The sequence below is a fragment of the Cryobacterium arcticum genome (genome assembly GCF_003185895.1).
Classification (GTDB): Bacteria; Actinomycetota; Actinomycetes; order Actinomycetales; family Microbacteriaceae; genus Cryobacterium; species Cryobacterium arcticum.
The window spans coordinates 1-57,671 of the sequence record NZ_QHLY01000009.1; the positions used below are offsets into that span (position 1 = coordinate 1).

Consider the following 57,671-nt stretch of genomic DNA (forward strand, 5'->3'; position numbering starts at 1 on the left):
CCGCGGTTCCGGCGGCCGCGCCGACGGTCGGCGTTCCGGCAGCGACCGCGCCCGCCGGCGCGGGCTGGGCCACCCGGGAGCCCGGCTCCGGGGCTGCCGTCCCGGCCGCCTCCGCGGGAACCGCTGCGTCCTCCGATGCCGCTGAATCCGCTGCATCCACCGATTCCACGTCCGGCACCCGCCCGGCAAACGGCGCGGCCGGGGCCACGTCGTCCACCGGCGCCGGCTCGGCGACACAAACCCCGGCATCCGCTGCGGCGGGGAACGGCGCGGAACCAGCCGCCGAAACCCCGCCACCGGCGGAGCGCGTGGTGCCCGTCGGCCCGGTTACACTCGCCCAGATCAAAGACGCCTGGCCGCAGATTCTGGAAGCCGTCAAGGCCGTCAAGCTCAGCGCCTGGCTCGTCGTGTACACCGCACGCGTGCTCGAACTCCGCGGCGACGACATCCTCGTGCTGTCCTTCCCGAGCGAACAGGACATGCAGGGCTTCAAGGCCCAGCAGGCGCCCGGCCAGGGAGTGAGCGAGTTCCTGCGCGGAGCCATCGTGTCGGTGCTCGGCCTGCGGGTGAAGTTCATCGCCCGCGCCGACTCCGAGGCCTTCCCCGCCGCGCCGACCGATCAGCCGTCCGGCCGCACGTTCACGCCGGCCGCACCCGGCTCGGCCACCCCCGTTACCGGGGCCACGGCAGCCGCCCCCGCTGCACCGTCCAGCGCCGCCGGGTCGACCCCGGCCGCCTCCAGCTCTGCCGGGTCGACCCCAGCGTCGAGCCAGGCCGAGTCCAGCCCGGCACCGTCGGGCACCGCGCCGACCAGCTCGGCACGCCCAGACGCGGTTCCAACCAGGTCCACCCCCGAAGCCTCCGCGCCGTCGACCGGAGCGTCGGCCTTCGGCGCGGCATCCGGCAGCACCGGAACCGCACCGGCGCGCGAGTCAGCGACCGCGTCCGGAACGGCGACCGCCACCTTGGCGCCGCCGGCGACCGCCACCGGGTGGGCCACCGTTGTCATCCCGGGATCCGCGGCGGCGCTGGCGGCCGCAGAGAGCGCCGCCACCGAACCGGCCGTGATCGCACCCGTCGCCGGGTCTCCACGTGCCGACGCTGCAGCGCCAACGACCGCCGCGGCGGTACCGGTCGCCGCTGCCCCGTCCGCAGCCCCGGCGCGGGAGTACGCACCAGAGCCCGACATCGAACCGCCGTTCGACGACGAACCGCCCGCCTACGACGAGTACCCGCCCGACCCGCAGGCGTTCTCCGCGCCGCCGGAACCCGCGCCGGTCACCCGGTCTGCGCCGCAGTCCGCCCCGCAGCCGCCCGCCCGCCCGGCGGCCGCGGGCCCGTCCGGTAACGGCCAGGGCGCCCCCGCGCGCCGCGCGCCGGCATTCGCCGAGAAACAGCGCTACGGTGAGGCCGTCGTGCGTGAGATCCTCGGCGCCACCTTCATCGAAGAGCAGCCGCATGACCCGATCTCGCGACAGAGGAACGATAACTAAATGTACGAAGGCATCGTTCAGGAACTGATCGACGAACTCGGCCGCCTGCCCGGCATCGGCCCGAAGTCGGCGCAGCGCATCGCGTTCCACATTCTGCAGACCAAGAACTTCGACGTGAGCCACCTGGCGAACGTGCTGCTCGAGGTGCGCGACAAGGTCAAGTTCTGCGAGATCTGCGGCAACGTCTCCGAGCAGGACACCTGCATGATCTGCCGCGACCCGCGCCGCAACCCCACCTCCATCTGCGTGGTCGAAGAGGCCAAGGACGTCGTGGCGATCGAGCGCACCCGCGAGTTCAAGGGCCTGTACCACGTGCTCGGCGGAGCGATCAGCCCCATCGACGGCATCGGACCCGACGACCTGCGCATCCGTCAGCTGATGACGCGCCTGGCCGACAACACCGTGCAGGAAGTGATCATCGCCACCGACCCCAACCTCGAGGGCGAGGCCACCGCGACGTACCTGTCGCGTCTCCTCACGACGCTCGACATCAAGGTCAGTCGCCTGGCCTCCGGCCTGCCCGTGGGCGGCGACCTCGAGTACGCCGACGAGGTCACCCTCGGCCGCGCCTTCGAGGGCCGCCGCACCGTCACCTCCTAGCCCCGGCCCATCCGCGCTGAACTGGTGCTCTTTCGCGACATGTGCGCCCGGTGCGCCGGCAACATCTGTGCGGAATGGCAACAGGTGCGCCCGTTCCGGTGGTCGAACTTACGGAATTACGTACACACTCGTTCTATAAGTACGTAATACTAGATGCATGACGTCCCACGGTGATCACGCGAACGAACTCGCCGAACTGCGTGAGCGGGTCGAGGCGCTCGAACGGGCCGTGCATGCCACTCGCGGCGCCGACGCCGCGCCGGGCCAGACCGATCCGGCTGCCGCGGCTGACGGCGTCGAGCGGGCGAGCGGCCCTGCGCCCACCACTCCGAACCCCGGCACCGACGTCTTCTGGGCGCTGAATGGCCTCAAGGCGATGGCGCCGGCGCCCGGCGCTGTGCTCTACACCGGCAATGTCACTCTGCCCGGAGGGGGACCGGTCGACTGGCAGTACGCGCTCACCACCGACGACATCCTCGCCCGCGACTGGAGTCGCCCGGCCTCAGCATCCGCGCTGGCCGCCCTCGGTCACCCGGTGCGACTGCGCTTGCTGCAGGCCATCGGCACCGGCACCGTCGCGGTGGCCGAGCTCGCCGCTCTCGAGGGCGTCGGCACCACCGGGCAGGTGTATCACCACGTCAACCAGCTGATCGCGGCCGGATGGGTGTACTCCACCTCCCGCGGCCACTACGGCATTCCGCCCGAACGCGTGGTGCCGCTCCTCACCGTGATCCTCGCCGCCGGCGGCGTCTGATGCCCATGTCCCCGCCCGCCCCGCCTGCTCCGCAAGCCCGTTCGCAACTGTTGCCCGTGCGGACAACTGTTGCCGGCGCACCGGGCGCCATTGTCCGGAACGGCAACAGTTAGGCGCAGATCCACCCCCGTGCACCACCCATCGGTCCACACCGGCCCGCCGCACCCTGACGGAGGTCTCACTTGAATCGCCCCACCCGCATCCGCCTCATCGCCGCCGGCGCCGCCCTCGCGGTGCTCGCCGGGGGAGTGCTGGCCGCACCGCGGCAACCCACCCTGTCGACGTCGGCGACCGGCGACACCACCCTTGCCCAGCGCCTCGCTGACAAGGCCGCCCTCGAGCCGGGCGCCCGCGACACCCTCGCCACCGCCATCATCGACGCCGACGGCGTCACCTACGCCGGCCTCGGCGCCGACGAGACCACCGAGTTCGAGATCGGCTCGATCACCAAGACCTTTACCGCGCTGCTCCTGGCCCAGGCCGTCGAGCGCGGCGAGGTCACCCTCACCGACCCGGTCGGTCACTACCTCGACCTCGGTGACAGCGCAGCGGCCGACATCACCCTCGTCGAGCTGAGCACCCACCGGTCTGGCCTGCCGCGCATCGCGACGACCCCGTCGGCGCTTGTCACATCGGTCTGGAGCAGCTACCGCGGCAACGACCCGTATCCGTACGACCTCGCCACCCTCCAAGAGCACGCCAGGGCGGCCGGGCTCACCGAGCCCGGTACCGTCGCCTACTCCAACCTCGGCGTCGCCCTGCTCGGCCAGGCCCTCGCCGCCGCGGCCGGAACCGAGTACCCCGCGTTGCTGCAGACCCGCGTCCTTGACCCGCTCGGCATGACCGGAACCTCGATTGCCACCACGGCGGATGCCCTGCCCACCGAAGCCCGCACCGGTTACACCGCCGCGGGCCGCCCGGCCGCGGCCTGGACCATGGGCGCCTACGCCCCGGCCGGCGCCATCCGTTCCACCGTCGCCGACATGGCGCGCTACGGCCAGGCGCTGCTCTCGGCCGACCCGGCGCTCGGCGTCGACCCGGCCGCGGTGCTCAACCCGCAGGGCCCCGCTGGCGCGGGCCCGCTCATCGGCCTGGCCTGGTTCACCCAGGCGCCCGACGACGGCACCGCCACCTGGCACAACGGCGGCACCGGCGGCTTCGCGAGCATGATAGCCCTCGACCGGGCAGCCAACCGGGCGGTGATCGTGCTGGGCAACACCGCCACGAGTGTCGATGCCGTCGCCATGCAGATTTTGGAGGAGAACACGTGATCGCCTGGATTCCCCTCATCGTGGTCGTGGCCTTCGTGGGCGGCTTCGCCGTGTCCGCGTGGTCGCCCCGCTTCGGCGCCGCCCGTGACCGGCTGGCCCTGGCGACGGATGGCTTGACCGCCGCCGGCATCCTCTTCGCCAGCCGGGTGCTCGTGGACTGGACAACGGCCACAGTCTTCGCCTGGTACGCCCTGGTGCTGGTCCTCGCGGCCGCAACCGTGGGCGCCGTGCTCCGCTGGCGCACCCTGCCCCCGCTGAAGGACCCCGCCAAACGCACCAGCCGCACGTGGGGTGCCGGCTGTGGCCTCGCCATCGTGCTGGTCCTGGTGGGAGTGACGACCCTCTAACCGCTGCCGCTCCCGACGCCCGGCCGGCCTGGCCCGGCAGCACTCATCGGGCCCACTCCACACCGAGCTCACGGAAGGTCGCCTGCTCGGTGACGGCGCGCAGTAGGGCTCTGCGTCCGGCGCACCGGCCGCAGAAGTCCGCATCGGCAACAGAAGAGCAGAAAAGGGGGTAGCGGGCGGGCGGCAGCGAATCGCACTGGTCATCGGCGCGCTGCGCCCCTAAGCTGAGATAGCGCTTTCCCGCAGTGGACACAACGGCGTCGACGAACGCTCGCCGGCGGGGAGACACGACGACGAAGCGAGGATATTGCAATGACGCACATCGAACGTTACGGATTGATCGGCACGGGCAGCCGAGCGGGGATGTATATCGGCGCCCTCACCGGCGAGCACTCCGGTATCGCCGAGCTGGTGGCCTGGAGCGACATCAACCCGGGGCGGGTCGACCTCTACGAGCGGGAACTGCGCGCTCTCGGCGCGAAGGTCCCGGTGCGCTACACCCCCGACCAGTTCGAGGACATGATCCGCACCGAACGGCTGGATCGCGTGATCGTCACCACCCCCGACTACACCCACGCCGACTACGTGTCCCGGGCCCTTCGCGCCGGGGCGGATGTGGTGGTGGAGAAGCCGCTCACGATCAACCCTGCGGGCCTGCGTCAGATCGCGGAGGCGATCGCCGAGAGCGGCAAGGAGGTCATCACGACCTTCAACTACCGGTACAGCCCCCGAAACAGCGCGCTGCGCCAGCTCATCGGCAGCGGCGCCATCGGCGACGTCACGTCGGTGCACTTCGAGTGGGCCCTCGACACCGTGCACGGAGCAGACTATTTCCGCCGCTGGCACCGCGACAAGGCCAACTCAGGTGGCCTGCTCATCCACAAGGCCTCGCATCACTTCGACCTGGTCAACTGGTGGATCGCTGCGGCGCCGGTGCGGGTCTTCGCGAGCGGCGGATTGCGCTTCTACGGCGCTGAGAACGCCCAGGCACGCGGACTCGGGCGCCGGCCGGAGCGCGGCACCGGCGTCGTCGGCGATCCGTTTGCGCTCGACCTCGCCAAGGATCCGCGCCTGAAAGAGCTCTACCTCGATAACGAACACTACGACGGCTACATTCGCGACCGCGACGTCTTCGACACCGGGATCAGTATCGAAGACAATCTCGCCCTGCTCGTCGACTACGATTCCGGGGCCACGATGAGCTACTCGCTGAATGCCCACAGCCCCTGGGAGGGCTACCGGGTGACGGTGAACGGCACGGCCGGGCGGGCCGAGCTGGAGGTCGTCGAGCGCGGAGCCGCGCTCATCGAAGACGACGGCACCGTCGTCGTGGACCCGAGCGCCACCCCGGAGGGCGCCACCGTCGACCCGGTTCGCCCCAATGGGGAACGTCTCGTGCTGCAGCGGCACTGGGAGGCCGCCCAGGAGGTACCGATCCCGGCAGGCATCGGCAGCCACGGCGGCGGGGACGCCTTCCTGCTGCAGCACCTCTTCAACCGCGTGCGGGTCGATGAGCCGTTGGGCCGCGTTGCCGGCTACGCCGATGGCGTGCGCGCCGTATCGGTGGGCATCGCCGGCAACCAGTCCCTGGCCACCGGGCTGCCGGTGGCCATCAGTGATCTCGCGGTCACACCGCAGTTGGCCGAGCTGAACCACTGACCGCCCGGCTGCTGGGCAATCGCTCTGCCGGCAGCTCCAGAGACTGAGCGACGGATGCGAAAATCAATGATGATGCAACAGGCCCCGCCCGTGAACCGCGATATCGACCTGCGTGGTGAGCAACCGGGCAGGCTCGTCTTCGACCGGGGCGGACTGGTTCTCGCCGAGTACGTGTACGAGCCTCAGGACGCACAGCTTGAATCTCCGCGCCCGTACCTGAGCCCGCTCCGCACGCTGGGCGGTGAGGTCGTTTCGCTGTTCCGCCCGCACGATCATGTCTGGCACAAGGGCATCGCCTGGTCGCTGCCGGTCGTCGGCGACGAGAACTTCTGGGGTGGCCCGACGTTCGTGCGGGACGAGGGCTACGTGCAGCTCGCCAACAACGGCACCCAGCAGCATCTCGGCTTTCGCGAGACCAGTGGGGGGTCGCAGGCCAGGGTGCGGGAAAACCTCGACTGGATCACCGAGGCCGGCGTGCGACTCTTCTCCGAGGAGCGCGAGTTCAGCTGCGAGATCATCGACGACCGGTCCTGGGTGCTGGTCTTCACGACCACCATGCGCAACGAGACCGACGCGACCATCAGCATGGGCTCGCCGACCACCCGCGGCCGCGACAACGCCGGCTACGGCGGCCTGTTCTGGCGCGGACCGCGGTCGTTCACCGGGGGAGCCCTGCACGCGCCGGGTGGCAGCGGCGGTGAGGAACTGCGCGGCACCCGCGAACCCTGGATGGGCTTCTCAGGCCAGCACGACGGAAGCGGTGCCTGGTCCACCATCGTGATGGTCGATGACCCCGCCAACCACGGGTCCCCGCCGCAGTGGTTCGCCCGCACCGAGCTTTTCGCGTCCCTCTGCCCGGCGCCGTTCTTCAGCACGGAGGTGCCCGTGGCCCCCGGCGAGAACCTCCGTCTGCGCTACGCGGCGGTGATCGCCGACGGCAACAGCGACCACGATGATGCCGCCCAGCTCGCCGCGGCCGGCCTGGCCGCCCTCACCTCGTTCCCACCGCAGCGGAAGGTTGCCCCATGACCCCCATCCGTCCGCCCCTCACCGTGGCCATCGTCGGCACCGGGGCGATCGCCGGCGAACACGCGCAGGTACTCCTCGCCTACCCGGGCGCCGAGATCGTGGCCGCCGTCGATATCAGCGCCGACAGCGCCGCCGCCTTCGCCGCCCGCTGGGGCATCCCCGCGACCTATGACACCGTCGATGAATTGCTCGCCGCCGGTCCCGTCGACGTGGTGCACGTGTGCACGCCCTCGGGCTTCCACGCCGCCCAGTCCATCCTCGCCCTCGACGCCGGGTCGCACGTCGTCGTCGAAAAACCGCCGGCACTGTCGCTGGACGAGCTCGACGCGATGACGGATGCCGCCGCCCGCAACCACCGCGAGCTCGCCGTGGTGTTCCAGCAACGCTCGGGCTCCGCGGCCGCCCACGTGCACGGCCTGCTGGCCGCCGGCGCGCTCGGGCGCCCCCTGGTGGCCACCTGCCAGACGCTCTGGTACCGGGAGCCGGCCTACTTCGACGTGCCCTGGCGGGGGAACTGGGACGACGGCGGCGGCCCCACGGTCAGCTTGGGCATCCACCAGATCGACCTGCTCGCCTGGCTGCTCGGCGACTGGGCCAGTGTTCAGGGACAGCTCTGGCGGGTCGCCCGGGATGTGCAGACCGAAGACGTCTCGACGGCCGTGGTCACCTTCGCCAGTGGCGTGGTCGCCTCCGTGATCACCAGCGTGCTCTCGCCGCGCCAGTCGAGCTACATCCGCATCGACACGGAGAAGGCCACCATCACGGTCGATCACGTCTACGGCCACGGGCACCACAACTGGTCGATCACGCCGGCGCAGCACGTGCACGAGGCCGAGTCCGCCCGCTGGGCGCTGCCGGCCGTGGAGGTGCCCAGCGGGCACGATGTGCTGCTGCGCGACATCTACGACAGCCTGCAGGCCGGTGTCGCCCTTCCGATCACCGCGCGCACCCCCGCGGTGGCCTTCGAGATCGCCACCGCCGTCTACTCCTCGGCCGCGACCAATCGGGTCGTGACACCCGAAACGCTCCGGGACGATCCCGACCGCTGCCGCAGCTTGGAAAGCCCCGTCACCGTGCTGCGCGACCCGGGCACCAGTGCCTGAGGCGCCGCTCTTTCGCGACCCGGTCTTCGACGGGGCCACCGACCCCACGGTGATCCGCCACCGGGCCACCGGCCAGTGGTGGATGTTCTACACCCAGCGCCGGGCATCCGTGGAGGAGCCGGGGGTGGCCTGGGTGCACGGCAGCCGCATCGGCGTGGCCGTGAGCGACACCGGCGACGACTGGTCGTACCGGGGCGTGCTCGACGGCCTTGACGACCGGCCGGGAGACAGCACGCACTGGGCGCCTGAGGTGATCTGGGACGGCACCCGCTACCGGATGTATCTCACCATGATCGATGGGATCCCCCAGCAGTGGGCCGGGCATGCGCGGCACATCGTGGAGTTCCAGAGCGATGACCTGTGGGGCTGGACCCGGGTGCAGACGCTCGACCTCAGCAGCGACCGGGTGATCGACGCCTGCGTCGAGCGGGGCGACGACGGGATGTGGCGGCTCTGGTACAAGGATGAGGCGGCCGAGTCGACCACCTGGTTGGCCGACAGCGCCGACCTCACCGCGTGGACGGTACAGGGCGTTGCCCTCGCCGGGCGCCCGCACGAGGGCCCCAACGTGTTCAGCCTCGGCGGCTGGTGGTGGCTGATCGTGGACGAGTGGCGCGGCCAGGCCGTGTACCGCTCGTGTGACTGCCTGGCCTGGCGCCGGCAGGGCGGACCGGACGACGTGATCCTCGGCGCACCCGGCCGGCGACGGGACGACGCCACCTTCGGTCGGCACGGCGATGTGGTCGTCGACGGCGACCGGGCCGTGTTGTTCTATTTCACCCACCCGGGCTGGGATGGCTCGGAACTCGGCTCGGTGGACACCAGGGCCGCCCGGGAAAGTGCTATCCAGGCGGCGATCCTGCGGGTGGTCGACGGGGTGCTGCACTGCGATCGCGACGACCAGACTGCACTGCGGCTGGGCAATTCCGCCGCCGATTGTTATAACGATTCAAATTGCCCCTTGACCCCCGGGGTCGTCACGAGTTAACGTGGGCAAACGCTTTCCACAGCGGGCACCCAGCAGACAATGATGTTTCCGGAGGACACAGATGTTCAAATCCCACAAGCGCCGCGCTTTCTCGGTCGCCGCGATCCTGATGACGAGCGCACTGGCCCTCAGCGCCTGCTCGGGCGGCAGCGGTGCCGCCGGCGGTGACACCGCCAGCACCTACGACCCCGACGAGAAAGTCACCCTGAACCTCGCCTTTTGGGGCAACGACGTTCGGGCTGCTTTCTATGAAGAAGCCATCGCCGCGTTCAACGAGGAATACCCGAACATCACGGTGAACAGCTCGTTCCTCGGATTCCCCGAGTTCTGGGAGAAGCGTCAGACCGAAGCCGCCGGCGGCGGTCTCCCCGACGTGATGCAGTTCGACTACTCCTACATGCGTCAGTATTCCGAGAACGGCCTGCTGCTGGACCTGGACCCCTACCTGGGCAACATCATCGACACCGAACCGCTGTCCGAGAACATCCTTGGCATCGGCGTCGTCGACGGCGTGACCACCGGCATCCCCACCTCGACCAACGCCTGGGCGATGTACCAGAACCCCAAGCTGCTCGACCAGATCGGCGTCGAGGCGTACGAGGGCGGCGGCAGCTGGGACGACTATGCCGAATGGATGCAGACGGCCACCGACGCCGGTGAGGCCTCCGGTATCTACGGCGGTTCGGACTGGGGCGGACGCATCCAGAACTTCGAACTCCAGCTGCGCGCCGAAGGGTCCTTCCTGTTCAGCGAGGACGCCGAACCCGGCTTCGATGAGGCAGATCTCACCAAGTTCTGGGAGGAGAGCGCCCCCCTGAGGGACGGCGTCGTCATTCCCCAGCAGCGCCTCGAAGAGGTCTACCCGCTCGCCGGCTTCGACACCGCCCAGACCGTGAGCGAGCTCACCTGGGACAACTTCGGTGCCGCCTACCTCGGCGGACTCGGTGAGAGCTACACCGAACTGGGCCTGGTGGCCCCGCCCGTGACGAAGGAAGGCGCGAAGGACCTCTACCTGAAGCCCTCCATGCTGCACACCATCTCCGCCAAGACCGAACACCCCGAAGCCGCCGCCACCCTGGTGAACTTCCTGATCAACTCGCCCGAGGTCGGCGCCATCTTCGGCACCAGCCGCGGACTGCCGGCATCCGAGACGCAGCTCGAAGGAGCGAAGCTGGACGGACTCGACGCCCAGATCCGCGACTACGAGGAATCCATCGCTGACCGCCTCGGCGACGCCCCGCCGGTGCCGATCATCGGCGCGGGCACCCTGGAGGAAAAGTTCCGCCAGATCGGTACGGAACTGGGCTTCGGCACCATGACCGTCGACGAAGCAGTCGACCAGTTCTTCAACGAGATGGACGTCGTCCTCAACCAGTAATCAGCGGCTCGTTCGGGGCCCGGGCTCGGGCTCGGGCCCCGGACGTGTCACAGAGATCGGAGAATAGTGTGACGATCGAGAACACGGCTGCAGTGACGCAGCCGACCACGTCCGGCCCAGCCGGCGACAGCAGTGCACCGGCAGTGTCCCCGCCACTCCGACGAGCGTCCGTCAGCACGGGTCGGCAACGGGCGAACCGACGCGAGAATGTGGCCGGTTACGGGTTTCTCCTGCCGTGGCTGATCGGGTTCCTCGGTCTCACCCTGGGCCCCATGATCTACTCGCTGTACCTGTCTTTCACCAAGTACAACCTCTTCGCCGCACCGAAGTTCGTCGGCTTCGACAACTACATCCGCATGTTCACCGAAGACCCCCAGTACATGCAGTCGGTGCAGATCACCCTGGTTTACGTGCTGGTCGGCACGCCGGTCAAACTCGCCGCGGCGCTGGGCATCGCGATGCTGCTCAACTACCGCAACAAGGGATCGGGCTTCTTCCGCTCCTCGTTCTACGCTCCGTCCCTCATCGGGGCATCCGTTTCGGTCGCCATTGTGTGGCGGGCGATGTTCTCCGGCGGCGGCCCCGTCGATACCTCGCTGAGCTTCTTCGGCATCAACCTCGGCGGATGGGTCGGCAACGTCGCCCTGGTGCTCCCGATGATGATCCTGCTCGCCGTCTGGCAGTTCGGTGCGCCGATGGTGATCTTCCTCGCCGGCCTGAAGCAGGTTCCTCAGGAACTCTACGAGGCCGCAGAGGTCGACGGCGCAGGTCCCTTCCGCAAGTTCCGGTCGGTCACCCTGCCCATGCTGAGCTCGGTCATCTTCTTCAACCTGCTCCTGGAGACGATCCACGCCTTCCAGGTGTTCGCCTCGGCGTACATCATCTCAAACGGGTCGGGCGGGCCCGCCGGCATGACCAACTTCTACACCGTCTACCTCTATAAGCGGGGCTTCGCCGACGGACAGATGGGCTACGCCGCGGCGATGGCCTGGGTACTGGTGATCGTCGTCGCGATCATCGCGTTCATCCTCTTCCGCACCTCGAACCGCTGGGTTCACTACGCCGGAGAAAGCAAATGAGCACCATCGAAGTCGACCAGGCCGAAGCCCTCCAGGTGCAGACCCAACCGGCCCCCCGCCGGCGCAAGATCAAGCGCAAGACGGTGAACACGATCATCTGGTTCGTCGTTCTCGCCTCGATCACCGCCGTCATCCTGTACCCGCTGCTCTGGCTGGTCGTCTCCAGCTTCAAGCCGTCCAGCGAGTTCGGCCAGAATCCCGGCCTGATTCCGGACAACCCCACGATCAACAACTACATCAAGGTCGTCGAGGGCATCGGCGGGATCCCGCTCTGGCGGTTCTTCGCCAACTCCCTGCTGATCGCCCTGTCGGCCGTGGTCGGCATCCTCATCTCGGCGTCGCTCGCGGCCTACGCGTTCGCCCGGGTCAAGTTCAAAGGTGTCGGCATCCTGTTCGCCTGCATGATCGGCACGATGCTGCTGCCGATCCACGTGATCATCATTCCGCAGTACATCATGTTCCAGAAGCTCGAGCTGATCGACACCTACGTGCCGCTGATCCTGCCCAAGTTCCTGGCCACCGAGGCGTTCTTCGTCTTCCTGATGGTGCAGTTCATCCGCAACATTCCCCGGGAACTGGACGAAGCGGCCCGGATCGATGGCGCCGGACACCTGCGGATCTTCTTCAGCATCATCGTTCCGCTGATCAAACCAGCCATGATCACCAGCGCGATCTTCGCGTTCATCTGGTCGTGGAACGACTTCCTCGGGCCGCTGCTGTACCTCAACTCGCCCGAGAAGTATCCGCTTCCGATCGCGTTGCGGCTCTACAACGACGCCTCATCCACCTCCGATTACGGTGCCACCGTCGCCGTGTCGCTCCTGGCCCTGCTACCCATCCTGATCTTCTTCGTGGTGTTCCAACGCTTCCTGGTTGACGGCGTGGCGACGCAGGGGCTCAAGGGCTGATGACGATGACCAGCAGGCCACCCGGCCAGATCCGGCGCTCCGCGGCGGCGGCCCGTCGGGCGGCCGCCTCGGGAAGCGGGCCCGTGCTCGGTGAGACGTCCGCCCGGTTCCCGGGCGCACAGAGTCGGTTCGGCCTGCTGGGCGAGGTGTTGACCGTGGGCATCCTCGTGACCGTCGCCTCACTGCCGTTGGTCACCCTGCCCGCAGCGCTCGCGGCCGGCACGGCGCACCTGCGCCGGTTCCTGCGGGCCGAGGAAGCGTCACTGGCCACGTCCTTCGCCGACTTCAAGAGGGCACTCGCCGGCGGCGGCCTCGTCGGGATCGCCACGATCGCATTGACCCTGGTGCTTCTGCTCGACATCGACCTCGCCAACTCCGGTGCCCTGCCCGGCGGCCCGCTGGTCGGCGTGGTCGGCTGGCTCGGCCTCGCCGGGGCGGGCCTCGCACTGTTCACCGCGGCGGGTCTGTGGACCCCGGCGGCCGGATGGCGGGGCGCGCTCACGGCGCTCCCGGCAGCCGTTCGCAGCGATCCCGCGGGAGCGGGGTACTCGATCGTGACCGGTGTTTTCGCCGTGGTCGTCACCTGGCAACTCGTCCCGCTCGTCGTACCGGCCCTCGGCTGCATCGTGCTCGCCATCGTCGCCATCCCGGAACGCCCCCGCCGCGGCGACCGGGAAGCATGACCTCCCCGGCCGGCTTCGGTCACGCGTTCGACTGGGTGGCCCGCCAGGTCGCCGCCGGCGTGCTCCCGTCCGCCGTCTTCGGCATCGCCGACTCCACTGGAGTGCTCGCCCTGGACGCGTTCGGTGCCAGCGGTACCCGCACCGCCACGGTGACCGACCACTATCCGCTCTTCTCCATCACCAAACCGCTGGTCTCGCTGACCGCGCTGCGGGCCATCGAGCGCGGTCTCCTCACCCCGATGACACCGCTCAGCAGCGCGCTACCCGGTTTCGGCGTCGGCCGCACCGACTCGGTGCGTCTCGGGCACCTGCTCAGCCACACGTCGGGCATCGCCGAGCCGCCGCTACACACCCCTCTGGGCCTGGAGGCGTCGATTCTCGGCGCCGACGCGGACTTCGCGGCCGGAACGATGTCGCGCTACTCCACCATCGCCTTCGCCGGCGTGCAGGCGCTGGTCGAGCACGCCACCGGACGGACGCTGAACCAGGAGCTCGATGCGCTGGCCGCCGCGGCCGGCATGCCCGGCCTTACCTTCGACGACACCTGCGACCCGCACCCCGTGTTCGACGCGGAGCAGGAAGGGCTGGACTATCCGGCCCTCAAGCGGCTGCGGCATCCGGGCGCGGGGTTGTTCGCCACCGCCGGCGACCTGCTCGCCCTGGGATCAGCATTGCTCGCCGACGACGGCCGGGTGCTGCATCCCAGCACGGTCGGTGCCATGCTGCGGCCACAGACCACCGGGCTGCCCAAGCTCGCACCGTACCTGGCCGAACGCGGGCAGGACTGGGGGCTGGGCTGGAACCTTCGACACAGTGCCCCCGGGTTGCTGGAGCGACGCGTCTACGGGCACGGCGGATGGGCGGGCACCGAGTTCTGGCTCTACCCGGCGCTCGGCGTCTGCTTCGTGCTGCTGACGAATGTGGCCAGCCCCTCCCGACTGGGCCTCGACATCGATCAGCTGCACAACGCGGTCGCCGCAGGCACCGGGCCGGCCACACGCTCCGCACCGTTTTCCCACTGACCCCACCCCTCACGCCGTGGACGCGGCAGAACAGGCGCGAATCATGCACTACGGCGGCGACTACAACCCCGAACAATGGCCGGAATCGGTATGGCACGAAGACGTGCGGCTGATGCGCGAGGCCGGTGTCACCATGGTGAGCCTCGGCATCTTCGCCTGGAGTCGCATCCAGCCCGCCGAGAGCGAGTTCGACTTCGACTGGCTCGACACCATCATCGACCTGTTGCATGCGAACGGCGTCGCCGTGTGCCTGGCCACCGCCACCGCCTCGACGCCGCCGTGGGCAACATCGGCGTACCCGGAGATGCTGCCGCAGAACGAGAACGGCACGGTCTACTGGCCGGGCAGCCGGCAGGCCTACGCCCCCACGTCGCCCGTCTACCGCCGGCTAGCCTCCGAACTGGTCACCGCCATGGCCGAGCGCTACGCCGGCCACCCGGCGGTCGTGCTCTGGCACGTGAACAACGAGTACGGTTGCCACCTCAACTACGACTACTCCGACAACGCGGCCATCGCCTTCCGGGCGTGGCTGGAGGCGAAGTACGACTCCATCGACGCGCTCAACGGGGCCTGGGGCACCGACTTCTGGTCGCAGCGCTACACCGCGTTCGACCAGATCACACCGCCACGGAAGGCACCGTACAGCCACAACCCGGCCGGTCTGGTCGACTTCCGCCGGTTCACCTCCGACGCCCTGCTCGAGCTGTACCTGATGGAGAAGCGCATCATCCGCGCGGCCGGCGCCGAGCAGCCCGTCACCACCAACTTCATGGGCGCATTCCCGCCGGCCGACTACTGGCGCTGGGCCCAGGAGATGGACGTCATCACCGACGACTGCTATCCGGACCCCAACGATCCGGAGTCATTCCGCGCGGCGGCGTTCGCCCGCGACCTGATGCGCTCGCTCAAGCCCGATGTGCCCTGGCTGCTGCTGGAGCAATCATCGAACGCCCTGAACTGGCGGCCGACCAACGCGCCCAAAGCGCCCGGCCAGATGGCGGCGTTGACCGCCCAGGCCATCGCCCGCGGGGCCGACGGCATCATGTTCTTCCAGTGGCGGCAGTCCCGGTCCGGCTCAGAGAAGTTCCACTCCGCGATGCTGCCGCACGCCGGTACCTCCACCCGCACCTGGCGGGAGGTCGCCGCGCTCGGCGCCGAACTGGGTGCGCTGCCGCCGCTGCCGGCGGGCAGCCGGGATGCCCGGGTCGCGCTGGTGTTCGACTGGGAGAACTGGTGGGCGTTGAGGAACCCCGACCACCCGATTGCGCTGGACTATTTCGCCATCCTGCAGGACTGGTATGCCGTGATCCACCGGCAGCACGTGCAGGTGGACTTCGTGCTGCCGACCAGCGACCTCTCCGGGTACGCCGTCGTCGTCGCGCCGGAGCTGTACCTGCTGCGCGCCGAGGGCGCGGCCAACCTGACCGCGTTCGTCGAATCCGGTGGCCACCTGTTGGTCACGGCGTTCAGCGACATCGTCGACGAGAACGACGCGTTCCGACCCGGCGGATACCTCACCCAGCTCGGACCAGTGCTGGGCATCACACTCGAAGACTTCGGTGCGCTCGCCTTCCCGGCCGCCGTGAGTGCGACCGGGCTCTCCGCCGGCGACACCGCCGGCTCGACCCCAGGCGCCGGGGGACCCGGCCAGAACAGCGCTCCGTTCGACACCCCACAGGGAAAGGCCATCGGCCAGCTGCTCGCCGAGGAGATCCACCTCGCCGGCGCCGAGCAACTCGGCGCCTTCCGCGGCGGTCGCCTCGACGGTCGCCCAGCGTTCACCGTGCACGCGGTCGGCTCCGGCCGGGCGTACTACCTGGCCACCATTCCGGATGCGGCGGGCAAGCAGACCGTCACCGGCCAGGTCATCGAGGCCGCCGGCGTCCAGCCGGTGCTGCCCGGCCTGCCCGAACTCGTCGAGGTCGCCCGGCGCGGCACCGTGGTCACCGTCATCAATCACGGCCCGGTCGCCGTGCAACTCGACCTCACCGGGATCGAATTCGGCACGGGAGACGCGGTCGCCGGCCGCATCCTGGAGCCGTTCGGCTACCTGCTGCTCGATACGACAGACGAAGCGGTCGGCGCCCATCTGTGAACGAGCGATTCGCGGCCGACGCGCCGTTTCGCGCCCGGCGCGCCACCCGCGCGGCGGCGACTGACCCGCGCTCGCCAGGCGCCGCCGTCGAACGCTCGAGCGGCGACCACCCCGCCGTGGCCGGTCCGCCAACCGGGCCGGTGAGCGTCCTTTTCGAGTCCGGCCTGGCTGCGGGAGGAGCTCCACCGGCCGGGCGGTCCGGGCCGGCCGGGCGCAGTCTGGCGGTGCTGATCGTCGCGCTCGGGCTGCTCGGAGCGATCTGGCCGCTCACGATGGACCTCTACCTGCCGTCGTTCGTGCAACTCGAGGGGGACTTCGGCACTACGGCGTCCAACGTGCAGCTCACCCTCACGGCGGCCTTCATCGGCATGGGCCTGGGCCAACTGGTGGCCGGCCCGATCTCGGATGCGGTCGGGCGGACCCGGCCGCTCGGGGTGGCGGTGCTGCTGTACTGCCTGGCCTCCCTCGCCTGCGCGTTGGCTCCCACGATCACCCTGCTCATCGGCGCTCGGTTCCTGCAGGGGATGACCTCCGCAGCCTGCGCCGTGATCTCGATCGCGATCGTGCGCGACGTCGCCGTGGGCGACCGGATGCTGATTCTCTCGGCCCGGCTCTCGCTCGTGTCCGGGGTCTTCGTGGTGGGGTCACCGGCCCTCGGCGCACAACTGCTCACCATAATGAACTGGCGCGGCCTGTTCTGGACCCTCGTCTGCTACGGACTCCTGCTCGTGGTGATCGTGGCGGCCGTGCTGATGCGTCACGAGACCAACCCGCCGGCGCGCCGGGCGCTTCGGCGCACTGTGCGTTTGCGCGATGACTACCGGGCGCTCGCCGCCGAGCGACAGTTTCGCGCGGTCGTGCTCGGCGGCGGGCTGCTCTTCGGCGGCATGATGGCCTATATGGCGTCGAGTTCGTTCCTCTTCCAGGGGGTTTTCGAGCTCACGCCGACAGGGTATGCGATCGTCTTCGGCGGCCACGGCGTGCTCATGATCCTGGGCGCGCAAGTGGGAGCCCGGCTGGCCCGGGCGTTCACACCCCAACGCATCCTCTTCCTCGGTCTGGCCGGCCTGGTGGGGAGCGCCGTGCTGCTGTTGGGCAGCGTGGCGCTGCTGCCGCAGCTCGGCCTGTGGGGGTTCCTCGGCCCGCTGCTGGGCTTCGTCACCGCGTTCGGGCTCACCAATCCGGCGCTGAGCACGGTCGCGCTTGCACCGCACGGACTGCGGGCGGGCACCGCGGCATCCGTCCTGGGCGCCTCGAACATGGCCTTCGCGGCCTGCCTGGCCCCGCTGGCCGGTCACTTCGGCGTGCAGACCCCGGTGCCCACTGCCGCCATCATGGTCGTCGCCGCGACCACGGCGGCCACGGTGTTCGCCGTCGGCTTTCGTCGTGCGCGTGTGCGCTCCTCCCGCGCGCATCCGTAATCACGTGCGTCTGGTCTGGTCTTCGCGGTGACGCGCGTGTCCGGCCTCGCCCCGGCGCCGGATGCGGGGCGTCACATGAACGATCAAGAATACGAACGCATTTAGGATGGGAGCGCGGGCTGTGTCCGCGTACCCGGAAACCCAGGAGTGCCCACGTGAGCCTGATCGTGCAGAAGTTCGGCGGATCATCCGTCGCCGACGCCGAGAGCATCAAACGCGTTGCCAAGCGCATCGTCGACACCAAGAAGGCCGGCAACGACATCGTCGTGGCCGTCTCCGCCATGGGTGACTCCACCGACGAGCTGCTCGACCTCGCCCACGAGGTGACGCCCATCCCGGCGCCCCGCGAGCTCGACATGCTGCTCACGGCCGGCGAGCGCATCTCCATGGCGCTGCTCGCCATGGCGATCAAGAGCATGGGCTACGACGCCCGCTCGTTCACCGGCAGCCAGGCCGGCATGATCACGGATGCCCAGCACGGCGCCGCGCGCATCGTCGACGTCACCCCCGGCCGGCTGCGCGACGCGCTCGACGAGGGCGCCATCGCCATCGTCGCCGGCTTCCAGGGCTTCAACCGCGACACCAAAGACATCACCACCCTCGGCCGTGGCGGCTCCGACACCACCGCGGTGGCCCTCGCTGCCGCCCTCGGCGCCGACATCTGCGAGATCTACACGGATGTCGACGGCATCTTCAGTGCGGACCCCCGCGTCGTGCCGCGCGCCCACAAACTCGACCGGGTCTCCAGCGAAGAAATGCTCGAGCTGGCCGCCGCCGGTGCCAAGGTTCTCTACATCCGGGCCGTGGAATACGCCCGCCGGCACGGGGTCACCCTGCACGTGCGGTCGTCGTTCAACAACAACACCGGCACCATCGTCTACAACCCCGCCGCCATCAGCCCGTACGCCGCCGCAGTATTGAATGGAGAGACAGTGGAAGAGCCCATCATCGCGGGGGTCGCCGCCGACCTCAGTGAGGCCAAGGTCACGGTCGTCGGTGTTCCCGACATTCCCGGCAAGGCCGCGCAGATCTTCAAGATCGTCGCCAAGACCAACGCGAACGTCGACATGATCGTGCAGAACGTCTCGGCGGCATCCACCGGGCTGACCGACATCTCGTTCACCCTGCCGAAGTCGGAGGGCCAGCAGGTGCTCACAGCGCTTACGAACGAGCAGCAGAACGTGGGCTTCGCCGGCCTGCAGTACGACGACCAGATCGGCAAGCTCGCCCTGGTCGGCGCCGGCATGCGCACCAACACCGGGGTCTCCGCCAAGTTGTTCGAGGCGTTGTTCGAGGCGGGTATCAACATCGAGATGATCTCCACCAGTGAGATCCGCATCTCGGTCGTCACCCGCGCCGACACCATCAACGAGGCGCTTCGCGTCGTGCACACCGCCTTCGGCCTCGACTCCGATGACGAAGCCGTCGTGCACGGCGGCACCGGCCGCTAGCCCGCATCCGCCCGGAACGGCCAACTGTCGCCCGCTTCGGCGACAGTCGCTCCTCCCGCTCCGGGCGAAAGCACGAGTCGTTCCCGCGGCATAACTCCTGCAATTTCTGCCAAAATCGGCCTACTCGGCTGGTTTCGGCCGCGAACGGGGAGAATTGCAGGAGTTATGCACAGCGCACCCCGGTATCGCACCCCGGTTCGAGATTTGACTGAGTTAGGAACCCACCAGTGACCAGCACCGCCACCACCGCAGGCATCAACATCGGCGTCGTCGGCGCCACCGGCCAGGTCGGCGCCGTCGTGCGTCGCCTGCTGGAGGAGCGCGACTTCCCGGTCGCCAGCATCCGCTACTTCGCCTCGGCGCGCTCCGCCGGAACCACCCTGCCGTGGAAGAACGAGCAGATCGTGGTGGAAGACGCCGCGACCGCCGACCCGACCGGCCTTGACGTGGCGATCTTCTCGGCCGGCGCCACCCTTTCCAAGAGCCAGGCGCCGCGGTTCGCCGCGGCCGGTGTCACGGTGGTCGACAACTCCTCCGGCTGGCGGATGGACCCCGAGGTGCCGCTCGTGGTCAGCGAGGTCAACCCGCACGCGATCGACCAGGCCGTCAAGGGCATCATCGCCAACCCGAACTGCACCACCATGGCCGCCATGCCGGTGCTCAAGGTGCTGCACGACGAGGCCGGCCTCGAACGGCTCATCGTCAGCACCTACCAGGCGGTCTCCGGCAGCGGCCTGGCCGGCGCGCAGGAACTCGCCAGCCAGATCCGCGCCGCCGCCAGCGACGACAACCTCTTCCAGCTCGTGCACGACGGCTCCTCGGTGAGCATGCCGGAGCCGACCATCTACAAGCGCCCGATCGCGTTCGACGTCATCCCGCTCGCCGGCGCGATCGTCGACGACGGCTCGTTCGAGACCGACGAAGAGAAGAAGCTGCGCAACGAGAGCCGCAAGATCCTCGAACTGCCCGAGCTCCTCGTCAGCGGCACCTGCGTGCGCGTTCCGGTGTTCACCGGCCACTCCCTCTCGATCAACGTGGAATTCAGCAAGCCGATCTCGGTGGCGCGCGCCACCGAACTGCTGTCCACCGCGCCCGGGGTGCAGCTGAGCGACATTCCCACCCCGCTGCAGGCCGCCGGCGCCGACCCGAGCTTCGTGGGCCGCATCCGGCAGGACCCCGGCGTGCCGAACGGCCGCGGCCTGGCGCTGTTCATCAGCAATGACAACCTTCGCAAGGGCGCCGCACTGAACGCCGTGCAGATCGCCGAACTGCTCGCGGCGAAACTCGCCTTGGCGTAGTTTCCCGCGGGACGCCAAGTCTCGGCGTGCACTCCAGTAGTGTCAGAACAGTGGAGACCATCAAGGGGGCGACTGCCGTGCGGCGGCTGGTTTTCGGCGTCTTCACGCTTCTCGCGCTGGCGCTGATCGTGGGGGCCGTGATCGATTTCACGGTGGACCATCTCGCCCAATGGCCGATCGCCGTTTTCGGCGTGTTGTGCGCCGGATTACTCGATGTTCCCCGACTTCGGCTGGGCAGCGTGCCGCACCGCACGCCGATGGTCAGCCTGCCGATCGTGGTCGTTCTGGCCCTTGAGCCGGTGTTCCCGCCGATCGTGGCACTCGGGCTGACCTGCCTCGGTGTGCTCCTGGTGGGGCTGATGCGCACCCGGCGACCTGAGGTCGCGCTGTACGCCGCCGGCATGGTCGGCATGGGCGGCCTCGTCTCCATCGGTGTGCTGGTCACCCTCGAACCGTTCGGCTTGCCGGTCTTCCTTCTCACGGCGGTCGTCACTCTGGGCTACCTGCTCACGGTGATGCTCATCGAAGGGATCCGGCGATACGTCGACCGGTCCGACGCCGAGCGCGGCGCGGAATCTGCATACTCGCTGCCCAGAGTGGCCCTCGTCTTTGTCAGCTACGCCGTGCTGTGCGCCCTGATCTCGGAGTGGAGCCACCCGTTCGTCGACGTGCGCAACTCCTCCATCGCCGCCGCCGCCACCCTCGTCCCGCTCGCAGTGATCGGCGCCTGGGCGATCCTCATCCTCCGCGCCCGCGCCATGCGCCGGCGGTTGGCCGGGGTGGTCGCCGGGGTCATCGAGCTGAACGCGACCAATCACTACACAAAGTCCGGCGGCGAGGTCTCGCCCATCACCATCGCCCCGGCCAACACCAGCGCCGATCTCGCCACCGTGCTCCTGAGCGCGGTGTCAGCCACTGTCGGCGTCGAGTCCGCCAGCATCCGCAGCGAGCCCGCCGGTCGGGGCGAAATCGACGCCCCGCTGGCCATCAGTGTGCTCGGCGGTCAGTACCTGGTCGCCCGCCGCGACGTGATGGACTTCCCGTTCACCACCGACGACCGCCGCGCCCTCGAAGCCCTCGCGCACACGGCCGACGTGGTCTTCACGGCCAGGGAGAGCATCGGCGGCCTCACCATCCGCGCCAACACCGACCCGCTCACCGGGCTGCCCAACTACGGCGCCTTCCAAGACGCCCTCGCCAATATCAACGACCACCGCGACTACTCCGAAGCCCTCGCCGTGCTGTTCATCGACCTCGACGACTTCAAACGGATGAACGACCGCTACGGCCACCAGGCCGGTGACGAGATCCTTAGCGAACTCGGCCGCCGGCTGAGCGCCGTGGTGCGCCCCTACGACGTCGTCGCCCGGGTCGGCGGCGACGAGTTCGTCGTCATCCTCACCCGGCTGTCCTCCCTCGCCGAGGCGAAAGTCCTTGCCGAACGCATCATGGAGGCCAGCGGCGAACCCCTCGCCGTGGGCGGCACCGTGCTCAACCCGATCCTCAGCATCGGCCTGGCCTACTCCGCGCACCGCGAAACGGATGTCAACCAGCTGCTCCGCGACGCCGACCGCAGCATGCTCGCCATCAAGAAGTCCCGCCGCCGTGGCGGCCCGGCCAACGAGAGCAGTATCAATATCTCCGGGCACCGCTCCTCGCAGATGAACGACATCGTGGCCCGCGCCATCGACGAAGACCTCCTGGAACTGGCTTTCCAGCCCATCGTGAGCCTGGTCACCGGCCAGATCTGGGCGTTTGAGGCCCTGGTGCGCTACACCGACCCCGAGCTGGGCCCGCTGTCGCCGCCGTCGCTGGTGGAGAAGGCCAAGAGCCTGGGCCGGCTCGACGCGCTCACCCGTCAGGTGGCGCTCAAGGCCATGGCCGCCGCGGCCGACTTCCGGTTGATCGAACCGCGCATCGTCTGTATGACCATCAACGTCGAGGCCGGCCAGATCCTGCCGCAGCGGGTGGGCACGTTCGTGGAAGAACTGGCCGACCGCTACCCGGGAATCTCGCTCTGCCTCGAGCTCAACGAACGCTCCGTCGCGCGGGTGTCCACCGCGGTGCGCGCCCAGGCCGACCACCTGCGCGACATCGGCATAATGATCGCCCTCGACGATTACGGCTCCCAAGACTCCTCGGTCGACGCCCTAGTGCGCATGCCGATGGACATCCTCAAGATCGACAAGAGCCTCGTCGACGACCTCGATGACGTGCGCCAACGCGAAGTGCTCACCGCCCTGCAGGGTTTCGGCGATAACCTCGAGTACTCGATGATCGTCGAAGGCGTCGAGAATGAGGCCATGGCCGAGCACCTGTCCCTGCTCGGCATCCGCAGCGCACAGGGGTTCCACTACGGGGTTCCGCGCAGCTTCGAAAAAACCCTCGCCCGGCTCGAAGAGTTCGGTGCGGCCGCTGTTCTGCCCGTGCGCGCCGCGGTTGAGCCCGCCCGGTAAAGCGAGGGTCGCCAGAGATGATCGAGCACAGAACGCGGATGCGCCGCCCCGGCGTGCAAGAGCGGGTGGAGAGAAGCGTCTTCCTCTCCCAGCTGCTGCTCTCCGCTGCCACGCTGCTCCTCGTCGCCGTGTCGGTGGTGTCGACACCGACCTCCTTCGTCAACCCGCTGTACTTCCTCGGCCTGATGGTCATCTTCGGCACCACCGGCTTGGCCGCCGCGGTGCCGTGGCGGCGACTGCCGAAAACCTGGATCGTGGCCCTGCCACTGCTGGACATCGTGGGACTGAGCCTGGCGCGTCTCGCCGAACCGGCCCTCGGCGTGAGCCTGCTGCTGGTTTTCCCAGTGATCTGGATGTCCACCCACTTCGGCCAGGCCGGTGCCGTGGGCAGCGTAATCTTCTCGGCCGTGCTGCTCTGGACCGGCTTGGGTTCGCGTTTCATCACCGACCCCGACAACGCTGCCGCCCTGTTCTCCGCTCAGGCGCCGGCGATGGCGGTGGTCACGATCATGCTCTCGTTCGTCTCCTCGGTGATCTTCACCACCAACCGTCGCGCCCGGGCGCAGCGGGTGCTGCTCACCCAGCAAGCCGGACTATTCGAGGCGGCCCTGCAACGCTCCCGTCGTCAGGAACAGACCCTCGACGAGATCTTCAACACCGTCGACTTCGGCGTCGTCGGGTACGACCGGGATGCCAAGATCAACTTCATAAATCGGGCGCAGCGCGCGCTGCTGTCCAGGTTCGGCGCCAGCGGCGGCATCGGCCTGGCCGACATCGTTTACAAGGAAGACGGCGTCACCCCGTTCGGCGATTCCGACCGGCCCTACCAACGGGCGATGCGCGGTGAAACCGTCGACAGGGTCACCGTCTGGATGGGCTCGCCCGACCAGCAACAGGCGGCGGTGCTGGTTTCCGGCCGACCGATCCACGACCACAACGGCGAGTACGACGGCGGTGTGCTCGTCACCCGCGACGTCACCGCCGAGGTGCGCGCGGTGCAGGCCAGGGACGATCTCGTCGCCTCGGTCTCGCACGAGCTGCGCACCCCACTCACGTCGATTCTGGGCTACCTCGAACTGGCCCTCGATGACGACCGCGTCGAACCAGACACCCGGCGGATGCTCGAGATCGCATCCAAGAACTCCGACCGTCTGCTCGAGATCGTCTCCGGCCTGCTCACCGCCGCCAGCGAGTCGCACGAAGGACTTGCGCTCAACCTCGCGCCCTGCGACCTGTCGAGCCTCCTCACCGAGGCCATCGAATCCGCCAGCCCGTTGGCGGCGCAACGCGGCATCGACTTCGAACTCGCCGACCTGCCCGAAATCAGCGTCATCGCCGACGCATTCCGGCTGCGCCAGGTGATCGACAACGTCTTCTCCAACGCGATCAAGTACAACGTCGAGGCCGGCAAGATACGGGTGAGCGCCGCGGAGGCGGACTACGGCGTCGAGGTGCGAATCGCCGACACCGGCCGGGGCATGAGCGAGGACGAACAGGGCAACCTGTTCGACCGGTTCTACCGCGCGGACTCCGTGCGCGGCTCCAGCGTGCACGGCACCGGGCTGGGCCTCAGCATCAGCCGCGAGATCATGCGCGAGCATGGCGGAGACCTCAGGCTCGAATCCATCAAAGGCAAGGGGACGACGGCGATCGCCACACTCCCGGTAAACAGAGGTTGAGCGTGCTCCGGCGCGCCCGACAGGGGGCATTATGCAATTAGACGGACCCACCCTGCAGATCGTGAGCGGCCTGTTGGTCATCCTCTGCGGCGTCTCGTTCATCTTCAACACGGCGCTCAACCGCAACGACCCGCCCGGTCGGCTGTGGAGCCTGTCGTTCGTGGCCGGCATCATGGTGACCGTGGCGTACGCGGTCTACCTGGTCAGCGCGGATGCCTGGTGGACGATCGCATTCGGCAACGCCGCCCTGGTCGTCTGCATCGGCGCCCTGTGGACGGGCTCCCGGGTCTACAACGGCCGGAGCTCCGGGTTCCTGCTGGTGGGTGTGCTCACGGGCGTCGTCACCTTGATCTCACTCATCCCCGGTGCGGATGGCGGTGAGTGGGCCGGCGCCGTGCCGCTGTGGCTCGTCGTCGCGCTGCTCGCAGCCCTGGGCGCCACCGAGGCGCTCCGCGGTCGGCTGCGCCGCAATCTGAACGGGCGCATCCTCGCGCTGGTGCTCTTCATCGTCACCGTGTTCTACACCGGCCGGGCCCTCGCGTTCGCGCTGGAGGGCCCCGCCAGTGAGGTGTTCCGCACCTACTTCGATTCCGCGCCGACCTCGGTGCTGAACATGTCGCTCATCATCACCGCTTGCATCGCCGTGTCGATCCTGCGTGCGGAAGGTGCGGGCAGCAACGCGGTGGGGGATATCACGGTCGGCATCCATTCAGCCGCCGGAGTGCTCTCCGGTTCTGCGTTCCAGCAGGCCGCCACCGAGCACCTGGAGCGGGGGGAACGCACCGAGCACGGTCTGGCCGTAATCGGCGCCGACATCGACAACCTGCCGGAGATCAACACGGCGTTCGGGCGCACGGCGGGTGACGAGGCCATTGCCCGGTTCGCCGACACCCTCCGCGGCAGTGCCCCACTGATGTCGCTGATCGGGCACCCCGCCGCCGGTCGGTTCCTCATCCTCGCATCCGTCGCATCCGCCACCGAAGCTCGCGGCATCTCCGAGCGCATCCAGAATGCCCTCGTCGACGGTCCGTTGGGGGAGTCGTACCAGATCCGGCTCACCGCCAGCTTCGGCATCGCGGACACCTTCGACCACGGTTACGACCTGGCCGCGCTGATCGCGGCGACGAGCCAGGCGATCGACGTCGTCAAGCACCGCGGCGGCAACGACATCGCGGTCGTGACCGAGGCCGCGCAGCCGATCTAGCCGTTCCGGCCATCGGGCCGGATGGTCCGCCCGCCGGTCAGGGAACGATGGCGACGGTGAGCTGGTCGCTCGCGGTCTGCTTGGCGAAGGTGCTCGAGGTGGGGGTCGTCTGGATCAGCAGTTCGAAGGTGAACGACAGTGTGACGCTGGTCGCCGTCGAATCCACCGCGGGGAGCACAAAGGTCTGGCCGTAACTGTACGGCGCCTTCACCACGTAACCGGTGGGCAACGAGGACTGGTCGACAAAGGTTGCCGGGGCATCCAGCGCTCCTGTGGGACCGCTCACGGCGGGAATGATGCTGACCTTGGACAGGTAGACCCCCTGACCATCGTCGGTGCCCAGTGCGGCGCTGAGCGAGAAGCTGATCGGTTTGTTCGCCTCGGCCGTCCAGTCGCCCATGTTGAGGGAGGAGGAGTAGTCCACGGTGAGCGCCGCATCGCCGGCGGTGAGCTCGTGCCGGGTGGAGCCGGTCGCCAGGTCGTTCACGATCGGGGTGATCGTGGCCTTCGCCGTGGGGGTGGCGGAAGAAGTTCCGCCGGCGTCCAATCCGTCCCAGGGGGCCTGGCCGCAACCCGACAGGGCCACCGTGAGGGCGGCGGCGAGGCTGAGTGCCGCAACGCGGCGATGACGTGACGTCTGCATGGGATCCCCCGGTTTCCAGTGTCGGCGTGCTGAGCCGTTCTTGAGCTTATCTTGTGAAAACCTTGACTCAGTATTGGGGTCAAACAGCAGATTGCCTGACAGAGTAGAAAATGTGAACGAGAGAAACCGCAACGCGAAGCCCGTACCCGTCGTCGACCCTGTCGCGGCCGCATACGCCAACGAGTTCAACGAGATGGTCGAGGGCCTTCCGGCCTTCCGCCCGACCATCGGTTGCATCGTTCCCGCCTACAACGAAGCCGACTCTATTGGTGGAGTCCTCGACTCGCTGCTGGCCCAGACCCGCCTCCCCGACGTGATCCACGTCGTCGTAAACAACACCACCGACGACACCGTGAAGATCGCCAGCGAATACGCCGGGCCGCACGAGGTCGTCACCGACGGCGTCATGCAGTTCACCGAGGTGTTCGTGCACGACATCGGCGTCAACCCCGACAAGAAGGTGGGCGCGCTCAACTACGGCTACTCGCTCATCGAGGGCTGTGACTTCCTGCTCGGGGTAGATGGCGACACCACCGCCTCCGCCAACGCTGTCGAGCAGCTCGAGGCCGAGATCGCCTCTGACACCCGCATCGGCGGCATCTCCGCGATCTATAGCATCGACGACACCGTTATTGACGGCCTGATGCCCCAATTCCTTATCGCCGGCCAGCGCGCCCAGTTCGCCGCCTTCAACATGCAGAACATGCTTCGAGGACGCAACATGGCTGTTCTCGGCGGGCAGTTTTCGATCTTCTCAATGAAGGCGCTTCGGGAAGTCATGATCGACAGCCACCAGGCCACCCCGTGGGTGAAAGACAGCGAGGTGGAAGATTCCCTGCTGTCGCTGCAGATCAAGAGCGCCGGTTACCTCACCAAGATCAGCGCCCAGGCGCGAGCCAATGTGGGCGGTATGACCACACTGCGCGGCCTCGACGCCCAACAGGTGAAATGGAACTTCGGCGCCATCGAGTTGATGTGGCCGGGCCAGCGCGGTGACACCAAGGGCCAACCGTTCCACCCCAACCTGCGGCTGCGTTGGATCGAGAACTTCTCGATGGTCATCAACGTGCTCACCCGGGTGATGTTTTTCATCCTGCTCTTCGCCTCGCTGTCGATCAACGCCTTCGTGTTCAGCCCGATCTGGCTGATCCCGCCCTTCATTGCCATCTTCCTCAACCTGCGCACGGCCCTGTCGATGAAGACTCGCACCTGGAAGGACATCATTTTCGCGGTCGGGTTCCTGCCTGCCGAACTGTACATGTGGGTGCGGATCGGGCACTTCGTACGCGCCTGGACCAAATTCGCCAGCAACAAGCAGGTCGACAACTGGGCAGAGCAGGCCAAGGCCGAGCGTGGAAGCGGCAATGCCTACCTGGTGCCCCTCTTGGTGGCGCTCGCTGCCGCGGCCGCCATGGTCTTCGTCTGGCTGCAGCTGCCCGTCGTCGTCCAGTCCACCATCCTCTGGATCGGTTGGCCGATCCTCGGTGTCACCACCGTCATCCAGACCCTCACCATGTTCGTCACGCTCACCAAGCGTCACCGCGGTTACCGCGTGTGAGTGCCCACATCGAAGCCACGGCACTGCGCGCTCTCCTCACCCAGATGGGCGGCGACCGCGAGATGCAGCGACGCTTCGTGCACGACTTCGTGCACCTGTGGCGTAGCCGCTCTCAGCGCCTTGCGGCGGCACTGACCGCGCCGTTCCCGAACGCCGAAGAGGCCCATGTCGTGCTCCTGAGCATCCGCTCCAGCAGCACCATGGTGGGCGCCGTCACCGTTGAGGCCACGGCCGCGATGATGCACGACGCGTTGCGTGACGGTGACATCGCCGGCTCTGTTCGGCACATCGATCGCCTCAACGAGGTAGGCGAGCGGGCCTGCGAGGATCTCGCGGCCATGTTCGCGCTGCAGCGCTAGATAGCGGCTAGTCTCCGCGCCCGGCTTCGTCGGATGCGGCCAACCGGTACCCGACGCCCCGCACGGTTTCGAGCCAGCGCGGCGCGGTGAGACTGTCGCCGAGCTTGCGTCGCAGGTTACTCAGGTGCGCCTCGACAGCGCGCTTGTCGGCTTCGTTCACGTAGTAGCTGGTCACGTAGCTCTCGCCGCGCAGGAGCAGGGCCAGGTCGGCCTTGCTGCGCACCCGGCGCTTGGATTCCAGCAGCGCGGCCAGTAGGTCGAACTCGGTGCGGGTGAGGTCGAGTTCGGTGGTGCCGAGGATCGCCAGGCGCATGTCGTTGCTCAACCGCAGACCGTTGTGCTCCATCCAGTCCTCGGCCCTGTCGTCAGTGATGGCAGTGCCGACGGGAGCGCCATTCACGCTGCCGGCGGCGGCAGGTTCGGCGGCGACGGGCACCGGGGCCAGTAGGGGAATCTCGGCGACGGGAATCGGCGCCGGCTGCGGTGGAACGTAAGCGGGTGTGAATGCGGGCTCGGCGGCAACCGGGGCCGGGGGAGCGGCAACGAGGTCGGCGGGCAGCGGGGCAGCGGCGCCCTCAGGAGCCACGGCCAGTCGCGGGCGCCGCAGCATCGCGTCGATGCGGGCGCGCAGCTCGCGCGGCCGGAACGGTTTGGTGAGGTAGTCGTCCGCGCCGGCCTCCAGGCCCTGAAGCGTGTCGATTTCCTCATCGCGGGCGGTGAGCATGACCAGGTAGGTGGCGCTGAAGGTGCGAATCCGCTTGGCGGTCTCGAACCCGTCCATTCCGGGCATGCTCACGTCGAGTGTGGTGACGATGGGATCGTACGCGCGAACGGCCCGGATCCCGTCAAGCCCATTGCTCGTCGCGATCGCATCGAAACCGGCTTGGGTCAGAACGGCCTCGAGCAGATGGCGAATATCCGCGTCATCTTCGATGATCACCGCAACCCGACGTGCTTCCCCAGACGACGACATAACTGCGTACCCTACCCGCTCTGAATATCCATCAATTTAGCCAACCTTACCAACCAGCGGTGGCTGCAAGCTGTAGCGCACGCTCATTCCACCACTCGCCGGCTTTCGGGCCGTTGTTGCAGGTGCCATCGCTCTCGCCCGGCTCCTTGATCCAGAGGTTCGCGTCCCGCAGGCCGCCATCCGTGGTGGCCTCCGCCGTCGCACCCAGCGCGCGGCCGGAGGGGTTGCACCACTCGCCATTGCTGCCGACGCCGTTGCGTGAGGTGTCGACGATGAAATGGGCGCCGTTGGTGAGAGAGGACACAGATTCACCGAAGAGCTGCTCGGCCGCGGAGTCGTTGTAGTTGGAGACGTTGGTGACGAACCCGCGCACACTCTGCACTCCGGCCCGGTTGAGCAAGTCGGCCATCGTGGCGGGGTCGATCCAGTCGGAATGGCCCGCGTCGAGGTACACGGTGGCGCTGCTGTCGGCGAAGGAGGTCACGCCCTGCTGGATCTGCTGGATGCGCTGATCGACGTTGCCGCATTCCTGGGCCAGCGGCAGCGCATCCGGCTCCAGGATGACGACGGCGGTGTGCAGCGTGAGTGCCGCGGCGATCGACGCGACCCAGACCGGGTAGTCCCCTTCCGACAGGCCGCCGGCGGAGTGTTGGCCGCAGTCGCGGTTGGGGATGCCGTAGACCACGAACACGGGCACCTGACCGGTGGCGAGTGCGGCGTCGGCGATGGCGGTGACATCCGCCTGCACGGTGTCGAGCGGAAACACCTCCGGCTTAAGCCAGATGGCGGCCGGCTGCTCGGCGATGCGGGCGATCACGGCGGCGTCGGCCGAGCCCGGGTCGGCCTTCTCCGCGGCGGTGGCGGCGATATGCGCCGTGGACTCCGGGTTGGTGTAGAACGAGGCCCCGGCGAGAGGATTCGTGTTCGCCGCTTCGCTGCTGGCGACCGCGACCGCGAAGGAGCCAACGAAGAGGCCGAGAGCCACGATGGGGGCAGCCAGGGCGATGATGCCCAGGGAGAGGCCGATGCGGCTTCCAGTGGAGTCCATTCGCCAACCCTATCCTGGCCGGGTTACGCCGAGCCCTGCCCTCGGCCGAGTGGGCGGATGCTCGGGTTAGACTCTGAGCGTGAATTTACAACCGAAGGTCGATGTTGCCCTGATCGGTGGGGGGATCATGAGTGCGACTCTGGCCACCCTGCTCGCCGAATTGCAGCCGGACTGGACCATCGAGGTCTACGAGCGCCTGGGCGAACTCGCCCAGGAGAGCTCCAACCCGTGGAACAACGCCGGCACGGGCCATGCTGCCCTGTGCGAGCTCAATTACATGCCTCAGGCTCCCGACGGCTCGGTCACGGCCGAGAAGGCCGTTGCGATCAACGAGCAGTTCCAGATCAGCCGCCAGCTCTGGGCGCACCTGGTGCAGACCGGGGTGCTGCCGGAGCCGGAGAAGTTCATCAACTCCACCCCGCACATGACCTTCGTGCACGGTGCGGCCAATGTGGACTACCTGCGCAAGCGGTTCGACGTGCTCGCCGACCAGCCGCTGTTCGCCGGCATGGAATACAGCGAGGATCCCGCTGTGATCGGCAGCTGGACCCCGCTGATCACCAAGAAGCGCGCCCCCAAGCAGAAGATCGCGGCGACGCGTATCGCATCCGGCACCGATGTGGACTTCGGCGCCGTCACCCGGTACCTGTTCGACTCGCTCACAGAGCGAGGGGTGAAGGTGCACCTCAACCAGCAGGTCACCAGCCTCAAGCAGGAGGACGACGGCACCTGGAAGCTCAAGCTGCTCAGTCTGGTGGGCCGGTACACGAACACGGTCGAAGCCCGCTTCGTCTTCGTCGGCGCCGGCGGTGGGGCGCTCGCCCTGCTGCAGAAGAGCGGAATCCCCGAAATCGAGGGGTTCGGCGGCTTCCCGATCAGCGGCCAGTTCCTGCGCACCACCAACCCCGCCATCGTGGCGCAGCACCAGGCCAAGGTCTACGGCAAGGCCGCCGTCGGCGCCCCGCCGATGTCGGTGCCCCACCTCGACACCCGCGTCGTCGACGGCGAGAGCTCGCTGCTCTTCGGCCCGTTTGCCGGCTTCAGCCCCAAGTTCCTCAAGCGCAGCACCTGGTTCGACCTGCCGTTCTCGGTGCGGCCGCACAACCTGGTGCCCATGCTCGCCGTGGCCAAGAACAACGTCAGCCTGATGAAGTACCTCGTCGGTGAAGTCTTCGCCTCCCGCAAGGCCAAGCTCGAGGCACTGCGGGAGTTCATGCCCACCGCTCAGGCCAAGGACTGGGAACTGATCACCGCCGGTCAGCGGGTACAGGTGATGAAGAAGGATCCCAAGGCCGGGGGAGTGCTGCAGTTCGGCACCGAGGTGATCACCTCGGCCGACGGCAGCATCGCCGGGCTGCTCGGGGCGTCGCCCGGCGCATCCACCGCCGCGCCGATCATGGTCGACCTGCTCAAGCGCTGCTTCCCGGGCGAATACTCGCGCTGGGAACCCCGACTGCGCGAGATGATCCCGAGCCTGGGTACCAAGCTCAGCGACGACCCCGCTGCTGCCGCGGCCTCCCTCGCCGACACCGCCGCCACCTTGCACCTCACCGCCTAGGTCCACCGGCCGGCGCGTCCCCTCCGCTGGTCGAGCCTGTCGAGACCCGAACCGGGATCTCGACAGGCTCGATCAACGAGGTGGTAGTGCCTCTCCCGCTGGTCGAGCCTGTCGAGACCCCGCAACGCACCCGAATCCCAAAACGCGGAATACTCCACCGCGCCACAAGCTTGGGTCCAGAGTGACCTACAGAATCGACACCCGGGCCCTGACCATCCGATGAGTGTCGATCGCAGGGACGTCGGCTTCCGCTCCGAACGCGGGCCCATCCTCATCGCCCTGATGTTGACGACCGGCCTCGTCGCCATCGAGTCGACGATTCTCGCCACGGCGGTGCCCTCCATCGTGAAGGACATCGGCGGCTTCTCGCAGTTCCCGTGGCTGTTCTCCATCTACCTCCTCGCCCAAGCGGTGTCGGTGCCCGTGTATGCCAAGCTGTCCGACGTCATCGGCCGCAAGCCGATCCTCCTGTTCGGCATCGGGATCTTCCTGCTCGGCTCAATCCTGTGCGGGTTCGCCTGGAGCATGCCCGCCCTCATCGCGTTCCGCGCCATTCAGGGCCTTGGCGCCGGCGCGATCATGCCGATGTCGGTCACGATCGCCGGGGATATCTACACCGTGGCCGAGCGTGCCAAGACCCAGGGCTACCTCGCCAGCGTCTGGGCGATCTCCTCCGTTGTCGGGCCGACCCTGGGCGGGGTGTTCGCCGAGTTCTCTACCTGGCGATGGATCTTCTTCATCAACATTCCGCTGTGCCTGATCGCGGCGTGGATGCTGATGCGCACCTTCCACGAGACCATTCAGCACCGCAGCCACAAGGTGGACTACCTCGGCGCCACCCTCCTGATGCTCGCGCTGAGCGCGCTGCTCCTGGCGGTGCTCGAAGGCGGGCAGGCATGGGCATGGGCCTCACCGCAGAGCATCGGCATCTTCGCGGCCGGCGCCGTGTTGCTGATCGCCTTCGTCCTCGCGGAACGGCGGGCGGCTGAGCCGGTGCTTCCGATGTGGGTGTTCTCCCGGCGGGTGGTGCTGACGAGTTCGCTGATCGGGCTGGGCGTCGGTTCGATCATGCTCGGGCTGACCTCGTTCGTGCCCACCTACCTGGAGGGGTCGCTCGGCGTCACCCCCATCCTCGGCGGCCTCGCCGTGGCGGCCCTGACCATCGGCTGGCCGATCTCGGCCTCGCAGTCGGGCCGGCTCTACCTGCGGATCGGCTTCCGCGCCACCGTGCTGATCGGCATGGCCATCACCGTGCTCGGCACGGCGGTGCTCGCGCTTACTGCCGGCACGCCCTCCGTCGTCACCGTAGCCGTGGCCTGCTTCGTGATCGGCCTCGGGCTGGGCCTGGTGGCCACGCCGTCGATGATCGCCGCCCAATCGAGCGTGGGCTGGGACGAACGCGGGGTCGTCACCGGAACGAACATGTTCTCCCGATCGATCGGCAGCGCCGTCGGCGTCGCGATCTTCGGCGCCATCGCCAACGCCATCTACGCGCTGCCCGGTAACGCGAGCCACGACCCGGCCGCGATCACGGCCGCCTCCTCCGCCGTATTCGTCGCCCTGGCGATCGCCGCAGTCGCGACCGTCGTCGCGGCCTTCTACATGCCCCGCACCAAGCCGCTCGGCCTGGAGTCCGTGCCCATCACCCCGTAGCCGCGGCCCTCAACGGTCTGCGCGGGTCAGGCGCCGCAACGCGCGTGGCGCGCCACCCGCGAATCGGCGCTGTGCCCGCGAATCTCCACTGAGACCGGCACCCCTGCTCGCTTGCACTTCACTCGAACGTGTGTTCGACTATATGCATGCGCTGGAGTGGACAGGAACTGACGACGGAACAGACCGGGGCGCTCCCCGGCCTGGCCCGGCTGAACAACCTCGTGCGCAGTGTGCGCACCCCCGAATTCGACGGCATCACCTTCCACGAGGTGCTGGCCAAGTCGGCACTCAACCGGGTGCCCGGCCAGAGCGCGATGCCGTTCGGCTGGACCATCAACCCCTACCGTGGCTGCTCGCATGCCTGCACCTACTGCCTGAGCCCAGAAACCCTCATTCTGATGGCGGACGGTCGGCAGAAGCCGCTCTGGGAAGTCCGCGTAGGAGAGGCCATAATCGGCACGCGCATCGATGGCACCTATCGACGGTATGTCGAGACCACCGTTCTCGCCGCCTGGAACACCCGCAAGCGCAGCTACCGCATCACGCTCGCCGACGGTACGGAAATCGTGTCGAGCGGGGACCACCGTTTCCTCACCGAGCGAGGCTGGAAGTATGTCACAGGCGCCATGAGCGGTGCGGACCAGCGGCCCTTCCTCACGCCAAACAACAAGCTCATCGGATTCGGACTCAATGGGCTGACCGAAACTACGCAACCCCAATACTTCGATGCCGACTACCGTCGCGGATACCTGACCGGAATGATTCGCGGCGACGGGATGATGATCTCCCGGGATTACCCGCAGCGTTCGGGAGGCGGAAGCACAGTGCGATTGTTCAGGCTGGCGCTGGCCGATGTGGAAGCCCTCAACCGGTCTCGCCTGTTCCTCGAGCAGGAGGGCGTCCAAACGCAGACGCGCCCATTCGCGGTGGCCACCGACACCCGAAGGGCCATCTCCTCGATTTACTCAGGCAAGGCCGTGAACTATAAGCGGATCACAGAACTGATCCGGTGGCCTGAATCACCCGGCACCAATTGGCATGCGGGCTATCTCTCCGGCGTCTTCGACGCAGAGGGCTCGTGCTCCCAGGGGGTGCTGCGCATCACCAATATGAACGTTGAAATCCTCGACAACATTCAAACCTCTATGGTGGCCTTGGGTATTGACCATGTGCTTGAAGCAGCGAGACCGAATGGGGTGCGCTGTGTGCGGGTCACCGGGGGCCTTCCCATGCGCTCACGCTTCTTCAATCTGGTGGGTCCAGCGATCGACCGCAAGCTGTCTATCACGGGCCGCGCCGTGAAGTCCGATGCCAAACTGCAGATCGTCTCGATCGAAGATCTCGGTTCCACCATGGACATGATCGATATCACGACAGGTACGGGAGACTTCATCGCCAACGGCGTCGTCAGCCACAATTGCTTTGCCCGGCCCACCCACGAATACCTCGACCTCGACGGCGGCAAGGACTTCGACAACGAGATCATCGTGAAGGTGAACGTGGCCGAGGTGCTGCGCAAGGAGCTGGCCAAGCCCACGTGGGGTAAGCATCCCGTGGCGCTGGGCACCAATACCGACCCGTACCAGCGGGCCGAGGGCCGGTACCGGCTGATGCCCGGCATCATCGCCGCGCTCGCCGAATCGGGCACCCCGTTCTCGATCCTCACCAAAGGCACCCTGCTGCGCCGCGACCTCGACCTGCTGGAAGAGGCGAGCCGGGTGGTGCCGGTGGACCTGGCGATGTCGATCGCGATCTACGACCACGAGCTGCAACAGTCGGTGGAACCCGGCACGCCGTCGACCAAGGCCCGGCTCGCCACCGTCACCGCGATCCGGGAACGCGGCCTGAACTGCTCGGTGTTCATGATGCCGATCCTGCCGTTTCTCACCGACACCAAGGCGCACCTCGACGAGGCGATGCGGCAGGCGAAGGCCGCCGGTGCCAGCGGGGTGCTCTACAGTGCGCTTTACCTCAAGCCGGGCGTGAAGGACTGGTACCTGCAGTGGCTCCAGGGGGAACGCCCCGATCTGGTGCCGAAATACCGCGAGCTCTACCAGCGCGGCGCCTACGCGCCGAAGGAATACCGAAAGTGGCTGGCCGCGCGCATCCACCCGCTGATGCGCGCCCACGGGCTCGACCATCGCCGCGAAGACCCGGCCACCGGCGGCATCCTCTCCACCGCGCTCAGCCAGCCTGCCTCCACCCCGGCACCGGGGGAGTCGCTGATCGCGGCCGAACTGCCACCTGACCTGGCCCCCACCCTGTTTTGACCGGAACCACGCTTCACCCGACCGACCGCAGCGTCGACCGGGGCCGGATGGCGGACCCGCGAACGCGGGTCCGGACGAGGCCAGACCCACCCCGCACACCTGAGATAATCAGAGGCGGAGAGGTCGCAATGTCACTAGGGTTACCCGGCCACCTGGTTCAGGCCACGCTCAGCCGCGCCCTCGCCCGTGCGTCGCACTGGTACGGACTAATCTGCCTGATCGGCGCCCTCGTCTCGGTGCTGGCACTGAGCATGTTCCCCGTCACCGACCGGCTGCAGATCACCATCGCCGCCATCCTCGGCATGGGCGCACTACTGGCCCTGCTCGCACGCTGGCGCACGGTGCCGCTCACCCTGGCCTACCTGATCCTCGGCGCCGCGTGCGTCTACCTCTATACCAGCTCGATTTTGGGCATGCCCGACGTCTTCCCGTCCTCGGACATGTTCCTCATCGCCCTGCCTAAAATGGCGCTGATCATGGTCGGCGGCGCCGGCTCCGGCGCGCTGATCGGCGTGTTGTGGAGCACCGCCGGCTTCGTGCTCGCCGAGGCCGCGGCCACCCTCGCGGTCGCGCAGACCACGGTGCCCGACCGCCCCGATCTGTTCACGATCGTCACCTACCTGATCCTGGTCGGTGTGATGCTGCTCGACGGCCTCACCCGGCGCACCGGTCGCGCCGCCCAGCCGGCCATCCACCGCGCCGTGCAAGACGACCAGTCCCGCATCCTGCGGCACGACTTCGACGTGCGCGCGATCGCACTGATGCACGACACCACGCTCAATCAGCTGGTGTCGGTGGCCAGGGCCAAGCCCGGCCCGCTGAGCCGCGGCCTCGAGGCCGGCCTGCGTGAAACCCTGCAGACCCTCGCCGAGCGAGACTGGCTCACCCACGTCGACGAACGCACCGCTGCCACCCCGGCCGGCAGCGACGGCTGGCTGGCCAGCGCGGTCTTCCGAGCCATCGACCGCAGCCGTGACCGCGGCCTGGTGGTCGACATCACCGGCGACAAGGATGCCCTCGGCCGGCTGGACCCCGAAAGTGACCGGGAACTCGGGTTGGCCGTGCAGCAGTGCCTGGTGAACGTGCTCCTCCACGCCGGCATCGCCACTGCAGAGGTGGTCATCGACGCCGACGACCAGAACGTGTCGGTGATGGTGCTCGACGCGGGCCGCGGGTTCATGGAAGCCGAGACCGGCAGCGACCGACTGGGCCTGCGTCAGTCCGTGCGCAAACGCATCGAACGGCTCGGCGGCTCCGTGGTGGTCTGGTCCCGGCCCGGCGCCGGCACCTCGGTGCTGCTCACCCTGCCCGCCCCGGTCGCTGCGCCGGCCAGCGGCGAGGTGGCACCGTGACCGCCCGCCGCGCCACCCAGCAACGTCTCGACCCGCTGGGCACCCTCGCCGCGTGGCCGCTCGCCCCCGCGGTGGCCGCGATCGTGCTGTGCAACACCGTGATCGCCACCGTGTTGCAGAGCGACCAGGTCATTAGCCCGCTGCTGGCCACGCTCGCGGTGCTGGCCATGGCCGCCGCCGCCGGCACCCTGGTGATCGCCACCCAACCCGCGTTCTCCCCCTTCGGCACTCGCATGCACGTGGCCATGCTGGGTTTCGCCGTGCTCGGCTACCTGCTCGAACAGGTCAGCCGTTGGGGTAACAACCTGCTCGTGCAAGACGATTTCGGCCCCGTCGGCATCGGCCTGTTGTTGCTCGCGCTGGCCCCGTACCGGCCGTGGCGGCAGATCATGGGCTCGGGGCTGCTCGCGAGCGCGGTCGCGGTCGCGGTGACCGTGCCGCAGGCCCCGTCGTTCCAGATCAACGTTCCGGTCGCGGTGTTCGCCATCGTGGCGGTCACCCAGATCCTCGCCCCCACCGCGGCCGGCGCGGCCTACTCCCGTCGCATCGTGAAGTCCATCCTCAGCTGGCAGACGGATGCCCGCCGCGCCATGGTTGCTCGCACCGAAGAAGCCCGCGGACAGGTGGCCCGGGCCGTGGTGGAGCAGCAGGTCACCGCGCTCAAGTCCGGTGTCATTCCGTTCCTCTCCGAGCTGCTCGAACGCGGCACCGTCACCGCCATCGACATCGCCCGCGCCGGCCAGCTCGCCGCCGACGTGCGCCGCTCCCTGGTGGCGGAGATCGACCGCACCTGGCTGGACTCGGTGGCCACCCGGGAACGCACTGCCCTGGCCGAACGCGGCACCCCCGGGCTGCTCGTCGTCGCCGACCCTGAGCACCGCGCCACCATGTTCCTGGCCGAACAGCGCGCGGCAACGGCAGCACTGATCGGAGCGCTCTGCGCCGCGCCGGGCTTCGACCCGCACAGTCTGGTGGTGCAGATCGCCGGTTCCGCCGTGCTGGTGCCGGGAGCTCCGAGCGTGCCCGCCGGGCCCACGCCGCTCGGCCAGCTCGCCGCCGCGGCGCCGACCCAGGTCGACACCATCACCATCCAGGCCGCGCTCGACCTGCCACCCCGCCGGGTTCGCGCGCTGCTGCGGCCCTACCTGGGCGTCATCCGGGTGGTCTTCCAGAACGTGCGGATCACCGTGCGGCGGCCGTCGCTGACCATCGAGTTCGACGGCGTGCGCGACACCAGCCAGGCACCGGCGTCGCTGGAGCCGCTCGCCACCCCGGCCACCCCCGCAGGGGTGCGCGCGCACAAAGCTCCCCGCCAAGTACGCTGATTCCTGACCGGCCGCTGGCGGCCGGCGCACGTGGCACAACAAACAGGGCAGGGCGGTACCGGCGGTTATGGCGAAACTGTATTTCCGATACGGGGCGATGAACAGCGGCAAGAGCACTTCGATGCTGCAGGCCGCCTACAACTATGAGGAGCGCGGGCACCGCGTGCTGCTGGCCAAACCGTCGATCGACACCAAAGGTGACCGCGGCATCCTGTCCCGACTGGGCGTCACCCGCGGGGTCGACTTCCTGCTCACGCCCGACACGGATGCGTACGCCACCTTCCAGCAGCACCGCGCCACCGTGCTCGCCGACACCGGCCTCGACGTGAGCGCCCTGCTCGTCGACGAGGCCCAGTTCCTCACCGAACCGCAGGTCGACGACCTGCTCCGCATCGCCATCATCGAGAACGTGCCGGTGCTGGCCTACGGCATCCGCACCGACTTCCAGACCGTGGCCTTTCCCGGCAGCCGCCGACTGCTCGAGGTCGCTCACAGCCTGGAGGAGCTCAAGACCATCTGCCGGTGCGGGCGCAAGGCGGTGTTCAACGGCCGCAAGGTCGACGGCGCGTTCGTCTTCGACGGCGACCAGGTGGCCATCGATGGCGTCGAGGTCACCTACGAATCGCTCTGCGGCTCCTGCTACCTGGAGGAAAGCCACGGCGTGCTCAACAACCGCCGCCGGGAACCGCTGCGTGCGGAATATCTGGGTGCGGGCGTCGGCCCGTCGGAGCGGGGGCGCTCAATCGGCCTCGACCCGCAGACGGCGGATCATTCGGTCGAGAGCGCCCCAGCCAGCCCCCCGGCGCGTTCCCCCTCCTCACCTTAGGCAACTCGCACCGGCGGCAAAAGCCGTCATTTATCAGGGCACCCGTTTCGGATAGTACGCAGAGAGGCACACCATGCACAGCTTCCGGGTTGCGCTGATCGACGACCACGAGATCGTCGCCCGCGGCTTCGCCGGACTGTTCGCCACCCTGCCCCAGGTTGAAGTCGTGGCCACCGTCGCCACGGTGACCGACCTGCTCGAGCAGGTGGGGGAGACCCGGGTGGACCTGGTGATCCTCGACCTGCGTCTGTCCGATGGGTCCACGGTCACGAGCAACGTCGACCGGTTGCGCGCGACTGGCGCGGCCGTGCTGGCCTTCACCGGCGGCGATGACGCCCAGCTGATGCGGGCCGCGGCCCGAGGCGGAGTGCTCGGTGTGGTGCGCAAGTCCGAACCCACCGACGTGCTCCTCGACGCCGTCATCCGCGCCGCGGACGGGGAGACCATCGCCTCCACCGAGTGGGCGGCGGCTTTGGATGGTGACCCCGACCTGTCCGACGCCGGCCTGAGCCCGCGGGAACGCGAAGTGCTCTCGCTTTATGCCGCCGGGGCGAAAGCACCACTCGTGGCCTCGCACACCGGCCTCTCGGAACTGACCGTCGTGGACTACATCCGCCGGGTGCGATCGAAGTATGAGCGGGTCGGCCGGCCGGCGAACACGAAGATCGACCTGTACAAGCGTGCGCTGGAAGACGGCATCCTGCCCGTGCCCGGGCGGTCATGATCCGGCACGCTGTTGCCCGGCCGGTGACCCGCACGGCCACCGCCAACCTCACCCGGCTGCTCTGCATCGCGGTGGCCTGCGCCGCCGGCATCTTCGGGCTCCTCTCGATCGGTTCGTTCCTCGCGCAGGCGTGGCATCCCAGCCCCGCGGTCGCGGCGGCGGCGTGGGCGCTCTCGTTCGGCCTGCCCGTGGCGCTCGGGGTGTGCTCCGGCTGGGGCAGTCCGCGTCTGCTGCGCTCGCTCGTCGCGGTGCAGGCGGTGTGTTTCGTGTTGATTGCCGGGTTCTGGCTGATCCTGCGGGGGGAGCCGCTGCCGGCAGGCGCCGACGTCCCCTGGTCGATCACCGCCACCGGGGTACCGTGCGTGGCCGTGGCGGTCTTCGCCCGGCAGCGCGTGGCGTGGAGTTACACCGTGCTGGCCTGTCTGCTCAGCGGGCTGGTGCGGTTCCGCACCTCAGCCGAGACCAACCCGGGGTTGGTCGGTCTTGCTGATGGCCTGTACTCGCTCCTGCTCGTCAGTGTCTTCGTGGCCCTCACTCTTGCCGCCCGGCGCGGTGCCGCCCGCGTGGATGAGGCCACCATGCTCACCCGGCACGCCGAGGCCCGCCGCGCGGCCGGGGTGGCGCGCCGTCAGGAGCGGCTGCGCATCGACGCCCTCGTGCACGACAGTGTCATCTCCACTTTGCTGATGGCGGGGCTCGGGCGCACCCCGCCGGCCGTGGTCTCCGAGCACGCGTCGAAGACCCTCACCCAGTTGGACGCGCTGCGCACTCCGCCCGTGGAGCCGGTGGTGTTGGTCTCCGACGTGGTGCGGCGACTGCGCCGACTGACTCGGCAGATCGCCCCCGATGCCGTGGTGGACTTCGACGACCCGACCCGCGGCGGCGATTTCGTCGAACGCACCGTACCGTCGGTGGCCGTCGTGGCGATACTCGGCGCCGTCGGCGAGGCCCTGCGCAACTCGGTCGCCTCCGCCGCCGGGCCCGCACGATCGCTGGGGCGCAGGGTTCGCCGCACCATCCAGGTCACCTCCACCACCGATGGTTTCCAGGTGATGGTCAGCGATGACGGCGTGGGCTTCGACCCCGACGCGGTGCCGCCAGAGCGCCTGGGCATCGCCGAGAGCATCGTCGGCCGGATGGAACGCGTGACGCACGGGGCGGCGAATGTGCGCTCCAGCCCGGGGCACGGCACCGACATCGTGGTCGCCTGGGTGCCGGCCCGGGGCACGTCGGCAGCCCGGCTCGGACCGGAGGTCGACCGTCGGGCGGCGAGACGGCTCCCGGAACCCGCCGCACCCGACGACCACGAACCCATTTCGCTGGCCCGCTCCCTCGACCTGTCCACGCCGTTGGCCAGGCTGATCCTGGCTCTGTTCGTGCTCGTTCACGGTGTGCTCGCCATCATCGACGTGGTACCCGGCCGGCCACTGCTTCTGATGGTGGCGGCCTACCTGGCCATCGCCTTCGCGGCGACCTCGCTGATGAGCCCGTTCGACGGGCCATTCCCGCGGTCGCGGATCGCCCTCGTGCTCAGTCTGTGCGGCGTGGGCGCCATCGCCATGTTCGGCTATCTTCCGGCCGACAGCGGGGCACCGTTTGCGCACTGGCACCTGGGGGCGATCACGCTGATCCTGGTGGTGCTCGCCGCCCGGGGGCAGATCAGGTCCGCGTGGCTCGGTTACACGGTGCTGGCCGCGCTCGCGGTGAGCTGGGCAGTGGCTAGCGGGCAACCCGCCATGGCCGGCTTCGACCTGGTGATCCGGCACGCCGGCACCCTGCTCGCCGGCACGCTCTTCGTGGTGAGCCTCGACCGCACCGAGCGCACCCTACGAGTGCTCAACCACCGCGACAACCTGCAGGCCGCCATGAATGCCACCACGGTGGCCGCGATCGCCGAGCGCGAAGCCGAGCTCGTGCGGGTCAACCTGCTGGCCCGACCCACCCTCAAGCGGTTGGCGGCGCCGCTAGCGCTCACCGAAGCCGAGCGTGCACAGTGCCTGCTCGTCGAGGCCAGCCTGCGCGACGCCATCCGCGGCCGGTCCCTGTTCGTGGAACCGGTGATCAGCGCCGTGAACGCCGCCCGGCGGCGTGGGGTGCAAGTGACCGTTCTCGACGACAGCGGGGAGAGCCAGCCGGAGTCGCCGGCCGCCCTTGCGCACACCGTGGCCGAAGTGCTCGACACCGTGGCGCACGGCCGTATCACCGTGCGGGTGCTGCCGGCCGACCGTCGGGATGTCGCCACTCTCGTCGTCGAATCCGACACCCACAGCATTCTCGTCGTCGGCGCCAACGGCACCCTCAGCACCCCCTGATGTTGCCCACCTGACCGGGTCTGTGCGGCACCGCGACGATGAGGTCGTGACTCAGGCTCAGCCCATCAGCGCCGGCACGACGACGAGCGCATTGAAGGTGATGTGGGCCACGCTCGCGCCGCCGAGACGGCCGGTGAGTTGCGAGAGAGCCGCCGCGGCAGCCCCGAAAATGAAGGTGCTCAGCCCGATGACCATCGCCGCCGTTGGCGTGCTCACCGTAAGGATATGCACGAGCGCGAATACGAGCCCGCTGACCACGATCGCGAGTGCGGTGGCCGTCCGGCGGCTTCCGCCGTTGCTGCGTGCGGAGCCGGCCACCGCCCGGGCCAGCAGGCCGCGGAAGAAGAGTTCTTCGATGACCGGCCCGATCAGCACCGGAGCGAGCAGCGCGGCGAACACCCACCACAGGTCGCGCACCGGCTCGCCGAACGTGGCACCGGCAGACCCGAGCCGGCCGTAACCGGCAATCTCGAGAATTCCGGCCAGCAGTCGGGCCAGCACTCCTACGGTCAGGCCCCAGAGCAGATCGAGGGGGTGAAAGGCAAAACCAAAGTCGGTGACGAGTGATTTCGCACCGCGCCACCAGCTCGCGATCAACACGGTTCCCAGCAGCGGCACCCACACAACGAGGTAGCTCAAAACCTCGCTCAACCGGGGATCCTGCGGCCACCCGCGCAGGGCGGCGGCGCTCAGAAGCAGCACCAGAATCGTCGCCGCAACGGTGCCGACGGCGGCATCCGTGATGCCCCATCTTGGTGTTCGGGCCACGCGCACAGCAGAGTCCATGAGGCAAAGTTAGCGTGTCAAATGTCGCACGATGGAAATCAGCCGATGGCAAACGCGACGCAATCGTATGGCACCATAAGTGGGGGCGCAGGTATTCGGCCTCGAAATGCACCTCAAAGAAAGGCCGCTGAGTGGAACTTCGCGACTATATCCGGATCCTGCGCAAGAGCTGGGTGCTCATCGTCTTGTTCACCCTGGTTGGGGTCGGGGCTGCCGCTGCGTATTCCCTCACGCTGACCCCCAAGTACAGCGCGACCGCGAAGGTCTTCGTCTCCACTCAGGGCGCGGGCACTACGAGCGAACTTCAACAGGGCAGCAGCTTCACGATTCAGCGGGTCAAGACCTACTCCAGCCTTGTGAGCACCCCAATTGTTCTGCTTCCGGTCATCGGAACGCTAGAGCTCGGCATTACGAGTGACCAACTAGCCAGGCGCGTCACCGCCTCCGCTCCCGCGGATACGTCAATCATCGACATCACGGTAACCGATACCGACCCGGTGCGCGCTGCCGATACGGCAAATGCCGTGTCCCAGAGCCTCACTGCTGTCGTCGAAGATATTGAGGCGCCCGACGCCATTGACGCCGTTTCTCCGGTGAAACTCACCCGCGCTCAGGAAGCAACAGTCTCAGCGACACCGGTGAGCCCGAATGTACCGCTCAACATAGTGCTCGGGACCCTCATCGGACTGGCGCTCGGTGTCGGTATCGCGGTGCTCCGCGAAACGCTGGAAACCCGCATTCGAAACGAACACGATGTCGAGGGGATAACTGACGTCCCGATTCTCGGGGGCATCGTCTTCGACCCCCGGGCCCGTGATCGGCCGCTCATCGTGCATGTGGATCCCCGCAGCCCGCGCGCCGAGTCATTCCGCACCCTTCGCACCAACCTCCAGTTCCTCGATCTCGGCCGCACCGACCGCAGCTTCGTAGTCACCTCCTCTATTGAGAGCGAGGGCAAGAGCACCACCGGCGCCAACCTGGCCATCGCACTGGCAGATGCCGGGTCCCGGGTGCTCCTGATCGACGCCGACCTACGTCGTCCCAAGGTCGCGGAGTATATGGGAGTGGAGGGCGCCGCAGGGCTCACTGACTTGCTCATCGGCCGCGCCGAACTCGACGACCTGATCCAGCCGTGGGGCAAAGGGCAGTTGTTCGTTCTCCCGGCAGGTCAGATCCCACCGAACCCGAGCGAACTCCTCGGCTCTGCTCGAATGGGGCACTTCATCGAAGAGTTCAACCGGATGTTCGATGTCGTGATTTACGACACCCCGCCGCTCTTGCCCGTCACCGATGCAGCCATCCTGGCCAAGAACGTGGGCGGCGCGATTATCGTCGTGGCCGCCGGCCGTACGCACAAGAACCAGCTCAAGGGCGCGATTTCCGCGCTCGGCAATGTTGGCGCCCCGGTTTCCGGTCTGGTGCTCACGATGCTCCCGACCAAGGGCCCGGATGCCTATGGCTACGGCAGATACGGCTACGGCTACGGCTACGGCTACGGTGACGACGTTGCCGCAGCATCAAAGACCATCGCGAAGCCGGCGCGCGCCCGCGTGAGGAAGAGCAAGGTCAGCAGTTGACCTCACCTGCACGTACTGGAGAAGCGCCGTTCAGGGTGCTGGTCGTGTGCACCGGCAACATCTGCCGGTCGCCCATGGCCGAACAGCTCCTGCGTGCCCGTCTGGTCGAGCTGGGCATCCCGGCGGAAGTGTCCAGCGCCGGTAGCCGTGCCATGGTGGGTGACGCTATGACCCCGGAGGCCGCGGCTGTGTCGCGTCGGCACGGCGGAGGTGACGGTGCTCACGTAGCCCAGCAACTCACCGAGCAGCTCGTGTCTTCTGCGGATCTAGTGCTCACAGCGTCACGTGAGCACCGAAGTGCCGTCGTGGGGTTGCACCCGCGAGCGGCGCGGTACAGCTATACATTGAATCAATTCGCACGTCTTCTCGAGCCACTCGACAATGAGGCTGATGGCGCGGATGGCTCGCTGACCGGCAACGACGCTCAAGCTGCGTCGCCCATGCGTCTGCGAGCGCTGGTGACTGAGGTGGCGGCCACCCGAGGGTTTTCCCCACCGCCCGCGCATCCCGCTGATGACGACATTGAGGACCCGTACCGCCGGCCGGCCGAGGTGTACGACCGGGTGGGCGATCTAGTCGACAACGCCGTGACGACAATCGCCGATGCATTCGCGGCTGCGATTCGCCGAAATTAGCCGGATGGCCAGCTCCATGCGTCGCGTTCCACGAGATTCATCACGCCTGCGGCCGTGGGCGGTCCTCGCCGTAGCCGCCTTCTTGGTGGTTGATTCGATACTACTTTTGAGCTTGTTCGGATCGCCATCTTCAACTCCGGTGACAGATCCGGCGGCGAGTCAGGCATCCACGCCGCTGCCCGTGATCAACGCAACTCCAACTCCATCAGCTGCCACAAATGTCGTGGTCACAGCTGCGCCGCCCGCCCGGATGCTCTCAGCGCTCGATGACAGCACCGCATGGCGTGCTAACACTGGTTCTTGTCCGGCCACGCCGGCCAGCCCTGAGGTCAGCACGGACGGTGGTGCAACCTGGACCACGACGGACGCGACGGGGACTGCCGAGGTCGTGGCACCACAGACTTTGCGCGTTCTCGACAGCACAACAGTCGAGATGGTGGCCCTCGACGAGATCAACTGCACACCGGAATACATCAAGACGTTCGTGGGTGGAGCAGACTACGCCCGGTACCCCGATCAGTTGGCAGCCAGGTGGTATGTCGACCCGGCGAATCGGTCGAGCGTGCACGCCCCCAATGGAAATGTTCCTGTCCCGTGCAATTCAGTGGCTTCCTTGGCAGCTGAGTCAAGCACCGGCGACTCAGCCGCGGTCCTGTGCGCAGATCAGACCGTGATTCGTACGACCGACGCCGGGCAAACCTGGTCACAATCTGTCTCAGTCCCTGGCGCAGTTAATCTGGGCGTAACCCAAATGGGGTACGTTATAGCCACGGTCGGTCTCCCGGAATGTGCGGGAGTGCAGCTGATCGCCCTGTCGGATGAAGCAGCTTCGCCCACCCCGACAGGCTGTCTCCAGGTAGCCACTCCATCGGAGACCTTGCCTGGCAATGTCGCCGTGTCTGAAGCCGCCGGCACACTCTGGGTGTGGGTCGGTGACGAGGTAAAGCGATCACTGGATGAGGGCGCAACGTGGGATTAACCATTGTTGTGCTGGGGGGAACATGAGCAAGACTGAGGCTTCTGCCGGACTCGCTGATACAACCAGGCCTGGGGTGCATCGGACCTGGCGCGACACCTATGCGACCCGGCTCGCCGTGACCGACTTCCTGGTGCTCATCTGGGTGGTTTTCGGAGTACAGATCGCCTGGTTCGGAGTGACAACTTCCGATATTCAGTTCCGCGGCCGGTTCAATGAGGTTGCGGTCAGTTACACCGTGTTCTCCGTCTCGATCATCGCCGCCTGGATGCTGATCCTCGGCATCTACGGAAGCCGAGGGTACCGGGTTCTGGGTACTGGTCCGCAGGAGTACAAGCAGGTCGCGGATGCCACGGTGCGTCTGTTCGGCCTGGTCGCCATCATCTCCTTTTTGTTCCATGTGGACATTGCGCGCGGCTACATCCTGATGGCCTTTCCGATCGGTCTCGGCGTTCTCATGCTCTCGCGGTGGATGTGGCGGCAGTGGCTGGGTGTGCAGCGCCTCGGCGGTCGATTTTCGTCGCGCGTGCTGCTGGTCGGCTCGGAAGCATCGGCCACTCACTTGGCGCGCGAACTCGCGCGCCAGCCTGCGGCCGGCTACTTGGTCGTGGGCGCGTGCATTCCGAGTGGATTCATTGCCGACTACTTGCCCGGTACCAGGATCCCGGTCTTCAGCAACGTCCAGAAGCTCCAGGCGGCCATGGCGGCCGTCAACGCCGACACTGTCGTCGTCACCAGCAGCGATGAGTTGCCCCCCGACCGCATGCGTGAACTGAGTTGGAGTCTGGAGCCGGGCCGTCAACACCTGGTGGTGGCACCCAGCCTCACCGACATCGGCGGTCCACGCATCCACACACGGCCGGTCGCCGGCCTTCCCCTCATCCACGTGGAGACCCCTCGTTACGAGGGAATGAAGCTGTACACCAAGCGCGGGTTCGACCTCCTGGGCAGTTCCTTGCTTATCCTCTGTCTCTCACCCTTCTTGGCCATCATCGCGATCGCGATCCGGTTGAGCACCCCAGGAAGCGTGCTATTCCGGCAGGACCGCGTGGGGATCAACGGCCATCACTTCAACATGCTCAAGTTCCGCTCGATGGTCACGGATGCTGAAGCGCAGCTGGCCGAGCTTCAGGACCTGTCGGAAGGCAATGCCGTCATGTTCAAGATGAAGGACGATCCCCGCATCACGCCCATCGGCAAGTTTCTTCGCCGGTTCAGCCTGGACGAACTCCCGCAGCTGTTCAACGTTTTCGGCGGGACCATGTCGCTCGTCGGCCCGCGTCCGCCGCTCGAGAGGGAGGTGTCGGAGTACGAGAATCACGTGCACCGCCGGTTCTTGGTCAAGCCCGGCATCACCGGTCTTTGGCAGGTGAGCGGCCGGTCGAATTTGTCGTGGGAAGACACCGTTCGCCTTGACCTCTACTACGTGGAGAACTGGTCGATGACTGGTGACATCACTATTCTCTGGCGCACGGCAAAGGCCGTGCTGGCGCGCGAGGGCGCGTATTAGCGCGGGTGGTCCGGAGGGGCCGTTGCCCGCAAACGGCGTTCAGAGCGCCAGTGATCGTCCCACCCCCACCGAGTCGAAGGAAACCCACGTGAGCACTACGCGTCGTTACCGTGTGGGTGGTCAGTTCGCATGGGTGTCTGGCGGCCGCATTCTCGCCGCGCTTATTCAGGCATTGATCATGCTGGTTCTCGTTCGAGCGGTTTCCCCGGCAGAATTCGGCTTCTTTGCCGCGGTTTATGGAGTGCTGACCGTCGTACAGACCTTCTTCGACTTCGGCCTGCCGACACTCGTCGTGCGCGAACGCGCCAAGAAGGCGAATCCAGCCCTCGTGACGGCCGCGCTGCACTTGAACAATGGGCTTTCGCTCGCCATGGGCATGATGTTGGTCGTGGTCATCGGACTCCTGGGGTTCGTTGTCGACCCGCAGTTCTTCTTGCTCCTGCCGCTCGGGGTGTGGGCCGCGGCCGAAAGGAACGCCGATGCCTGGCTCGGAGTGATCTTTGCCGATGGCGACGCCCGGATCAACACGACGAACCTGGTGAGCCGGCGGATCGGCAACCTGGCATTGTTCAGCGTGCTCATCTTCTCGACCGGCATCGACCCGGTCCTTGCTTTCGGAGTGTCATCGGCTGTGGCGGCCTGTGCGTCATGGGTGTTCGCCCATCTGTACGTCAGAACCAGACTCGCACCGGCAGAACGCATCTCACCCACTGTTCTCATGAGGATGTCCTATCCCTATTGGATCAACTCGGTCGCCACCCAGGCGCGCAACCTTGACGCGACCATCATCGGCTTTGTCGCAGGCACCGCGCAGGCCGGCTTTTACGCCGCGGCGGCCCGGCTGACGAGTCCGCTTCGAATCCTTCCCACGTCCCTCGCCTCGGTGCTGCTGCCAGCCTCCGCCACGCGAAATTCAAGCAACATGCGTGGCCTTCTGAGGCTCGTCGCCTATGTCGTCGGGGGTATGGCCGCCTTCTACCTGGTTCTGGGACTTGCCGTTCCGTTCGTCGTTCCGGTGGTCCTCGGTGAGGCCTACGCGGGCGCGATACCGGCGCTGCAGATCACTGCGGTCGGCCTGGTCTTTGCGGCGGCGGCGTCCCTGCTCGGGTCCCTCCTCCAGGGCGTGGGGCTCAAACACTATGTCGCCGGTACCGCGGTTTTGACAACTGTCGTGTGCCTCGCAGGGGTGGGGATCGGTGGCTTCCTCTGGGGCGCGATCGGGGCGGCCGCCGGGCTCGCATTCTCCTACCTGATCCAGAGCATTGTTCTGGTTACCCGCTTGACGACCTTCATTCTTCGAAAGGAGCCGAACCGATGAGAGCATCCGCGACCCGGCTGTCCGCCAAACCAAGCCGCACCGTCTTCTACAGTGTCGCCGCTCAATGGGACAACCTGGGCGACATCGAAATCCGGAACGCCGCACTTGGGTGGGTCCGCGAGACCTCGGCCGACGTCATCGCCTATTCGGGCTCGATGCCGCCCGCATACCTGGCGGCGTTCGACTCGGACGAGAAGGTACGCTTCGTGTCCAGTCCGGTGCGTTACCAGGCACTGTTGTGGTCACATTTGCTGCGCCGGCGGGCGTCGATCGTATTCGCTCCCGGCCCGCAGGTCTTCGGTCCGAGCGCCAAGGCGATCGGCAAATCCTTGGTCAACCTCATCAACGTCGCCGCCGTCCGCGCGTCGGGCGGAGCTGTCCTGGCTGTCGGCCGCTCGCTCCGCGGGCGTGGCGGTCTCGCCCGACGGGTCGAGGCCGTAGTCGTGTCGGTCTTCCACCTCTATGTGGTGCGCGACACCCGCTCGGCAGAAGTCCTCGGAGAAGACCTCGTCAACGCGCCCGATCTCGCTTTCGCTCACGACTTCGGTGAATCCAATGCCGCGGGGGCCCGGACGGACGTCGTGATCTCGTTGCGAGGCGACCGGCCCGTCGGTGTGGAGGGCTTGCGGAAGGTTGTCGGGCACCTGCGATCGCAGGGGCTGAATCCCGTGTTCGTTACGCAGGTCAAGCGTGATGACGATCAACATCGTGACCTCGGCCACTCCTTGAACATACCCACCGTGCTGTGGGAGGACCACACCCACCTGGAGCAGCTCGAGCGAGCCCGTGGGGCGTACGCCCATGCGGGAGTTGTTCTGAGTAATCGCCTGCACGCCCTCATCTTCGGCATCCAGCACGGCGCCTCCCCGATCGCGGTCCTCGACCTGGCGTCAGACAAGCTCACCTCCACGTTGCGGCCGTGGGTCGAGCTGCGGGTGACCAACCCCGATTTTGATCGATTGGATGATTCGGAGTGGCCCAGCGTGGAAATCCTCCCGCCGGTCGGTCAGGTGGAGGCCGAGGCCGAGCGAGCCCGCGTCGCGTTAGCTGATGTCGAGCGCCAATTCTTGCGCCTACTCGACACGAGCAAGAATGTCTCACTGGCCGAGGCCACGGTATGAGCCGTTCGCAGAGAACGCTGGTGGCCATTACTCAGCCCTACGTGCCTGGTTACCGGGTGCCGCTCTGGGCCAGGGTGGTCGACAATCTGAAGAGTGAGGGTGTGGAGTGCCGCGTCTTCTTTGGCGGAGATGCCGAACAGTTGCGCATCCGGGCCGGCCGCGGCGACGGCGTCGAGACCGAGTGGGCCACGCAGGTTCCGACCCGAACCGTGACCCTGCATCGTCGGTTGCCCAAGCTCATTCACCGCAAGCTGCCTCGGCGCTGGCGTGCGCGTCGCGTTCTGCTGGTCACCGAGATGCAGGTTTCCAACGTCAATGCCTGGGTGGCCATAGCGACGGGCCGTCGCATCGTGACCCTCGGTCATGGCTCGTCAGACACCACTGAGCAGAACCGTCTCGCGACGGTGCTTGAGAATCAACTCAACCGGTGGGCCGACCATGTTCTCACCTACACCGACCGCGGTCGCAGGCACGTCATCGACGTCGGCCGGGTCAGGGAAAACCGGGTGACGGCGTTCCGCAACGCCACCGACACCGTGCGCTTGCGCGCCGCATTGGCGGGGGTGACTTCGGAGGCAGAGGCAGAATTTCGGCAGCACCACGGGATCCCCGACGACGCCATCATCGATCTCTATCTGGGCGCACTCAATCGGCACAAAAACATCGACCTGCTTGCGGGGGCCGCCAAGATCGTGTTCGCCGCGGATCCTCGACGGTGGCTTGTCGTTGCCGGCTGGGGAGAGGATGCGGCGCTCATGGAAGCGCTCGCTTCGGAAACGGGGCGGGTTGTGCTTCTGGGGCAGGCGTCGCCCGCAGACTACGCTCCGGCGGCCACTCAGGCCGGGGTTCTCTTGAACCCTGGCCGGGTGGGCCTGGTCGCTGTGGACGCGCTGATCATGGGCCTGCCCATCCTCACGACATCCGCCAGCGCGCACGCCCCGGAATTCGATTACCTGCGACCCGGAATCGACGTCGTCGAGACTGCGCCGACGACCGCGGCCTTCGCCGACGGCTGGCTTACCGGTGCGATCGAGATTGAGACTCCTCCGCCGAATGTGCCATCCGTCGAGGCGGCCGCAGACATCATCAGCGGAGTGATCCTGAACCAGCTGGCGGTTCGGCGGTGAGCGGCGGTGCGCAGCGTGTGCTGCACTACTACGCCAGGTACCTCGAGCATCCGTCGGGCGTGACGGACTCGCTCAACCACTGGGCGGAAGCGTCCCTCGCGGCCGGAGACGACGTCTCGATCCTGGCCGCAACACCCAACGGCGGCGACCGGAACGAGTTCGCGCTGAACGGAGTGGTGCGGACCATCGCACACTGGGGAAAAGGACGCGGTACCTGGATCCCGACCGGCCTCCTGAGGGAGCTCCGCCGCGGCGACCTCCTCGTTCTCCATGAGGGTTGGGTGCTCAGCAACGTTGTGGCCGGCGCGATCGCCCGTTTGCGCAAGGCCGAGGTAGTGGTGATGCCGCACGGCGTGTACGAGAAGCAGATCATCGAACACCAGCGTGACGTCCTCGGGATTCGTGCGCGCATGGAGCGTTGGTTGCTTCGGCAGGCCAGCGCCGTGCATGTCTTCTACGCTGGCGAGCAAGAGGTCGTCAAGCGATTTGAACCATCGGTCACCCGTTTCATCACCGTGCCCAACGGCACGATGCCCGTGGCTGACGACGCCCTGTGGACCGGGACGGGTGACTATTTCTTGTGGATCGGCCGGTTCGATCTCTTCCACAAGGGGATCGACAATCTGCTCGAGTATTGGGCCCGGCTGCCTCAACCGCGTCCCAATCTGCGATTGGTCGGGCCGGACTTCCAGAGCGGTCGCGCCGCGGCAGAGGCCCTGGTCCTGAAGTTGGGGCTGGCCGAGAGCGTTCACATTCGAGGCCGTGTCACCGGCGCGGAAAAAGACGAGTTGCTCGCCGAATGTCTGGCGTACGTGCACCCCTCCCGGTGGGAATCCTGCAGCATCATGCTGCTCGAAGCCGCCGCAGCCGGAGTGCCCAGCCTGATCTCCGACAGCATCCATGCCGCCGGGGAACTCGTTCCCCGCAACGTGCTTCGATCGGTTGATTTCACCGACATCACCGTCGATGGCAAAGCAACATTGGATTCGGTGTCCAGAAACCGGGAGCTGGCCGCCAGCGCCCGCGACTGGGCCGCCACCGAAGCACGTTGGCCCCAGGTCGGAACCCACATGGTCGAGGCGCACACCGCCCTCGGCTTGCGTAAACAAGGAGGATCACGCCGATGAGCGTTGTAGTAGTAGACCCCGGCATGACGTCGACCAACCTGGGCGACCAGATCATCTCAGACGCAGTTCACCGCGAGTTCGTGACTCCGCTGAGCAGTTCAACGGACGTCGAAGTCATCCCGATGCACGGACCGCTGTCCGATGCATCGCGCGATGCATTGCGTGCCGCTGACGAGGTCGTGGTCTGCGGAACCAACCTGCTGTCAAACCACATGCGTTTCCGCACCAGCTGGGAGTGGGACCGCGCCGATATCGAACTTGCGAAGGGCAAGTTGACGGTCTTCGGCGCCGGATGGTGGCAATACCAGGTCGGTTCGATCGATCCCGTAAGTGCGCGCTGGATGAAGGCAATGTCCGGCGGGCGAACGTGGGGCGTCAGGGACGCCTACTCGGCCAAACGCTTGGCGGCGGCGGGTGTGGCCTCAGCGCACATCTCCTGTCCCACTCTCTGGAGGGTCCGCGAGCAGCCTTTGCCGTCAACGCAAAAGCGGATCATCGCCACCTTCACCGACTACAACCAGGACCCGCTCGCCGACCGGCGGCTGATGGACCTGCTCGAGGCCCGGTATGAAGTGCTCTACTGGCCGCAGGGCCCGGGCGACCGCCGCTATATCGAGTCGATCTCGCCAACCACGCCCACCTTCATAGATGCCAGCCTTGCCGCCTTCGACCACGAGCTGAAGCAGCCGGACACGGCCTATGTCGGGCTCCGGCTGCACGGCGGCATTCGGGCGCTTCAGTTCGGTGTGCCCAGCCTGATCCTCAGCATCGACAACCGTGCCAGGGAGATCAGCAAATCGGTCGGGCTGACCGCGCCGTCCAGGCACGCCTTCCGCGACATCGAGCAGGCGCTCGATGGCCAGCCCCCCGTGAGTATCGGGCTTCCCACTGACGCAATCTCCTCCTGGACCAAGAACTGGAACCTCGCATGAGCAAGCCAACGACCACCCGCACCTCGAGTTCCGTCCTGGCGTGCGCGGTGCCGCGCACCTGGTCTCTGGCCACTAGCAGCGCCACCACACTCCGAGACCTGTCCGCGTTCGACTTCGTGCTGGTCTTCAACGCTGACCAGTACCACGACGTCCTCCGGGAGTCGGGTCAGCCGATCCTCATCACCCGTGACTTCAGCGTCACAGACCGGCGTGGCAAGCTGCGTCTGCGCTTGGGCCGCCTCATCGAACCGTGGCGCCTGCGACGCACGCTGCTCAATGAAGGGGTGACGCGACTCACCATCGTGCCAGGACCTGGAGCGCTCGCCTACCGGGTCGCTGCCGTTCTCGGTCACGTTCCTGCATAGGCCGCCATCGCGGCCGGATGCCTCGTGAGGCCCGACACGTCGAGCGTGCAGAGCGTCTGCGGGCGCGGCGTATCAGGCCCTATATAAGAGGTACGCGAGGCATCCGGTCTTCGGGGCTTATTTTGCCTGATGTACAGGCGCCGTTACTGCAGCCTCGTAGTGCTCAGCCAATAGTCTGGCGACGGAGTCGATCGAGAAATCTCGCTTGATGAGTTCGCGACCGTTGTCGCCCATGCGTCGTGCCAGACCGGTGTCGGTCAGCAACGAATGCATCGCCTGGTTGAGGCTCGCCTGACTGGCATCAATGACAATCCCGGCCTCAGCAGCCTCTACGAAGGGCGCCAGCCCGCATGAATCGGTGATGATGACCGGCAGGCCAACGGATAGCGCCTCGAGGACCGACATCGGGAAGGGTTCGTCGACGGAGGGCAGAACGTAGACGCTGGCCGAGCGCATTCGCTCCACGGTCTCCTCTGGCGGCAAGGCGCCGCTCCAACGAATGCGATCTCCATAGGGCGATGCCTTGATGCTGTCTTGTACGGCTCTGCCTTCGCCCTCATCCGGTCCCACTAACGCGAATTCCACGTCGTGTGACTGAGCGGCGATATGCAGGGCGGCTTCGACGAAATACAGGGGGCGCTTGCGCTTCTGTAGGCGCGCCAGAAACAACGCCTCCCGGCGCCCGGTCGGGTTGGAATCAAGCGGCTTCGACTCGGGGACTCCGTTGGGGATCCGGCTGACCGCAAGCTGTGAACCGCCGACTTGAGTGAGGTCCTGTTCTTCGCGGGGGGTGAGGGAGAGAATGCGGCGTGCAGCGCGCAAGACCGGACGGGTCAGGAAGGCGTCGAGGGGGCGCGCGAGCAGTTTGTCGCTCGGGTCGATCATGCCGTGACACTGCAGCACGTACGGCACTCCCGCGCGTCGGACGAGCTCGGCAGCCGGCAAGGTGACGAGGTCGCGGGCTAGGTGGATGTGCCAGATGTCGAACTGGTGTGCCTCCCGTCGGACGGCGCGAAGAAGACCGGGCGACGACATCCCTGCGAATCCCGCTTTGGGGATTGCCTGCACCGTCGGGAAGAGCCGTACGGGCACCTCGTCGATTTCGGTCGGCGGGATGCTGAACCCCCGTGTGCCCGCGAAAACCGTCACATCGTGGCCCAACGCGATCAGGGCCTTGGCCTGGTTGACGGCCACACGCACCGGGCCGCCGTAGGCGCCTTCCGGAGTGACGACGGTAACGATCTGGGCTATGCGCACGGGGGCCTCATCAGGGAGTGGTTGTCAGGGACGGCGGGATCAAGTGAAGCGGAGTCCAAGCGGCCCCGGCTTGTCGGTAGCGCCCCAGATTGTGTTTTCCGGTACGACGCCAGCCACGGTTGTGCCGGGCTGGATGAGGGCAGACGACCCGATTTCGCTTCCGCCGAGCACGATGCAGCGCGATGTCACCCAGGCGCCGTCGCCGACCCTGATCGGGCGGGTGATCAATGCCATGTCGCGTCGGTGCGCATGGCTGCCGGTGGTCAGGAAAGTCTCTTGTGACAGCACGACATCGCTGCCGATGAAGATGTGGTCCTGATTGTGGAACCACACACCCTCGCCTATCCAGGAACGGTCGCCGACGTGCAATTTCCAGGGAAACTTGACCCGGGTGCGGGGCCGAAAGATGACACCCTCGCCGATCTCAGCACCGAACATGCGGAGGGCACGGATGCGCAGGGAAGAGCTGATCTGCCAGGCGTTAGTGACCAGAAGCAGTTCCACAATCGCCCACAGGTAAACCTGCACTTTCGGCTTGTCCCAGGCTGCTTTCTCGCCCGGCGCGTCAGCCAGGTTGATCACCCGAACGTCGTCCGATCGACTTGTTGCCTTGAATCCCACGGAGTCCTCCCCAATTACACGTCCACTCACATTGTGTCGCCTCTGTGCCCCGTCTGGGGTGCACGGGGTGCAACGGTGGTGGTTTTAACGTGCCGGAAACCCGCAATTTACCGTCCCGACGTCCCTCCATTGGGGACGGGCCGTTCGCATGGCTAGGCTGAGATCTCAAACCGCGACTGTCACCCGGATGGGTGTGACCCGATTGGGGACCGCGGACGAACGACTTCGATCCATTTGGGGGAATCTCGTGAAAATCAGCCTCTCCGGGTGCGTGTCGCCCCCGGCGCGCCACCCCGTGATCAAGGAAGCACCACCACAGTGACCCGTGTCGACATTGCGCAGCCATCCATCGGTGAAGCCGGAAACCATGCACTGAAGGTGCTCGTCATCGGACTGAACTACGCCCCAGAGACAACGGGCATCTCGCCGTACACCAGCGCATTCGCGCGCGGTCTCGCCCACCGCGACGTGAAGGTGTCTGCCCTCACGGCGCATCCGCACTACCCCGAATGGAAGATCCACGATGGGTATGGTCGATGGACGGTCTCCGACATCATCGACGGGGTGCCGGTCACCCGCTTGCGACATTACGTGCCCGCCAATCCGGGTGGCGTCAACCGGCTGGTGTCGGAGCTCTCCTTCGGCTTTCGGCTCCTGTTCGCGCGGTGGGGGCGCCCGGATGTTGTCGTCATGGTCTCCCCGGCGCTGTTTTCCACGGCCATCGCAATGCTCCGTGCCCGACTTGGTTTCAACCGGCCTGTTGTGAACGTGTGGGTGCAGGACATCTACAGCCTCGGTATTACTGAGACCGGGATGGGGAACGGGCCCGTGGCGAAGCTCATCACCTGGGTTGAAAAGACCACCCTCAAAGCCGCGTCAGGTGTTGTAGTGATCCACGACCGCTTCGGCGAGCACCTGAGTCGGCGCCTCGGCGTCGACCCGGCACGCATCGAGGTTGTGCGCAACTGGACCCATCTGGACGCGGCCGCTCCGACGGACGTTGCCGCTACCCGGGCTCACCACCGATGGCCGGATGATGAAACTGTCGTGCTGCACGCCGGCAACATGGGTGTGAAGCAGGGTCTTGAGAACGTTGTGCACGCGGCCCGCCTCGCCGACGAACAAAACCTCCCAGTGCGCTTCGTGCTGATGGGGAACGGTAGTCAGCGTGATGAACTCCAGGCCATGGGTTCGGCCATCACGCGGCTTCAGTTCATCGGATCCCTTGACGACGCGGGATTCCAGGCTGCGCTTGCAGCTGCAGACGTGCTGCTCGTGAACGAGAAGCCCGGTGTGTCCGAGATGGCAGTGCCCAGCAAGCTCACGTCGTACTTCAACGCCGCCCGCCCTGTCATTGGGGCCACCGACCCGGAGGGGCTCACCGCCAGCGAGATCGAAGCGGCCGGCGGCGGCAGGATTGTGCTGGCCGGCGACCCTCAGGCGCTCCTGGACGCGGCCCTCGCTCTCGGTTCTGATCCTGACCTCGCCCGCACCTTGGGCGAGAGCGGGTTCAGGTACCGCACCGACGTACTCGGTGAGACTGCGGCCATCGACAAGTTCACGAGCTGGCTACGCAGGCTCGTGACCCGCACCAGCACTCGCCGATGACACATTCGGGTACCCCCCGTTTGCGTCACCGCATCCGAATCCATATGCTCAGCCTTGTAGCGAAACAGCCCGGCATCGACGACGGACGTCATGTCCGATCGCTGTTGCCCGACACCCTTGGGGGATCAATTGACTAAGCGCGCGCTCATCACCGGAATCACCGGTCAGGACGGTTCCTACCTGGCTGAGCTT

At 67.2% G+C, this 57,671-nt stretch carries 47 protein-coding genes and 1 pseudogene (1 of these 48 running past the window's edge); 42 read left to right on the plus strand and 6 right to left on the minus strand.

Features of this window, described 5'->3' with window-relative positions:
- From CTB96_RS20475 to CTB96_RS08220, 21 genes and pseudogenes are all read left to right on the plus strand, one after another.
- Nucleotides 1–1,493: DNA polymerase III subunit gamma/tau domain-containing protein (locus CTB96_RS20475; RefSeq protein WP_486601697.1), on the plus strand; the 1,493-nt coding region annotated here is incomplete at its 5' end.
- Nucleotides 1,494–2,093 carry a recombination mediator RecR gene (recR, locus tag CTB96_RS08125; protein WP_110126434.1) on the plus strand — a complete coding sequence of 200 codons (600 nt, stop codon included), beginning with the start codon at nucleotides 1,494–1,496 and terminating at the stop codon, nucleotides 2,091–2,093.
- A gap of 157 nt (nucleotides 2,094–2,250) precedes the next feature.
- Nucleotides 2,251–2,847: an ArsR/SmtB family transcription factor gene (locus CTB96_RS08130; RefSeq protein WP_110126435.1), complete on the plus strand. Its 597-nt coding sequence runs from the start codon at nucleotides 2,251–2,253 to the stop codon at nucleotides 2,845–2,847.
- 182 nt (nucleotides 2,848–3,029) lie between these two features.
- Nucleotides 3,030–4,118: a serine hydrolase domain-containing protein gene (locus tag CTB96_RS08135; protein WP_219993237.1), complete on the plus strand. Its 1,089-nt coding sequence runs from the start codon at nucleotides 3,030–3,032 to the stop codon at nucleotides 4,116–4,118.
- Entirely contained in the window at nucleotides 4,115–4,465 is a 351-nt protein-coding gene (locus CTB96_RS08140) for a hypothetical protein (protein WP_110126436.1), read from the plus strand. Before CTB96_RS08135 ends, CTB96_RS08140 begins: the two co-directional genes overlap by 4 nt.
- 312 nt (nucleotides 4,466–4,777) lie before the next feature.
- Nucleotides 4,778–6,124 carry a Gfo/Idh/MocA family protein gene (locus CTB96_RS08145; RefSeq protein WP_110126437.1) on the plus strand — a complete coding sequence of 449 codons (1,347 nt, stop codon included), beginning with the start codon at nucleotides 4,778–4,780 and terminating at the stop codon, nucleotides 6,122–6,124.
- 66 nt (nucleotides 6,125–6,190) lie between these two features.
- On the plus strand, nucleotides 6,191–7,153 hold the full coding sequence (locus CTB96_RS08150) for a DUF6807 domain-containing protein (protein WP_248283279.1): 963 nt from the start codon (nucleotides 6,191–6,193) through the stop codon (nucleotides 7,151–7,153).
- A complete protein-coding gene (locus tag CTB96_RS08155; protein ID WP_110126438.1) occupies nucleotides 7,150–8,256 on the plus strand; it encodes a Gfo/Idh/MocA family protein in 1,107 nt (368 codons plus the stop codon). The genes CTB96_RS08150 and CTB96_RS08155 overlap by 4 nt, the downstream gene beginning before the upstream one ends.
- Nucleotides 8,249–8,500: pseudogene (locus CTB96_RS21015) on the plus strand (family 43 glycosylhydrolase); the annotation flags it as partial. The gene CTB96_RS08155 and the pseudogene CTB96_RS21015, both read left to right, overlap by 8 nt.
- A gap of 805 nt (nucleotides 8,501–9,305) precedes the next feature.
- Nucleotides 9,306–10,622 carry an ABC transporter substrate-binding protein gene (locus CTB96_RS08165; protein WP_110126439.1) on the plus strand — a complete coding sequence of 439 codons (1,317 nt, stop codon included), beginning with the start codon at nucleotides 9,306–9,308 and terminating at the stop codon, nucleotides 10,620–10,622.
- A 92-nt stretch (nucleotides 10,623–10,714) separates the two neighbouring features.
- Nucleotides 10,715–11,701, plus strand: a complete 987-nt coding sequence (locus CTB96_RS08170) for a carbohydrate ABC transporter permease (protein ID WP_110126626.1) — start codon at nucleotides 10,715–10,717, stop codon at nucleotides 11,699–11,701.
- Complete coding sequence (locus tag CTB96_RS08175; protein ID WP_110126440.1) at nucleotides 11,698–12,609, plus strand: carbohydrate ABC transporter permease; 912 nt, start codon at nucleotides 11,698–11,700, stop codon at nucleotides 12,607–12,609. Before CTB96_RS08170 ends, CTB96_RS08175 begins: the two co-directional genes overlap by 4 nt.
- 5 nt (nucleotides 12,610–12,614) lie before the next feature.
- Nucleotides 12,615–13,292 (plus strand): hypothetical protein, encoded by a 678-nt coding sequence (locus tag CTB96_RS08180; RefSeq protein ID WP_110126627.1) that lies wholly within the window; start codon nucleotides 12,615–12,617, stop codon nucleotides 13,290–13,292.
- Nucleotides 13,289–14,314, plus strand: coding sequence for a serine hydrolase domain-containing protein (locus CTB96_RS08185; RefSeq protein WP_110126441.1), 1,026 nt, complete (start codon nucleotides 13,289–13,291; stop codon nucleotides 14,312–14,314). The genes CTB96_RS08180 and CTB96_RS08185 overlap by 4 nt, the downstream gene beginning before the upstream one ends.
- Before the next feature lie 16 nt (nucleotides 14,315–14,330).
- Nucleotides 14,331–16,409: a beta-galactosidase gene (locus tag CTB96_RS08190; RefSeq protein ID WP_248283281.1), complete on the plus strand. Its 2,079-nt coding sequence runs from the start codon at nucleotides 14,331–14,333 to the stop codon at nucleotides 16,407–16,409.
- The gene (locus CTB96_RS08195; protein ID WP_181397192.1) at nucleotides 16,406–17,830 is read left to right on the plus strand and encodes a multidrug effflux MFS transporter; all 1,425 of its coding nucleotides are present in this window, start codon (nucleotides 16,406–16,408) and stop codon (nucleotides 17,828–17,830) included. Before CTB96_RS08190 ends, CTB96_RS08195 begins: the two co-directional genes overlap by 4 nt.
- A gap of 155 nt (nucleotides 17,831–17,985) precedes the next feature.
- Nucleotides 17,986–19,281, plus strand: coding sequence for an aspartate kinase (locus CTB96_RS08200; RefSeq protein ID WP_110126443.1), 1,296 nt, complete (start codon nucleotides 17,986–17,988; stop codon nucleotides 19,279–19,281).
- Between the two features lie 227 nt (nucleotides 19,282–19,508).
- Nucleotides 19,509–20,579: an aspartate-semialdehyde dehydrogenase gene (locus CTB96_RS08205; protein WP_110126444.1), complete on the plus strand. Its 1,071-nt coding sequence runs from the start codon at nucleotides 19,509–19,511 to the stop codon at nucleotides 20,577–20,579.
- 50 nt (nucleotides 20,580–20,629) lie between these two features.
- Nucleotides 20,630–23,035 (plus strand): putative bifunctional diguanylate cyclase/phosphodiesterase, encoded by a 2,406-nt coding sequence (locus tag CTB96_RS08210; RefSeq protein WP_110126445.1) that lies wholly within the window; start codon nucleotides 20,630–20,632, stop codon nucleotides 23,033–23,035.
- A 17-nt stretch (nucleotides 23,036–23,052) separates the two neighbouring features.
- The gene (locus tag CTB96_RS08215; RefSeq protein ID WP_110126446.1) at nucleotides 23,053–24,714 is read left to right on the plus strand and encodes a sensor histidine kinase; all 1,662 of its coding nucleotides are present in this window, start codon (nucleotides 23,053–23,055) and stop codon (nucleotides 24,712–24,714) included.
- A gap of 31 nt (nucleotides 24,715–24,745) precedes the next feature.
- The gene (locus tag CTB96_RS08220) at nucleotides 24,746–25,918 is read left to right on the plus strand and encodes a GGDEF domain-containing protein (protein ID WP_110126447.1); all 1,173 of its coding nucleotides are present in this window, start codon (nucleotides 24,746–24,748) and stop codon (nucleotides 25,916–25,918) included.
- A 37-nt stretch (nucleotides 25,919–25,955) separates the two neighbouring features.
- Here the strand turns inward: CTB96_RS08220 and CTB96_RS08225 are convergent, their stop codons facing one another.
- Nucleotides 25,956–26,561: a hypothetical protein gene (locus tag CTB96_RS08225; RefSeq protein ID WP_110126448.1), complete on the minus strand. Its 606-nt coding sequence runs from the start codon at nucleotides 26,559–26,561 to the stop codon at nucleotides 25,956–25,958.
- 112 nt (nucleotides 26,562–26,673) lie between these two features.
- On the opposite strand from CTB96_RS08225, the gene CTB96_RS08230 reads away from it, so the two are divergent.
- Together CTB96_RS08230 and CTB96_RS08235 are read left to right on the plus strand one after the other, a co-directional pair.
- Nucleotides 26,674–28,119, plus strand: a complete 1,446-nt coding sequence (locus tag CTB96_RS08230) for a glycosyltransferase family 2 protein (protein ID WP_248283282.1) — start codon at nucleotides 26,674–26,676, stop codon at nucleotides 28,117–28,119.
- On the plus strand, nucleotides 28,116–28,478 hold the full coding sequence (locus CTB96_RS08235; RefSeq protein ID WP_110126450.1) for a hypothetical protein: 363 nt from the start codon (nucleotides 28,116–28,118) through the stop codon (nucleotides 28,476–28,478). The genes CTB96_RS08230 and CTB96_RS08235 overlap by 4 nt, the downstream gene beginning before the upstream one ends.
- A gap of 7 nt (nucleotides 28,479–28,485) precedes the next feature.
- On the opposite strand, the gene CTB96_RS08240 is transcribed toward CTB96_RS08235, so the two are convergent.
- Nucleotides 28,486–29,418 carry a response regulator transcription factor gene (locus CTB96_RS08240; RefSeq protein WP_345788777.1) on the minus strand — a complete coding sequence of 311 codons (933 nt, stop codon included), beginning with the start codon at nucleotides 29,416–29,418 and terminating at the stop codon, nucleotides 28,486–28,488.
- A gap of 79 nt (nucleotides 29,419–29,497) precedes the next feature.
- A complete protein-coding gene (locus CTB96_RS08245) occupies nucleotides 29,498–30,499 on the minus strand; it encodes a glycoside hydrolase family 6 protein (protein ID WP_110126452.1) in 1,002 nt (333 codons plus the stop codon).
- Between the two features lie 73 nt (nucleotides 30,500–30,572).
- Here CTB96_RS08245 and CTB96_RS08250 point away from each other — a divergent pair, with 73 nt between their 5' ends.
- The 8 genes from CTB96_RS08250 (at nucleotide 30,573) to CTB96_RS08285 (ending at nucleotide 42,519) form a co-directional block, all read left to right on the plus strand.
- On the plus strand, nucleotides 30,573–32,057 hold the full coding sequence (locus CTB96_RS08250) for a malate:quinone oxidoreductase (RefSeq protein WP_427846478.1): 1,485 nt from the start codon (nucleotides 30,573–30,575) through the stop codon (nucleotides 32,055–32,057).
- Nucleotides 32,058–32,276: 219 nt separating this feature from the next.
- Nucleotides 32,277–33,710 (plus strand): MDR family MFS transporter, encoded by a 1,434-nt coding sequence (locus CTB96_RS08255; protein ID WP_110126454.1) that lies wholly within the window; start codon nucleotides 32,277–32,279, stop codon nucleotides 33,708–33,710.
- A gap of 146 nt (nucleotides 33,711–33,856) precedes the next feature.
- The gene (locus CTB96_RS08260) at nucleotides 33,857–35,980 is read left to right on the plus strand and encodes an intein-containing Rv2578c family radical SAM protein (protein ID WP_181397193.1); all 2,124 of its coding nucleotides are present in this window, start codon (nucleotides 33,857–33,859) and stop codon (nucleotides 35,978–35,980) included.
- 128 nt (nucleotides 35,981–36,108) lie between these two features.
- Entirely contained in the window at nucleotides 36,109–37,332 is a 1,224-nt protein-coding gene (locus tag CTB96_RS08265) for a sensor histidine kinase (RefSeq protein WP_110126455.1), read from the plus strand.
- Nucleotides 37,329–38,657 (plus strand): hypothetical protein, encoded by a 1,329-nt coding sequence (locus tag CTB96_RS08270; protein WP_110126456.1) that lies wholly within the window; start codon nucleotides 37,329–37,331, stop codon nucleotides 38,655–38,657. The genes CTB96_RS08265 and CTB96_RS08270 overlap by 4 nt, the downstream gene beginning before the upstream one ends.
- Nucleotides 38,658–38,724: 67 nt before the next feature.
- Nucleotides 38,725–39,483 (plus strand): thymidine kinase, encoded by a 759-nt coding sequence (locus tag CTB96_RS08275; protein ID WP_110126457.1) that lies wholly within the window; start codon nucleotides 38,725–38,727, stop codon nucleotides 39,481–39,483.
- 73 nt (nucleotides 39,484–39,556) lie between these two features.
- Nucleotides 39,557–40,207: a response regulator transcription factor gene (locus CTB96_RS08280; protein ID WP_110126458.1), complete on the plus strand. Its 651-nt coding sequence runs from the start codon at nucleotides 39,557–39,559 to the stop codon at nucleotides 40,205–40,207.
- Between the two features lie 23 nt (nucleotides 40,208–40,230).
- Nucleotides 40,231–42,519, plus strand: coding sequence for a sensor histidine kinase (locus CTB96_RS08285; protein ID WP_181397194.1), 2,289 nt, complete (start codon nucleotides 40,231–40,233; stop codon nucleotides 42,517–42,519).
- A 57-nt stretch (nucleotides 42,520–42,576) separates the two neighbouring features.
- Here the strand turns inward: CTB96_RS08285 and CTB96_RS08290 are convergent, their stop codons facing one another.
- Nucleotides 42,577–43,305 carry a CPBP family intramembrane glutamic endopeptidase gene (locus CTB96_RS08290; RefSeq protein ID WP_110126460.1) on the minus strand — a complete coding sequence of 243 codons (729 nt, stop codon included), beginning with the start codon at nucleotides 43,303–43,305 and terminating at the stop codon, nucleotides 42,577–42,579.
- Nucleotides 43,306–43,436: 131 nt separating this feature from the next.
- Between CTB96_RS08290 and CTB96_RS08295 the strand changes: the two genes are divergently transcribed.
- The 9 genes from CTB96_RS08295 to CTB96_RS08335 all read left to right on the plus strand — a co-directional run bounded on the left by CTB96_RS08295 (nucleotide 43,437) and on the right by CTB96_RS08335 (nucleotide 53,993).
- Nucleotides 43,437–44,882: a tyrosine-protein kinase domain-containing protein gene (locus tag CTB96_RS08295; RefSeq protein ID WP_110126461.1), complete on the plus strand. Its 1,446-nt coding sequence runs from the start codon at nucleotides 43,437–43,439 to the stop codon at nucleotides 44,880–44,882.
- Entirely contained in the window at nucleotides 44,879–45,517 is a 639-nt protein-coding gene (locus tag CTB96_RS08300) for an arsenate reductase/protein-tyrosine-phosphatase family protein (protein ID WP_146215771.1), read from the plus strand. The genes CTB96_RS08295 and CTB96_RS08300 overlap by 4 nt, the downstream gene beginning before the upstream one ends.
- A 1,001-nt stretch (nucleotides 45,518–46,518) precedes the next feature.
- On the plus strand, nucleotides 46,519–48,003 hold the full coding sequence (locus tag CTB96_RS08305; RefSeq protein ID WP_248283283.1) for a sugar transferase: 1,485 nt from the start codon (nucleotides 46,519–46,521) through the stop codon (nucleotides 48,001–48,003).
- Nucleotides 48,004–48,091: 88 nt separating this feature from the next.
- On the plus strand, nucleotides 48,092–49,321 hold the full coding sequence (locus CTB96_RS08310; protein ID WP_181397195.1) for an oligosaccharide flippase family protein: 1,230 nt from the start codon (nucleotides 48,092–48,094) through the stop codon (nucleotides 49,319–49,321).
- A complete protein-coding gene (locus tag CTB96_RS08315) occupies nucleotides 49,318–50,442 on the plus strand; it encodes a polysaccharide pyruvyl transferase family protein (protein WP_110126465.1) in 1,125 nt (374 codons plus the stop codon). The genes CTB96_RS08310 and CTB96_RS08315 overlap by 4 nt, the downstream gene beginning before the upstream one ends.
- A 74-nt stretch (nucleotides 50,443–50,516) precedes the next feature.
- A complete protein-coding gene (locus CTB96_RS08320; protein ID WP_181397196.1) occupies nucleotides 50,517–51,569 on the plus strand; it encodes a glycosyltransferase family 4 protein in 1,053 nt (350 codons plus the stop codon).
- 59 nt (nucleotides 51,570–51,628) lie between these two features.
- Nucleotides 51,629–52,696: a glycosyltransferase family 4 protein gene (locus CTB96_RS08325; protein WP_146215772.1), complete on the plus strand. Its 1,068-nt coding sequence runs from the start codon at nucleotides 51,629–51,631 to the stop codon at nucleotides 52,694–52,696.
- 23 nt (nucleotides 52,697–52,719) lie between these two features.
- Nucleotides 52,720–53,628, plus strand: coding sequence for a polysaccharide pyruvyl transferase family protein (locus CTB96_RS08330; protein ID WP_181397197.1), 909 nt, complete (start codon nucleotides 52,720–52,722; stop codon nucleotides 53,626–53,628).
- Nucleotides 53,625–53,993, plus strand: a complete 369-nt coding sequence (locus CTB96_RS08335) for a hypothetical protein (RefSeq protein ID WP_110126469.1) — start codon at nucleotides 53,625–53,627, stop codon at nucleotides 53,991–53,993. Before CTB96_RS08330 ends, CTB96_RS08335 begins: the two co-directional genes overlap by 4 nt.
- 117 nt (nucleotides 53,994–54,110) lie before the next feature.
- Here CTB96_RS08335 and CTB96_RS08340 read toward each other — a convergent pair whose 3' ends face one another.
- Together CTB96_RS08340 and CTB96_RS08345 are read right to left on the minus strand one after the other, a co-directional pair.
- Complete coding sequence (locus CTB96_RS08340) at nucleotides 54,111–55,250, minus strand: glycosyltransferase (RefSeq protein WP_110126470.1); 1,140 nt, start codon at nucleotides 55,248–55,250, stop codon at nucleotides 54,111–54,113.
- 39 nt (nucleotides 55,251–55,289) lie between these two features.
- The gene (locus CTB96_RS08345) at nucleotides 55,290–55,871 is read right to left on the minus strand and encodes an LbetaH domain-containing protein (protein ID WP_248283284.1); all 582 of its coding nucleotides are present in this window, start codon (nucleotides 55,869–55,871) and stop codon (nucleotides 55,290–55,292) included.
- A gap of 267 nt (nucleotides 55,872–56,138) precedes the next feature.
- On the opposite strand from CTB96_RS08345, the gene CTB96_RS08350 reads away from it, so the two are divergent.
- Both CTB96_RS08350 and gmd read left to right on the plus strand, forming a co-directional pair.
- Nucleotides 56,139–57,479 (plus strand): glycosyltransferase family 4 protein, encoded by a 1,341-nt coding sequence (locus CTB96_RS08350; RefSeq protein ID WP_248283285.1) that lies wholly within the window; start codon nucleotides 56,139–56,141, stop codon nucleotides 57,477–57,479.
- A 129-nt stretch (nucleotides 57,480–57,608) separates the two neighbouring features.
- Nucleotides 57,609–57,671, plus strand: partial view of a GDP-mannose 4,6-dehydratase gene (gmd, locus tag CTB96_RS08355; RefSeq protein ID WP_110126471.1) — the 5' end (the start) only. The gene runs 969 nt beyond the window's last position; only the first 63 of its 1,032 coding nucleotides appear in the window; its start codon is at nucleotides 57,609–57,611; the stop codon falls past the right edge of the window.

Excerpts from the sequence above, each read along its gene's own strand:
- recR (WP_110126434.1), top strand. The coding sequence starts at position 1,494 with ATGTACGAAGGCATCGTTCAGGAACTGATCGACGAACTCGGCCGCCTG.
- CTB96_RS08130 (WP_110126435.1), top strand. The coding sequence starts at position 2,251 with ATGACGTCCCACGGTGATCACGCGAACGAACTCGCCGAACTGCGTGAG.
- CTB96_RS08145 (WP_110126437.1), top strand. The coding sequence starts at position 4,778 with ATGACGCACATCGAACGTTACGGATTGATCGGCACGGGCAGCCGAGCG.
- CTB96_RS08150 (WP_248283279.1), top strand. The coding sequence starts at position 6,191 with ATGATGATGCAACAGGCCCCGCCCGTGAACCGCGATATCGACCTGCGT.
- CTB96_RS08155 (WP_110126438.1), top strand. The coding sequence starts at position 7,150 with ATGACCCCCATCCGTCCGCCCCTCACCGTGGCCATCGTCGGCACCGGG.
- CTB96_RS08165 (WP_110126439.1), top strand. The coding sequence starts at position 9,306 with ATGTTCAAATCCCACAAGCGCCGCGCTTTCTCGGTCGCCGCGATCCTG.
- CTB96_RS08175 (WP_110126440.1), top strand. The coding sequence starts at position 11,698 with ATGAGCACCATCGAAGTCGACCAGGCCGAAGCCCTCCAGGTGCAGACC.
- CTB96_RS08180 (WP_110126627.1), top strand. The coding sequence starts at position 12,615 with ATGACCAGCAGGCCACCCGGCCAGATCCGGCGCTCCGCGGCGGCGGCC.
- CTB96_RS08185 (WP_110126441.1), top strand. The coding sequence starts at position 13,289 with ATGACCTCCCCGGCCGGCTTCGGTCACGCGTTCGACTGGGTGGCCCGC.
- CTB96_RS08215 (WP_110126446.1), top strand. The coding sequence starts at position 23,053 with ATGATCGAGCACAGAACGCGGATGCGCCGCCCCGGCGTGCAAGAGCGG.
- CTB96_RS08220 (WP_110126447.1), top strand. The coding sequence starts at position 24,746 with ATGCAATTAGACGGACCCACCCTGCAGATCGTGAGCGGCCTGTTGGTC.
- CTB96_RS08225 (WP_110126448.1), bottom strand. The coding sequence starts at position 26,561 with ATGCAGACGTCACGTCATCGCCGCGTTGCGGCACTCAGCCTCGCCGCC.
- CTB96_RS08245 (WP_110126452.1), bottom strand. The coding sequence starts at position 30,499 with ATGGACTCCACTGGAAGCCGCATCGGCCTCTCCCTGGGCATCATCGCC.
- CTB96_RS08255 (WP_110126454.1), top strand. The coding sequence starts at position 32,277 with ATGAGTGTCGATCGCAGGGACGTCGGCTTCCGCTCCGAACGCGGGCCC.
- CTB96_RS08260 (WP_181397193.1), top strand. The coding sequence starts at position 33,857 with ATGCGCTGGAGTGGACAGGAACTGACGACGGAACAGACCGGGGCGCTC.
- CTB96_RS08265 (WP_110126455.1), top strand. The coding sequence starts at position 36,109 with ATGTCACTAGGGTTACCCGGCCACCTGGTTCAGGCCACGCTCAGCCGC.
- CTB96_RS08275 (WP_110126457.1), top strand. The coding sequence starts at position 38,725 with ATGGCGAAACTGTATTTCCGATACGGGGCGATGAACAGCGGCAAGAGC.
- CTB96_RS08280 (WP_110126458.1), top strand. The coding sequence starts at position 39,557 with ATGCACAGCTTCCGGGTTGCGCTGATCGACGACCACGAGATCGTCGCC.
- CTB96_RS08290 (WP_110126460.1), bottom strand. The coding sequence starts at position 43,305 with ATGGACTCTGCTGTGCGCGTGGCCCGAACACCAAGATGGGGCATCACG.
- CTB96_RS08305 (WP_248283283.1), top strand. The coding sequence starts at position 46,519 with ATGAGCAAGACTGAGGCTTCTGCCGGACTCGCTGATACAACCAGGCCT.
- CTB96_RS08315 (WP_110126465.1), top strand. The coding sequence starts at position 49,318 with ATGAGAGCATCCGCGACCCGGCTGTCCGCCAAACCAAGCCGCACCGTC.
- CTB96_RS08330 (WP_181397197.1), top strand. The coding sequence starts at position 52,720 with ATGACGTCGACCAACCTGGGCGACCAGATCATCTCAGACGCAGTTCAC.
- CTB96_RS08335 (WP_110126469.1), top strand. The coding sequence starts at position 53,625 with ATGAGCAAGCCAACGACCACCCGCACCTCGAGTTCCGTCCTGGCGTGC.